Source organism: Buttiauxella sp. 3AFRM03, from assembly GCF_003675305.1.
In the GTDB taxonomy this organism is placed as follows: Bacteria; Pseudomonadota; Gammaproteobacteria; order Enterobacterales; family Enterobacteriaceae; genus Buttiauxella; species Buttiauxella ferragutiae.
In genome coordinates, this window is record NZ_CP033076.1 from 2,934,579 (window position 1) to 2,992,249 (window position 57,671).

Here is a 57,671-nt window from a genome sequence, read left to right on the forward strand (position 1 = left end):
GCCAGCATTTATGCAAAGAGTGGCAATTACTTAAAACATTGCGCGAGCAAAAATATAGTCTGGTTATCAATCTGGCCGATCAGTGGCGTAGCGCCGTGGTCACTCGCTTCACTGGTGCTCCTTCGCGTATCGGTTTTGATTTCAATAAGCGCCGCGGCTGGATCTGGCAACATTGCCATACTCAACTTGCTTCAGTGTCAGGTCATCGTACCCTGCACACTGTAGAGCAAAACCTCTCCATTATTGCCCCGTTGAATATTGCTCCAGTCAGGGATGTTACAATGAGCTATCAGCCTGGCGACTGGCAATCCGTGCAAAGTAAGCTGCAAAGCAATGGGGTTGAAGGTTCCTATATTGTGGTGCAGCCCACCTCCCGCTGGTTTTTCAAATGCTGGGATGAGGGCAAAATGGCTGAAACCATCACTGCTTTGCAAAAAGATGGGCATTCCCTGGTATTGACCTCCGGGCCGGATAAAAACGAAAAAGCGATGATTGAAAAAATCCGTGCGTTATGCCCATCAGAGCGAATCCATTCCCTGGCGGGTGAGCTAACTCTGCGCCAATTAGCGGCACTGATCGACCACGCCCAACTGTTTATCGGTGTGGATTCAGTACCGATGCATATGGCTGCCGCATTGAAAACGCCATGTATCGCGCTATTTGGCCCTTCAAAACTAACATTCTGGAGCCCGTGGGACGTCGTCGGTGAAGTCATTTGGGCAGGAAACTATGGTGATTTGCCAGACCCTGACAAAATTGATACCAACACGAAAGAACGTTATCTCGATGCCATCCCGGTCGATATTGTTGTCGCCGCTGCAAGGAAACAGTTCTTATGAAGCGCTGCCGTCTGGCTATTGTCCGCCAAAAATACCGCCCGGATGGAGGCGCTGAACGTTTCGTTTCACGCGCACTTGAGGCGTTAAGCGCCCACGATATGGAACTCAACGTTATCACTCGGCAATGGCAGGGTGAGCGCCAGGATAACTGGCATATTCATATTTGCGATCCGATGAAACTAGGTCGAATCAGCCGTGAAAAAGGTTTTGCCGATGCGGCAAGAACGCTATGGCAACGGGAGAATTTCGATATTGTTCAAAGTCATGAACGTATAGCGGGTTGCGATATTTATCGCGCAGGTGATGGTGTTCACCGCCGTTGGCTGATGCAGCGTGCAAGAATTTTACCCGGCTGGCGCGGAAAGTGGCTATTTCTCGATAGATACCATCGTTATGTGATGCAGGCTGAGAAGGCGATGTATCAGGCTCCCGAACTAAAAGCCGTCATCTGCAATGCCGAAATGGTTAAAAGAGAGATCATCGAAGATTTCTCTATACCTGCTAATAAGATACATGTCATCTATAATGCTATTGACTCTTCCCGCTTCGTTCCGGCAAATGATGAGCTACGCACGAAACTACGAGATGAATTATCTATCCCGCAAAGCGCAGTAACATTGGTCTTTGTCGGTTCCGGATTCGAGCGTAAAGGGTTAGCCAGTGCAATTAAGGCCATTGCTAATACCGACCGCTATCTTGTGATCGTTGGGCAAGATAAAGTCGAGAAAAGTTATCGAGAACTGGCACAATCTCTGGGGTGCCTGAATCGCATACGCTTTATGGGAATGCAGAAAAATACGCTGCCTTTCTATCAGGTAGCTGATGGACTATTACTGCCAACACTATATGATCCATTTCCAAATGTGATTCTTGAAGCAATGGCATGTGGTTTACCGGTTATTACCTCGGCTACCTGTGGTGGGGCTGAGTTTATAACAATCGGACAAAACGGATACGTTTGTGATGCACTCAATATCCCACAACTTTCAGAAGCGGTAATGGCAATATCTTCACGCTTTGTGGATGAGAAAATGGGGGAATATGCTCGCGAGCGAGTCAGGGATGCGACACCGGAAAAACTTTCACAGCAACTTATTTCGCTGTATCAAAATATACTGGATTAGACGATGCGTATCCTAATGATTATTGATGGTTTACCTGGCGGCGGTGCTGAAAAAACCGTGCTTACCTTATCGAAAGGTTTGGTCGCAATGGGTCATCAGGTTTCCGTTTTCTCACTGCGTCGCGTCTGTGATTATGAGATTCCGGAAGACGTTGATTATCAAGTGATTCTGGATACTTGTAAAAAACCGTGGCGTAAGCTGACGGAATTGTCCCGCCGTGCCGCTCTGCTGGATAGCGCAGTAGAACAAGCGCAGAAAAAAGGGAATTTCGACCTCGTTTTATCTCACCTGCATAAAACCGATCGCATTGTTGCCCACACTAAATCCATTGCGCGTGAGAAGCTCTGGTACTGTGTCCACGGCATGTATTCTTATTCATATCTTCAGCATCGTCAGGGTTTCTCACGCTGGATAAAACGTAAGAAAATTCAAAGCGTTTATCAGAATAGTAATGTCGTCGCTGTTTCTCAGGCAGTTTTGCACGATATTACGACAAATTTCGATATTACGCTGTCCGGGGGCACCGTCATTCATAACCCATTCGATATCGACGGAATACATTTAAAAGCAAAAGAGTCGTGTGAAATGGCCGGGCAGGATTATTTAATCCATGTGGGTCGCTTCCATGAACATAAACGCCATGACCGGCTGATCAGCGCTTATGCTCTCAGTGGAATTCAAGCTCCGTTGGTTCTGATGGGTAACGGCAGCAATGAGCGTATTGCCGAGTTAAAAGCGATGGCCACAGCCGCTGGTGTTGCCGAGCGTGTGATTATAAAATCATTCGCACCAAACCCTTATCCATGGATTGCCAATGCACGTATGCTGCTGCTTAGCTCAGATTGTGAAGGATTTGGCAACGTTCTGGTCGAAGCACTAATTTGCCAGACACCAGCCGTCAGTACAAATTGCCCTGGCGGGCCTGCGGAAATTTTGACCGGAGAACTGTCTCGCGGTCTTTCCGGCATGAGCGCTCAGGAACTTGCTGACACTATGCTGGATATTTACAACACCCCACCGGTTATTGATATCGCAACGATTGAGTCATATAGCATTGGTGCCATCTGCCAGCAGTATTTGTCTCTGGCGACAGAAGAAAGATAACAATATTTTCGGGTAATTTTATGCCACAGAGCCTACGTCCACTCCTTAGCGTTGTTGCTGCTGTTTATAACGGCGAGCTTTTTTTAGCTAAATTCTTTGCCTGTCTTGAAGCTCAGAACATCGACAGCATGGAAGTCATTATGGTTAACGATGGTTCAACCGATGGCTCCATGGCGATTATTAACGCCTGGCGCAGCAAGTTTCCTGGTATGAAAATAATCGAACAGGAAAATCAGGGCGTTTCGATTGCGCGTAATACCGGGCTTGCTGTAGCCACAGGTCAGTACCTCTCCTTCCCGGACATTGATGATGACTTCAAGCCCGGCATGTACCAGCACCTTCTTGATTTAGCGTTAAAAAATGACCTTGATGTAGTGACGTGCAATGGTAATTACGTTTACGAAAACAACAAAAAACCTTCACGGCCAATTTTTCCGCAAGACAAGCTTCAGTCTACCGACGTACTGAGTGGTCCCCAGTGGCTTAAACGTGCGCTCGATTCGCGTAAGTTTCTGCACGTGACCTGGCTAAACCTTTATCGCCACGATTTTATTCGCGAACATGGCTTTACCTTCGAACCCGGCTTACGTCACCAGGATATTCCGTGGACAACGGAGGTGTTACTCGCCACGCAGCGCGTTCAGTACACTGACGCTCAATACTACGATTACTACATCCATTCGGCCTCGGTATCCCATAAACCAGACACGGATGACACCCTGATCCGCTCAGCACGTCATTATATGAAAATACTGGAAATGTTAGATGCCATTAACCAGCGTTATCCGGAAGCGGTAAAGAATATTCCAGCCTGTAACTGGCAAATCGCGAAAGAAGGTCTGGGGATATTGCACACTTTCAATAACATGAAAGATCCGCACAAGAAGAAGATGATCATTCAGGAATTTTTTGATCGCGGTATCTGGCGTCTGATTTGGAAAAATGCCCGTGGATTCCGCCTGCGCTGGCGTCTGGGTCGTCGTTATCTAAAATTGAAGAAAGCGACCCGAGTTCCGGGCTGAGGTACTGCCTCTAAGCGGGTGGATGCATGCCGCCCGCGACTTCTGTCCCTCAAGCACTAACCCATCTGAATACTAAGCAATGCCTTCGTGAAGTTACCAAAACAATAGCTTTAAGCTTCCCGAATGCTTAGAATTTGCCCGCCGATAATGAAAATACGGAAAATTCGCTTGGAATCGTTGTATACCGCTCTGTTCTATCTTATTCAGCCTTTTGTGTGGCTGCGACTGTTACTCCGTAGCCGTAAAGCTCCCGCGTATCGCAAACGCTGGGCGGAACGCTACGGCTATTGCCGTGGAAAAGTGGAGCCCGATGGTATTCTTCTGCATTCAGTTTCCGTAGGTGAAACCCTGGCGGCAATTCCGTTAGTTCGCGCCCTGCGCCATCGTTACCCGACGATTCCGATTACCGTCACCACCATGACTCCAACAGGTTCGGAACGTGCGCTGTCGGCTTTTGGGCAAAATGTGCATCATGTTTATTTGCCTTACGATCTCCCTTGCGCCATGAAGCGCTTTTTCAATACCGTGCGTCCCAAACTGGTTATCGTGATGGAAACCGAGTTGTGGCCAAACATGATCAACGAATTACACCAACGCAAAATCCCTTTGGTCATTGCCAATGCCCGTCTTTCTGCCCGCTCGGCAAAAGGGTATAAAAAGCTGGGTAATTTCACGCGCCGCCTGATGAGCAAAATCACCCTGATCGCCGCACAGAATGAAGAAGATGGTGGTCGTTTCATCGAGCTTGGTCTGAAACGCTCTCAATTAACCGTTACCGGTAGCCTGAAATTTGATATTTCAGTGACTCCAGAACTTGCCGCACGCGCAATTACGCTACGCCGCCAATGGGCTCCACATCGTAAAGTGTGGATTGCCACCAGCACCCATGATGGCGAAGAAAGTATTATTCTGGATGCACACCGCCAGTTACTGGCCAAATTCCCTGATTTACTGTTAATTCTTGTCCCGCGCCACCCGGAACGCTTCAAAGATGCGCGTGATATGGCTCAGAAGGCTGGTTTCAGCTACATCATGCGCAGCAGTGGTGAAAAACCGTCCAACAGCACCCAAGTGGTGATTGGCGATACTATGGGCGAGTTGATGATGCTGTACGGAATTGCCGATCTGGCCTTTGTGGGCGGCAGCCTTGTTGAACGAGGAGGCCATAACCCGCTAGAGCCTTCCGCTCATGCGATTCCGGTACTGATGGGCCCACATACCTTCAATTTCAAAGATATTTGCGCCAAATTGCAGAGTGCCGACGGGCTGATTACCGTTACGGACGCGGCTTCACTAGTTAACGAAATCACCACCCTGCTAACCGACGAAGACTATCGCCTTTATTACGGTCGCCATGCCGTGGAAGTCCTTCATCAGAATCAGGGCGCATTGCAACGCTTGCTACAATTACTGCAACCGTACCTGCCGCAACGGAGCCATTAATGCCCAATCGCTTGTCTGTGGTGATGATCGCTAAAAATGCAGCGGACGTATTGCCAGAATGTCTGGCTTCCGTTGCCTGGGCTGATGAAATTGTTTTGCTGGATTCAGGCAGTACCGATTCTACTGTCGAGATAGCTCTTCAGACTGGTGCGAAAGTTTTCATTAATGAAGAGTGGCAAGGCTTTGGCAAACAACGCCAGCTCGCACAGAGCTACGCCAGCCACGATTATGTTTTGATGATCGATACCGATGAGCGTGTCACGCCAGAACTGGCCAGTACGCTAAAAGCGGTTTTAGAAAATCCGCAGACAGATGCTGTTTACAGTATCGCGCGCCGCAATCTGTTCCTTGGGCGTTTTATGCGCCACAGCGGTTGGTATCCGGACCGCGTAACCCGCCTCTACGCTCGAGCGCTCTACCGTTATAATGATAATCAGGTTCATGAGTCTCTCGAAGCTCCAGGGGCGAAAGTTATCCCACTCAAAGGGGATTTGCTCCATCTTACCTGCCGTGATTTCGCCAGCTTCCAGCGTAAACAGTTAAATTATGCGACCGCCTGGGCGCAGGAGCGTCATCAACGTGGCAAGCGAGTCTCGATTGCCGGTATTTTCGGTCACACATTTGGGGCATTCTGTAAAACGCTGTTGCTACGAGCTGGTTTTCTTGATGGGAAACAAGGTTGGCTACTTGCTGTCGTCAACGCACAGTACACGTTTAACAAATACGCTGAACTCTGGGCGCTGAATCAAGGCTATACGGAAAACAAAACTCTATGACCACCCGAGCGATTTATCCTGGCACGTTTGATCCCATTACCAACGGTCATCTGGACATCGTGACGCGTGCTGCGATGATGTTTGATACCCTGATACTGGCGATTGCGAATAGCCCGCACAAGAAGACCTTGTTCACGCTGGAAGAAAGAGTCCAGCTCGCGAAAGGTGTTACTGCACATTTGCCTAATGTTGAGGTTGTCGGTTTTAGTGATTTGATGGCGAATTTTGCTAAAACTCAACAAGCTAACGTTTTAGTCAGAGGGCTACGCACGGCGGCAGATTTTGAGTATGAGATGCAGCTGGCTCATATGAACCGCCACTTAATGCCAGAGCTAGAAAGCGTGTTCCTGATGCCATCAAAAGAGTGGTCTTTTGTCTCTTCATCGCTAGTTAAAGAAGTTGCGCGTCATCATGGCGATGTTGCGCACTTCCTGCCTGAGCCGGTATGCAAAGCGTTACTGGAAAGACTCAAGCAGGAGACAGCTGAATAAAGAGCTAGTGCTGGCAATGGCGGCAATAAAACGTGCTGCGTTGCCCATGCTTGCTGATGAGAATAGGCGCTCCACATACCCGACACGGTTCTCCTGCACGCCCATAAACTTGTAACTCCTGAGCGAAATACCCCGGTTTACCATCCGATTGCAGGAAATCTTTTAGCGTCGTCCCACCTTGTTCAATAGAACGCAGTAGTACCGCTTTAATGGTTTTGACCAGTAATTCACACTCAGTTTGTGATAACGACTGCGCAGTACGATCCGGATGGATGCCCGCAGCAAACAGCGATTCACTGGCATAAATATTACCCACGCCCACCACCAGCTTGTTATCCATCAGCCAGGGTTTAATCGCGAGTTTCTTTTTCGCAGATTTTTCACGCAAATAGTCTGCCGAAAATGCGTCGCTCAATGGTTCCGGCCCCAGATGAGCCAGCACATTGCTGCCCTCCAACTCTTTAGCCCATAACCAGGCACCAAAACGGCGCGGATCGGTATAACGCAACACTTTACCGTTGCTCATCACCAGGTCGACATGGTCATGCTTTTGGGCAGGATAATCTTCAGGAAGGATACGCAGGCTACCTGACATACCAAGATGGATAATAATCCAGCCATCAGGGAGTTCGAGCAGCAGATACTTAGCGCGGCGTTGCACGCTTAAAACAGGTTTGTCGCTTAGAGCATGGATTTCATCGGAGACAGGCCAACGCAAGCGACCGTTACGCACCACGGCGTGAAGAATAGTTTCCCCGACCAGATGTGGTTCAATACCACGGCGACTGGTTTCTACTTCCGGCAATTCAGGCATCTCTCCTCCAGACTCAAAAGCCTAAAACGAAAAAACCCCGCCGAAGCGAGGTTTTCATCAAAGACACTAAAATTATTTAATTTTAGCTTCTTTGTACAGTACGTGTTGACGGACAACTGGATCGAATTTTTTCAGTTCCAGTTTTTCCGGCTTAGTACGCTTGTTCTTCGTGGTGGTATAGAAGTGACCAGTACCAGCAGAAGAAACCAGCTTGATCTTCTCGCGAACACCTTTAGCCATGACTTAATTCCTCTTAGTACTTCTCGCCACGGGTACGCATATCGGCCAAGACCGTTTCGATACCCTTCTTATCAATTACACGCATACCTTTAGCAGATACGCGCAGTGTGACAAAACGCTTCTCGCTCTCAACCCAAAAACGGTGAGAGTGCAGGTTCGGCAGGAAACGGCGTTTGGTCGCGTTCATTGCGTGGGAACGGTTATTACCGGTCACCGGACGCTTGCCAGTAACTTGGCAGACTCGGGACATGTCTATTCTCCAAAAATCAAATTAGCTCGAGCTTCGTATAGGGTTATGGCGCCTCGTCAGGCCGCAAGCCTGGTCCCTGGCGGTTCCATGTGAACCACAGTTCCAGGCGCATAATGCCAAAACCCGAGATTCTCAAAGGTGGCGTAGTATACGCTGCCTAACGCATGTGCTCAAGTCCCGAACAGACAAAGATCCCCAAGGATCGCGCAATTCGGCCTAAATCCACCCACGTTCTGCAAAAGAAACGTACTCTCCACGGCCGATAACAAGATGATCGAGCACTCGAATTTCCATAAACAGGCAAGCTTTTACGATGCGTTCGGTAATAACGCGATCGGCTTTACTCGGTTCTGCTCGACCAGACGGGTGATTATGCGCGAGTATTAACGCCGCTGCATTTGATTTCATCGCTTCACGCACAATTTCTCTCGGATGGACCTCTACATGGTTCAATGTTCCAGAAAACATCGGACAATGTTTAATCACCCGATGCTGATTATCCAGAAAAATAACCATGAAAACCTCGCGTTCTTCAGTCGTTAGCTGGCTTTGGATAAATTCCCTGACTGAATCAGGCCCTTTTAAAGTCAATTCTTCAACGCCTCGAGAATAGTAATAACGCCGCGCTAGTTCAGCTATGGCGTTTAACTGCGTGTATTTAGCCTCACCAATACCCTTAACATCGTTGAACTGCGAATAGTCCGCTGACAACAGCCGGCTTAACGAGCCAAACTGATGCAGTAAGGTTTGCGCAAATGTCAGGACATTCATGTTTCTGCTGCCAGTGCGTAAAAAAAGCGCCAGTAACTCCACATCAGATAAAGAACTGGCCCCAAATTTCAGCAGTTTTTCGCGCGGCATACTCGCTTTATCCTGCCCCATGATCACATCCATCAGAACCTCCTTGCCCTTCATTTCCGCTATTGTGCACAACTCGAGAAGCACAAACGACAGGCAGATATTCCGCATGCGGGATGTCTCGCAAACTGCAAAAAAGTCGATACCTAATGAGTGTGGTAAAATAGCCAGATGACTGTGACTGGTGGTGGAAAAATCATGATGGGGCTTTCTGGCAAAAAAATTGTTCTGGGTGTGAGCGGTGGTATCGCTGCCTATAAAACACCAGAACTGGTGCGCCGTCTGCGTGAACGCGGGGCAGAAGTAAGAGTGGTAATGACTGAGGCCGCCAAAGCCTTTATTACGCCACTGAGTTTACAAGCCGTGTCAGGTTATCCGGTTTCAGACAGCTTGTTAGATCCCGCAGCAGAAGCCGCAATGGGCCATATAGAATTAGGCAAATGGGCTGATTTAGTTATCCTTGCCCCCGCCACGGCCGACTTAATTGCCCGCATTACTGCAGGCATGGCAAATGACCTTGTGAGCACAATTTGTCTCGCTACACCGGCACCGGTTGCCGTTGTCCCTGCCATGAACCAACAGATGTACCGAGCCACTGCAACTCAACACAACCTTGAAGTTCTCTCTTCACGCGGCTTGTTGATGTGGGGGCCGGATAGCGGCAGCCAGGCCTGTGGCGATGTTGGCCCAGGTCGCATGCTTGACCCGCTAACCATAGTCGAAATGGCGGCACAGCATTTTACTGTCACCAAAGATCTGCAACATCTTAATATCATGATTACTGCTGGCCCAACCCGCGAGCGTCTGGACCCAGTGCGCTATATCACTAACGATAGTTCAGGGAAAATGGGTTATGCCATCGCGGCGGCGGCGGCATCGCGTGGCGCGAATGTGACGTTAATTTCTGGCCCTGTATCTTTGCCAACACCACCATGGGTGAAGCGTATTGATGTCACCACAGCGTTGGAAATGGAAGCTGCTGTTCAGCAACATGTTCAGGAACAGCAAATTTTTGTGGGCTGTGCCGCAGTTGCGGATTATCGTGCAGCCGCTGTAGCTGATGAGAAAATCAAAAAGCAAGGCGATGAAATTACAATAAAAATGATAAAAAACCCGGACATCGTTGCCGGTGTCGCAGCACTTTTGGCGCACCGACCTTATGTTGTTGGGTTTGCCGCCGAAACAAATAATGTGGAAGAATACGCCCGGCAAAAACGTATGAGTAAAAATCTCGATCTGATTTGTGCGAATGATGTCTCACAAGCAGGCCAGGGATTTAATAGCGACAACAATGCACTGCACCTTTTCTGGCAGGAAGGAGATAAAGTCTTACCTCTTGAGCGTAAAGAACTCCTTGGCCATCTTTTACTGAACGAGATAGTTACCCGTTATGATGAAAAAAATCGACGTTAAGATTCTGGACCCACGCGTTGGCCAACAGTTCCCCCTGCCGACTTATGCTACTTCCGGCTCTGCGGGTCTTGACCTGCGCGCCTGTCTGGATGAAGCCGTAGAGCTTGCTCCTGGTATCACCAAACTGATTCCAACCGGGCTGGCTATCCATATCGCCGACCCAACGCTTGCGGCTGTCATTCTGCCTCGTTCAGGTCTTGGTCATAAGCATGGCGTTGTTTTAGGCAACCTTGTTGGGCTGATAGACTCCGATTACCAGGGTCAGTTAATGGTTTCCGTCTGGAACCGTGGACAAGATCACTTCACTATCGAACCGGGTGAGCGCATTGCTCAAATGGTGTTTGTGCCAGTCGTTCAGGCCGAATTCAATCTGGTTGAGGATTTCGATTCTAGTGACCGTGGCGAAGGTGGTTTCGGCCATTCAGGACGCCAGTAACTTCATTTAAAAACGTAACCCCACAGCGTAAAAAATGTGAAAAAACCGCAAACTTCAAGTTTGCGAGCGCGGTGTGGTTACCTGCCTGACAAGTGCGTTATTTCAGGGGTATTTTAGAACATGGCAGAAAAGCAAGTTGCGAAACGGAATCGTCGCGAAGAAATACTTCAGTCTTTGGCCCAAATGCTTGAGTCCAGCGATGGCAACCAACGCATTACGACTGCCAAACTCGCCGCGACTGTTGGTGTTTCCGAAGCTGCACTTTATCGACATTTTCCCAGCAAAACGAAGATGTTCGATAGCCTTATCGAGTTTATTGAAGATAGTCTGATTACCCGTATCAATCTCATCCTGAAAGATGAGAAAGACACCCACGCCCGGTTACGTTTGATTGTTTTACTGATTCTTGGATTTGGCGAGCGCAACCCTGGCCTAACACGAATTCTCACCGGCCACGCGCTGATGTTTGAACAAGACCGTCTGCAAGGCCGTATCAATCAGCTTTTTGAGCGTATAGAAGTGCAATTGCGCCAGGTCATGCGTGAAAAGAAGATGCGTGAAGGTGAAGGCTACATTACTGATGAATCGTTACTGGCAAGCTTGCTGCTGGCATTTTGTGAAGGGACACTATCGCGTTTTGTGCGTAGCGAATTCCGCTATCTGCCTACCGGTGATTTTGATACCCGTTGGCCGCTGATTGCCGCACAACTTCGTTAAATAGAAAGGGCCTTCAAAAGGCCCTTTTTCTTACACGCCGTACTGAGTACGGTATTCCTGTACAGCCGCTAGATGCACGGCCATTTCAGGTTTTTCTTCCAGGTATTCAACCAGGTCTTTCAGCGTGATGATCGAAATCACCTGGCACTGGTAATCGCGCTCAACTTCCTGAATCGCAGAGATTTCACCACGACCACGCTCCTGGCGGTCCAGAGAAATTAACACGCCAGCCAGTGATGCATTGTTGGCAGCAATAATTTCCATTGATTCACGGATTGCGGTACCCGCAGTAATAACGTCATCCACCAACATCACTCGCCCTTGAAGGGCACTACCGACCAGGTTGCCACCTTCACCGTGATCTTTTGCTTCTTTGCGGTTGAAGCAATAAGGCACATCACGTTCATGATGCTCTGCCAACGCAACCGCTGTAGTGGTCGCGATAGGAATCCCTTTGTAAGCCGGCCCAAACAGCAAATCAAACTCAATCCCGGAATCCACTAACGCGGCGGCATAAAAACGGCCTAACAGTGCCAGATCACGCCCGGTATTAAACAACCCTGCGTTGAAGAAATAAGGGCTGGTACGCCCGGATTTCAGCGTGAATTCGCCAAACTTAAGTACCTGCTTGTTAAGCGCAAACTCAATAAACTGGCGCTGATACGGTTTCATGGATTTGCTCCTCGATTATTGCGACAAAAAAAAGGCGACTCTCAGAGTCGCCTAAAATTAATTCTCTAACGCCGCCTTCTGCGCCGTTACGATAGATTCAATTCCCCCTCGTGCCAGCGCCAGTAGCGCCAACAACTCTTCATGGGTGAACGGCTCGCCTTCCGCGGTGCCCTGGACCTCAATCATGCGGCCATCTTCCATCATCACGACGTTCATGTCAGTTTCTGCGGCAGAATCTTCAACATATTCAAGATCGCACAGAGCCTCGCCTTTAACGATACCGACAGATACCGCCGCAACCATCCCTTTCATTGGATTGGTTTTCATCTTACCGGCTGCGACCAGTTTGTTCAGCGCATCCGCCAGCGCAACACATGCGCCAGTAATAGATGCGGTACGAGTGCCGCCGTCTGCCTGCAGAACATCGCAGTCCAGTGTAATGGTGTATTCGCCAAGGACTTTCAAATCAACGGCTGCACGCAGAGAACGCGCAATCAGGCGCTGAATCTCAAGAGTACGGCCACCCTGCTTACCTTTTGCTGCTTCACGAGCATTACGGCTATGGGTCGCACGCGGCAACATACCATATTCAGCGGTGATCCAACCCTGGCCCTGGCCTTTCAGAAAGCGCGGAACACCTTCTTCAACGGTGGCGGTACAAAGTACTTTAGTATCGCCGAACTCGACCAGCACGGAGCCTTCTGCGTGTTTGGTGTAATTACGGGTCAGGGTGACTGGGCGCACTTGATTGGCGCTACGACCTGATGGACGCATGGGGTTATCTCCGGCTAAAACGAATGTGGCTGCGCATTATACGGACTTCGTTCGCTTATTCCTATCCTGCCACGCCAGGCATGGCTATAATCCCCCACATCTATTACAGAATACGGTTACGAAATATGATCCGCAGTATGACCGCCTATGCCCGACGTGAAGTAAAAGGCGAATGGGGCAGCGCCACCTGGGAGTTACGTTCGGTAAACCAGCGTTATCTTGAAACCTACATCCGTACGCCAGAGCAGCTCCGTAGCCTTGAACCTGTGGCTCGCGAGCGCATTCGCACCCGCTTAACTCGCGGGAAAATCGAATGTAACCTACGTTTCGAACCTGATACTCGTGCTCAAAGTTCTTTGCTGCTCAATGAAAAACTGGCTAAACAGCTGGTTGAAGCAGCGAATTGGGTAAAAATGCAGAGCGACGAAGGCGAAATCAATCCAGTTGATATTTTACGCTGGCCTGGTGTGATGTCTGCTCAGGAACAAGACCTTGATGCCATCACAGCTGAAATTCTTGCCGCCCTTGATGGTGCGCTGGACGACTTTATTGTTGCCCGTGAAACCGAAGGCCAGGCATTGAAATTACTGCTCGAACAGCGCCTTGAAGGTGTCAGCGCCGAAGTCGTGAAAGTCCGCGCGCACATGCCGGAAGTCCTGAAATGGCAACGTGAGCGCCTGGTTGCCAAACTCGAAGATGCACAAGTTCAGCTTGAAAATAACCGCCTCGAGCAAGAACTGGTACTAATGGCACAGCGTGTTGATGTTGCCGAAGAGCTGGATCGCCTGGAAGCTCACGTTAAAGAGACATACAACATTCTGAAGAAAAAAGAAGCGGTTGGCCGTCGTCTCGACTTTATGATGCAGGAGTTCAACCGCGAGTCGAATACCCTGGCATCAAAATCTATTAACTCAGATGTCACCAATTCAGCTATCGAATTGAAAGTGCTGATTGAGCAAATGCGCGAACAGATTCAGAACATCGAGTAATTGTCCGTCATGTGTTCTAAGGCCCGTGTTTTGCGGGCCTTTTCGTACTGGTTGTCATTGAAAGAGGAACGATTCAGTAACTCTCCTGTATCTGGGTTAACACCGTTTGCCAGAGCCCTCAATATCATTGAAGTATTCATCACTGTGCCCCTTTCAATTATCAACAAATAAATTAATCCTTAATAAAACAACATTGACCTTAGAATCCTTACACATCGTACTTAGAAAAAAATTAAACATTAAAAAAACTAATCCAAATCATTTTGACTTAGAAAAACTCAATCGTGACACCATTCACAAAACGTTACCCTCTCCGCGTTTCCACTGGGGGTTCCAATGCTGCTACATATTCTTTATTTGGTCGGGATTACTGCTGAAGCCATGACTGGCGCGTTAGCGGCAGGCCGCCGCCGCATGGATACTTTCGGTGTGATAATCATTGCAACAGCCACAGCGCTTGGTGGTGGTTCAGTACGCGATATCCTTCTTGGCCACTACCCATTAGGTTGGGTGAAACATCCAGAATATGTCGTGATTGTCGCCATCGCCGCTGTGCTTACCACCGTATTTGCCCCCGTAATGCCTCATCTGCGCCGCCTTTTCTTAGTGCTCGATGCCCTTGGACTTGTGGTGTTTTCTATCATCGGTGCGCAAATAGCGTTGGATATGGGCGAAGGGCCAATTATCGCTATCATTGCCGCCGTTATAACGGGCGTATTTGGCGGTGTTTTACGTGATATGTTTTGTAAGCGTATCCCGCTGGTATTCCAGAAAGAGCTCTATGCCGGCATCGCTTTCGCCTCAGCGGTGCTTTACATCGTTCTGGAACACTATGTTTCGAACCAGGATGTGGTGATTATTTCCACGCTCCTGTTCGGATTCACCACCCGCTTACTCGCGTTACGACTGCGCCTGGGATTACCGGTGTTTCATTACAAACACGCGGATCACTGACCGGTAAATCCCAGGATTCCCTGCTCTGCAAGAAAAACCACTAATGCAGCAATTTGGGGATGATTGACAAACTCCACCAACTTTTTAGCCCGGCCAGCACCAATGCCCGGCAGTTTTTGCCAACTAAGCTCATCTCGCGCAACTAACTGCGACCATTGAGAATCGGGCAGAGTGGTAAACACAGCTCGGGGGAGCGGTAAACCAAAAGCGATTAACCACTGCTTAAAGGGCTGTTGCCTGACTTGCGAGAATTGCTGCCAAAGATGGGCCGCTCTGGCTGAAGAAATCCCGCTAATTTTCAACAGTTCTTCCTGACTGACGGTTACCCAAGAAAATATATGCCTTAGATTAAGATTCTGTTGGATCTGCTGCCAGGTGCATACGCTCACTCCATTGATGTTCAATACTTCTGGAGAGCTAATCCAGGCCAACCGCGCAATAAACTGCTCGCGACACCAAACTTCAAAAAACAGACAGCTCAATGGAGTAACCATTTTATCTGTTGGCAGCGGCGGTTTATTGCGCTGGCTTACCCGCCATACCACTTCATCGACGCGCGGAATCCCCTGCCCTGCAAGACTCACCATCACCTGATCACCCAAAGCAATATCCAGAGCTTGCCAACGTTTGACTGAACCGATGTTCACTCGTTTGACCTGTTTATCATCTATCTGCAGGGGATTGAGTCTTAGAACAACAGTAACTTTTCCTGTGCGCCCGACCGTAAATTGAATGCCCTTTACCTCTGCAATTTGCTGGGCTGGTGGAAATTTCCATGCCATCACCCACGTTGCTTTGCCTGGCAACCAATATTGCCCCGCAGGCTCTATTGCCTCACGAACCACAATACCGTCGGTCACAAAGGGAAGAGGGGTCGTAAACAAGGACTCCCGTAACATCGCGATTGTTTCCACTGAGCTAACAGGCGTTGACCAAATTTTGGTTAGCGGAAAACCAGCCTGTGCGAGCGTGTCTAATTTCAGATTCATATCAGCAGGCCCATCTGGCCACGCCCAAATAAATATCCCCAATTCATTGAGCAAGGCTGAGTCGCTTTGGCTCATCATGGCACCAGCCACTTTTCCTCTGGCATTTATGCCACCCATCGTTTTCTGTATGTGATTATCTCTTTTCCAGAAAACCTCCCCTTGTAACACGCTATTAGCAAGCGGGCCTGAAAGGGTTACGGGGATAGCGGGAATCATTTTGGCCTTCTCTGTCCAGTCTTGCCCTTTCTCTCCGTCCCCGCGGCTAAGGAGTTTAGCCAGGCGTCCTTGCTGATAAACCAGGGTCACCGCCACACCATCGACTTTAGGTTGCACCCAGAGATCGGTTTTGCCTTTGGCCCATTGAGCAACTGCTGCACTATCTGGCAGTTTTTTTAAGCCAGTATGAGCAACCGGGTGCAACGCTTTCCCCTGTGTTGCCAGCTGCGGTGGTTGTGGTTTTTCCGAGGGATGAAAGCAGCGCTGCCATTCATTGTATTGCCTGCGTAGACCATCGTATGTCGCATCACTGACCTCACTAACGCCCTGTTGGTAATAAGATTGATCCCACTGACTAAGCTTTTCATTCAATCCAGACATCTCCTGCTGGACTTGCCCCGATGACCAAGCCGGACATGTCGCCGACGCCATTGCGCTCATCAGTCCCAGAAAACCGATAAATTTTGTTATCCACTTCATAATTCCCTCCGTGTAGAAGCAAGGAGAGATATAACGCCAGGAAACAAGCCGTACTAATAGGTTCTAAAAAGGATGCGAGGAGATTTCAGACATATTTAACTTGTTTCAGTAACACGAGGTGTTTTTTGGAAAACATTACGCAAATTGGTAGAAATCTTGCCGGGGAACACGACAAATTCTACGAGACACGGAGACGGCGTGTATAATAGGCCCGTATACGCACTTCTTTTTATGCTTACCGATAAGTTAGAACTCATGGCTCAAGGCACGCTTTATATCGTTTCCGCCCCAAGTGGCGCGGGGAAATCCAGCCTCATCCAGGCTTTGTTGAAGACACAACCGCTGTACGACACGCAGGTTTCTATTTCCCATACCACTCGTGGTATTCGTCCGGGAGAGAACCACGGCGAGCACTATTTCTTTGTGGAAAAGGAAGAGTTTAAGCAGATGATTGCTGAAGACGCATTCCTGGAACACGCTGAAGTGTTTGGCAATTACTACGGCACCTCACGCCATGCCATTGAACAAGTTCTGGCAACCGGCGTGGATGTTTTTCTGGATATTGACTGGCAAGGTGCGCAGCAGATTCGTCAGAAAATGCCGCAAGCCCGCAGTATTTTTATTCTGCCGCCATCAAAAGTAGAACTGGACCGCCGCCTTCGTGGCCGTGGGCAAGACAGTGAAGAAGTTATCACTAAGCGAATGGAGCAGGCTGTTGCAGAAATGAGCCATTATGCCGAGTATGACTATTTAATCGTCAACGACGATTTCGACACTGCACTGTCAGATTTAAAAATTATCATTCGTGCCGAGCGTCTACGAATGGGTCGCCAAAAAGCGCGACATGACGCTTTAATCAGCAAACTATTGGCAGACTGAGCCCAGTTTCAGTATCATGCCCAGTCATTTCTTCATCTGTGGAGCATTTTAATTATGGCACGCGTAACTGTTCAGGACGCTGTTGAGAAAATTGGTAACCGTTTTGACCTGGTTCTGGTCGCCGCACGTCGCGCTCGTCAGATGCAAACTGGTGGTAAAGATCCACTAGTACCTGAAGAAAACGATAAAACGACTGTAATCGCACTGCGCGAAATCGAAGAAGGGTTGATCACCAACCAGATTCTCGATGTTCGTGATCGTCAGGAACAGCAAGAGCAGGAAGCCGCAGAATTGCAGGCCGTAACCGCTATTGCTGAAGGTCGTCGTTAATTAGCCTGCGGGTAGCCCTTGTATCTGTTTGAAAGCCTGAATCAACTGATTCAACAATACTTGCCCGAGGAGCAGATAAAGCGACTTCGGCAAGCATACCTTGTTGCGCGTGATGCTCACGAGGGACAAGCACGTTCAAGTGGTGAACCCTATATCACCCATCCCGTAGCGGTTGCCTGCATTCTGGCCGAGATGAAACTCGACTATGAAACACTGATGGCAGCACTACTGCATGATGTGATCGAAGACACCCCTGCCACCTACCAGGATATGGAACAACTGTTTGGCAAAAGCGTTGCCGAACTGGTGGAAGGGGTATCTAAGCTAGACAAACTGAAATTCCGCGATAAGAAAGAAGCTCAGGCTGAAAACTTCCGCAAAATGATCATGGCGATGGTGCAAGACATTCGCGTCATTCTGATCAAACTCGCCGACCGCACACATAACATGCGCACGCTCGGGTCTTTACGCCCGGATAAGCGCCGCCGCATTGCTCGCGAAACCCTCGAAATTTATAGCCCCCTGGCACACCGTCTTGGTATTCATCACCTGAAAACCGAGTTAGAAGAGCTGGGCTTTGAAGCGCTTTACCCGAACCGCTACCGCGTGATTAAAGAAGTGGTAAAAGCGGCGCGTGGTAACCGCAAAGAGATGATTCAAAAAATCCTCTCTGAAATCGACGGGCGTTTGCAAGAAGCAGGCATTCCTTGCCGTGTCAGTGGTCGCGAAAAACACCTTTACTCCATCTACTGCAAAATGACGCTCAAAGAGCAGCGTTTCCATTCGATTATGGATATCTACGCTTTCCGCGTAATCGTCCATGACATGGATACCTGTTACCGCGTTCTTGGGCAGATGCATAGCCTCTACAAGCCGCGTCCTGGGCGGGTTAAGGACTATATCGCCATTCCAAAGGCCAACGGATATCAGTCCCTGCATACTTCAATGATTGGCCCACACGGCGTGCCGGTTGAAGTACAAATCCGTACCGAAGATATGGATCAGATGGCAGAGATGGGTGTTGCCGCTCACTGGGCTTATAAAGAGCAGGGTGAAAGTGGCACAACCGCACAAATCCGCGCTCAGCGCTGGATGCAAAGCCTGCTGGAATTACAGCAAAGTGCCGGCAGCTCATTTGAATTTATCGAGAGCGTAAAATCCGATCTGTTCCCGGATGAGATTTACGTTTTCACCCCGGAAGGGCGCATTGTCGAATTGCCTGCGGGCGCGACACCTGTCGATTTCGCCTATGCCGTGCATACCGACATCGGCCATGCTTGCGTCGGTGCTCGTGTCGACAGGCAACCCTATCCGCTGTCTCAGTCGCTAAGCAGCGGCCAGACTATCGAAATCATTACGGCGCCAGGTGCACGCCCGAACGCCGCCTGGCTGAACTTTGTCGTGAGCTCTAAAGCCCGTGCCAAAATCCGCCAGATGCTGAAAAACCTCAAACGTGACGACTCCGTTAGTCTTGGTCGCCGTTTGCTAAACCACGCTTTAGGTGGCAGCCGTAAATTAGCCGAAGTCCCACCAGAAAATATTCAACGTGAGCTTGAGCGCATGAAGCTCGCTACGCTTGATGATTTGCTGGCTGAAATCGGCCTCGGTAACGCCATGAGTGTGGTTGTCGCGAAGAACCTGCAAGGTGAATCGTCAGTGGTACAGCAAGGCCACTCAACGACTCACAGCCATCTGCCGATTAAAGGCGCTGATGGTGTGCTGATTACCTTTGCTAAGTGTTGCCGTCCAATCCCTGGTGACCCAATTATTGCGCACGTAAGCCCAGGCAAAGGGCTGGTTATCCACCATGAATCTTGCCGTAACATCCGAGGCTATCAAAAAGAGCCAGAGAAATTTATGGCAGTGGAATGGGATAAAGAGACAGAACAAGAGTTTACCACCGAGATCAAGGTGGATATGTTTAACCATCAGGGTGCGCTGGCAAACCTGACGGCTGCGCTCAATAATGCAGGCTCCAATATTCAAAGCCTGAACACCGAAGAGAAAGATGGTCGCGTATACAGTGCGTTCATTCGTCTGACTGCACGTGACCGTATCCATCTGGCAAATCTCATGCGTAAAATCCGCGTGATGCCGGATGTGATTAAAGTCACCCGCAACCGAAACTAGTGTTATGAATCCTCAACGTTATGCGCGTATTTGCGAGATGCTCGCCAGGCGTCAGCCTGATCTGACCGTCTGCATGGAGCAGGTCCATAAACCTCATAACGTCTCGGCGATTATTCGCACCGCTGATGCCGTTGGTGTACATGAAGTTCACGCGGTCTGGCCGGGTAACCGCATGCGCACCATGGCCTCTTCCGCTGCAGGAAGCAACTTCTGGGTTGAAGTCAAAACGCACCGCAATATTGGTGATGCCGTTGCCCAGCTAAAAAGCAGCGGAATGCAAATCCTCGCCACCAACCTTTCTGATAAAGCCGTCGATTTCCGTGAAATTGATTACACCCGCCCAACCTGCATTTTGATGGGGCAGGAAAAAACCGGTATTACTCAGGAAGCATTAGCGTTGGCAGACCAGGACATCATTATTCCGATGACCGGAATGGTGCAATCGCTCAACGTTTCCGTGGCCTCCGCGCTCATTCTTTATGAAGCGCAGCGCCAGCGTCAGAACGCCGGAATGTATCAGCGCGAAAACAGCACGCTGCCAGAATCCGAACAACAGCGCCTGCTGTTTGAAGGCGGCTATCCTGTACTGGCGCGCGTTTCCCGCCGTAAAGGTTTGCCCTACCCGCATGTGAATCAGCAAGGTGAGATAGAAGCTGATGCCGCATGGTGGGCCACAATGCAATCTGCGGAGTAGCAGGATGAAAGGCCGTTTGCTGGATGCCATACCGTTAAGTACGCTTGCCGGAGTGGGTGCCAGCCAGAGCGGCAAACTGGCCAAAATTGGCCTGTACACCATTCAAGATCTCCTGCTCCACCTGCCGCTTCGTTACGAAGACCGCACGCATCTCTACCCCATAAATGACCTGATGCCGGGCACTCATGCCACGGTGGAAGGTGAAGTGCTGAACTGCAATATCAGTTTTGGTCGCCGCCGCATGATGACCTGCCAGATTTCTGACGGCACCGGCATCCTGACCATGCGGTTTTTCAACTTCAATGCGGCGATGAAAAACAGCCTCGCAACCGGTAAACGTGTGCTCGCTTATGGCGAAGCAAAGCGCGGGACGCACGGCGCGGAGATGATTCATCCGGAATACCGCGTTCAGGGCGATCTCAGTACCCCTGAATTGCAGGAAACTCTGACGCCGGTTTACCCCACGACGGAAGGCATTCGCCAGGCGACTCTGCGCAAACTGACCGACCAGGCACTGGAGTTGCTGGATACCTGCGCTATCACCGAATTACTCCCGGCGGATTTGAGCAAGGGGATGATGAGCCTCCCGGAAGCATTGCGTACTTTGCATCGCCCGCCACCGACCATGCAGTTAGCCGATCTGGAAACCGGGAAGCACCCTGCTCAGCAGCGCTTAATCCTTGAAGAATTACTGGCGCATAACCTCAGCATGCTCGCACTCCGTGCGGGTGCTCAGCGTTATCATGCATTGCCCCTGCATAATCATGATGAATTAAAAAACCAACTGCTGGCTGCCCTTCCGTTTAAACCAACGGGTGCGCAAGAACGAGTGGTGGCAGAAATTGAACATGATATGGCGCTGGATGTGCCGATGATGCGTCTGGTGCAAGGCGATGTGGGTTCGGGCAAAACGCTGGTTGCAGCACTTGTCGCATTGCGGGCGATTGCGCATGGCAAACAAGTTGGCTTGATGGCACCAACGGAATTGCTCGCCGAGCAGCACGCCAATAATTTCCGCCTGTGGTTTGCGCCATTGGGTATTGAGGTGGGCTGGCTTGCCGGTAAGCAAAAAGGTAAAGCACGAATCGCCCAACAAGATGCCATCGCCAGCGGACAAGTGTCGATGGTGGTGGGAACGCATGCAATTTTCCAGGAACAGGTGCAATTCTCTCAACTCGCACTGGTCATCATTGATGAACAGCATCGCTTTGGCGTCCATCAGCGCCTGGCGCTGTGGGAAAAAGGCCAGATCCAGGGATTCCATCCGCATCAACTCATTATGACTGCGACGCCAATCCCACGAACCCTCGCGATGACAGCCTATGCCGATCTGGACACGTCGACAATCGACGAACTGCCACCAGGCCGTACGCCAGTCACCACGGTTGCCATTCCTGACTCGCGCCGCAACGATATTATCGACCGTGTACGTGGGGCATGTAGTGATGAAGGCCGACAGGCATACTGGGTTTGTACGCTGATTGAAGAGTCGGAATTACTGGAAGCACAGGCTGCAGAAGTGACATGGGACGAGCTAAAAACTGCCCTGCCGAATCTGAATATTGGCCTGGTCCATGGGCGCATGAAGCCGCAAGAAAAGCAGGCCGTTATGCAGGCTTTCAAAGAAGGGTCGATTCATCTTTTAGTCGCTACAACGGTCATTGAAGTGGGCGTTGATGTCCCAAATGCCAGCCTGATGATTATCGAAAACCCTGAGCGCCTCGGGCTTGCACAACTCCACCAACTGCGCGGCCGTGTGGGACGTGGGGCAGTTGCATCCCATTGTGTGTTGCTGTACAAATCGCCGCTGTCAAAAACTGCGCAACTGCGTTTACAGGTGCTGCGCGACAGCAACGATGGTTTTGTGATTGCACAAAAAGATTTGGAAATTCGTGGGCCGGGGGAATTACTCGGTACGCGTCAGACAGGGAATGCCGAGTTTAAAGTGGCAGATTTACTGCGCGACCAGGCGATGATTCCTGAAGTGCAGCGCCTTGCACGCCATATCCATGAACGCTATCCGCAACAGGCAACCGCGCTCATCGAACGCTGGATGCCTGAAACGGAACGCTATTCAAACGCCTGATTGCTTAGCCAAAGATTGGCAGCATCAGGTACAGCTTGATGACTATCGCGTTGACGATATCAATAAAGAACGCGCCAACCATCGGAACCACCAGAAACGCCATGTGTGACGGGCCAAAACGCTCGGTAATCGCCTGCATATTGGCGATAGCCGTTGGTGTTGCCCCAAGGCCAAAACCACAATGGCCCGCGGCAAGTACCGCTGCATCATAGTTTTTACCCATCAAGCGATACGTCACGAAAATCGCATACAGCGCCATAAAGATGGTTTGCACCGTCAGAATTGCCAACATTGGCAACGCCAGTGACGCCAGTTCCCACAGCTTCAGGCTCATCAGCGCCATAGCGAGGAACAGAGACAAACAAACGTTCCCCAGCACGGAAACCGCGCGTTCAAATACCCGATAGAAGCCGAGCAGTGAGAGCGTATTGCTTAGGATAACCCCAATAAATAGCACACAAACGAACGTCGGTAATTCAAAGCTGGTGCCTTGAATAAGATGCGCTACAAACTTGCCAGTAGTAAGGCAGATAGCAATCATCGCGATAGTTTCAATCAGCACCATAGAGGTGATCATGCGCCCAACCGCAGGTTTTTCGAAGGCCGTTGGATCTACGCTATCTTCTGGCGTGCCATCAGGTGTGGATGAGTGTTTGACCAGGTAACGCGCCACCGGCCCGCCAATCAAACCACCCAGTACCAAACCAAATGTTGCGCAAGCCATCGCAACTTCGGTGGCGTTCTGGAAACCATAACGCTCGCTAAATAATTTACTCCACGCCGCACCGGTACCGTGGCCACCAGACAGGGTAATGGAACCTGCCAGTAAGCCCATTAACGGGTCAAGACCTAACAGGCTCGCCATACCAATACCGATGGCGTTTTGCATCACCAGCAAACCTACTACCACGATCAGGAAAATACCGACAACTTTGCCGCCTGCACGCAAACTGGAAAGGTTGGCATTCAGACCGATGGTGGCAAAGAAAGCCAGCATCAATGGGTCTTTCAGACTCATATCAAATTCAAATTCCCAGCCGACGCTTTTTTTGAGCACCAGTAAGGCCAGGGCGATTAACAACCCACCCGCTACAGGTTCAGGGATAGTGTATTTTTTTAATAGCGGTATGGTATGGACCATTTTTCGGCCCAGTAACAACACGAGAGTCGCAGCAACAAGGGTAGAAAGGGTGTCGAGATAAAACATAGAATTGCTCCTGTTTGCGCATATTTCTCACAGACGCTTTAATTTATCCTTCACTGGAATTTCAGGTTCTAGAAAAATCAGTAGCCGGATTTTAACCAAAAAAGAGTCGAAAGTTATATAAAAAGCTCGGTATATGTGATTTTTATCTTAAGAAACATTGTTAGCAAACGTTTGCTTTTACCATCCAGTCCGTTAAAATCACCGTTTTTTCGGCAAGGGATAATTTCTGATGTCTGTTAATGCTGTTGAGTCTGAAGATACGCAATCGGTTGCTCAGGCTCGTTCCAGTGAATTGATTTACCGCCTCGAGGACAGACCCCCTCTCCCACAGACTCTTTTTGCTGCCGGTCAGCACTTATTAGCGATGTTTGTTGCGGTGATCACACCGGCGATGTTGATTTGCCAGGCTCTGGGACTTCCAGCCGAAGATACCCAACATATTATCAGTATGTCGTTGTTCGCCTCCGGCGTGGCATCGATTATTCAGATTAAAGCCTGGGGCCTGGTGGGCTCTGGGCTTCTGTCTATTCAGGGCACCAGTTTTAACTTTGTTTCACCGTTAATTATGGGCGGTATGGCATTGAAAAATGGCGGGGCCGATGTTCCGACCATGATGGCCGCCCTGTTTGGCACATTAATGCTCGCAAGCTGCACCGAAATGCTGTTATCGCGCTTCCTGCATCTGGCTCGCCGCATCATCACCCCGCTGGTTTCAGGTGTGGTGGTGATGATTATCGGCCTTTCTCTTATTCAGGTTGGCCTGACGTCTATCGGCGGTGGCTATGCCGCGATGAGCGACCATACCTTTGGCGCGCCAAAAAATCTGCTGCTGGCAGGTGCTGTGCTGCTGGTCATCATTCTGCTAAACCGCCAGCGCAACGCTTACTTGCGCGTGGCTTCTCTGGTTATCGCCATGGCAGTGGGTTATGCGCTGGCCTGGGCGATGGGCATGCTGCCGAATGTTGCCCCGTCAACCAACACCGAACTGATTATAGTGCCAACGCCGTTGTATTACGGCCTGGGCATTGACTGGAATCTGCTAATCCCGCTGATGCTGGTCTTTATGGTGACCTCACTGGAAACCATTGGCGATATTACCGCGACTTCTGACGTTTCTGAGCAGCCAGTTTCAGGTCCTCTATATATGAAGCGCCTGAAAGGTGGCGTGTTGGCTAATGGCTTGAACTCCTGTGTTTCTGCGGTATTCAATACCTTCCCTAACTCCTGCTTCGGCCAGAACAACGGCGTGATTCAGCTTACCGGCGTTGCCAGCCGCTACGTCGGTTTTGTCGTCGCACTGATGTTGATCGTTCTCGGCTTGTTCCCGGCAGTAAGCGGGTTTGTCCAGCACATTCCTGAGCCGGTATTAGGCGGCGCGACGATCGTGATGTTTGGCACTATTGCCGCTTCTGGTGTGCGTATTGTTTCCCGCGAACCACTGAATCGCCGTGCGATTATGATTATCGCGCTGTCTCTGGCGGTCGGGATGGGCGTGTCTCAACAACCGTTAATTTTACAATTTGCACCTGACTGGTTGAAAACGCTGCTCTCTTCCGGGATTGCGGCCGGTGGTATCACCGCTATCGTGTTAAACCTCATTTTCCCGCCTGAGAAAAATTGATGTACCTCACGCGCTGGTGATTTGTTGTCACCAGCGCGTGTTACCCCTCCTGACAATCCCATCCTTGAGCTATAACGGTAAATGGGGCATAACACCCATACCGAAACTTCATGGGATGGAAGACAATGAAATTTCTCGGAAAGCTGATCACTGCGTTATTGGTCGTCATATTTGTTGCGCTAATAGCTGCCTATTTTTTGCTGCAAACTCGTTGGGGAGCCACCCAGGTTAGCAGTTGGGTCAATGAAAAGAGCGATTACAATTTCTCTTTTGAAAAGATGAGTCATCGCCTGGCTTCGCCCACGCACCTCACGCTGACGAAAGTGACTTTCGGTCGCAAAGGCCAGCCTGCAACATTAGTGGCGCAAAATATTGATATCGACCTGAGCTCCCGGCAGTTTTCAGAGCCGATGCACTTCGACAAAATTCTGTTGCAAAACGGAACGCTAAATCTCAGCCCTAATGCTGCGCCGCTGCCTTTCCAGGCCGACATGCTGCAATTAAACGATATGGCGCTCAACAGCCCGAATACGGCATGGGACTTACGTGCGCAGCGCGTCAACGGTGGCGTGACCCCATGGCAGCCGCAGCCTGGCAAAGTCCTGGGTAATACGGCAGATATTCAATTTAGCGCAGGCTCCATGACGCTCAACGGCGTTCCCGCCACTAACGTCCTGTTGCAGGGCGCGATTAATAACCAACAAGTGACGCTCTCAACCATTGGCGCGGATATGGCACGCGGTTCGCTCACGGGTAATGCCCGGCGGCTTGCAGACGGTTCCTGGCAGATTGGTAGCCTGCGTTTGAACGACATTCGCCTGCAAACAGAAAAATCCATTGCCGATTTCCTGGCCCCGCTTGCCACCGTCCCTTCACTGAAAATTGATAGCCTGGAAGTCACCGATGCGCGGCTGGAAGGTAAAGACTGGGCGGTCACTGATTTAGATCTGAGTTTGCGCAATCTGACGCTGGCAGATGGCGGATGGCAAAGCGACGACGGGCGGTTGTCGATGAATGCCAGCGATTTTATCAATGGCGATCTGCATCTGAATGATCCGATTGTGAATATAGACTTCAGCCCGCAAGCCGCCACGCTACGCCAGTTCACTTCACGCTGGGAAAGAGGCATGGTCCGCGCCTCAGGCGTTTGGTTACGCAATGAGAAAAAGCTGGCACTGGATGAGCTGGTTTTTGCCGGGCTTGAATATACGCTGCCGGAAGACTGGAAAGCCCGCTGGATGAAACCGCTGCCGGAATGGGTGCATTCGGTGACCATTAAAAAGCTGTCGGCGAACCGGAATCTGGTCATCGATATCGACCCGGCCTTCCCGTTCCAGTTCACCGCGTTAGACGGCACGGCGAACAATCTTGAAGTTGTGCGCAACAGCCAGTGGGGAATCTGGAGTGGCAACGCCACGCTGAATGCGTCGTCAGCCACTTTCAATCGTGTCGATGTCCGTCGCCCGTCGATTTCGTTGAATGCCACAGATAACCAGATTTCGATTACCGAGCTGAGTGCTTTTGCGGGTGAAGGTATGCTGGAAGCAACAGGGGCAATTTCGCAGGCTCCGCAACGTAATGCTGCGATAAATCTGCGAGGACGTTCGGTGCCGGTAAACGTGTTGCAACAATGGGGATGGCCGGCGTTGCCGCTGGAAGGGAATGGTAATTTACAGCTTTCCGTGACCGGCAGCCTTGCTGCGCAAGCCGCCCTTAAACCGACCGTGAACGGTACCTTGCAAGCCACCAGTTCCGACGGCAAACAAGTACAGCAAACTATGCAGAATGGCGATGTTCCCGGCGCATAAGCGCCGGGTTCTTATTCTTCTTCGTTCCCACCTTCTTCAAGTGGGCCAAAAGGTTTAGCGGGTAGTACCAGATACACTCCTTCAAATACCGCGCCTGGAGTATCATCGCCGTACAGCTCAACTTGCAATGCAACGCGAGCTTTGCGGCCTCGCGCCAGGCGGTCAAGATCACCGCTTAGCGACCCCAAATCGGCAATAGCACCCGGCCTTCCGGTGATCGGGCTGCTATATCGGATATGCGCATCGGCGAGAATAATCGTGCCGCCAAGATGCCGCTCGCGCAACATTAGCCAAATCAGCCCCCAACCCGTCAGCGTGGCGAGAGAAAACAAGCTGCCTGCAAATAAGGTCTGGTGCGGGTTTTGATTGCCTGCTTCCGGCATAGTGGTAATGAATTTCTGCCCGGTGTATTGCAGGATGCGCACGCCCATTTTTTCACTCAATGGAATGTGCTGATACCAGGCTTGTTGTAGCTGCCCACACCAGTCAGCGCGATGAAGAATGTCATCCAGTGAGGCAACCGGTTTAATCATCAAGTAATGGCGAATCGGGGTGGTCGAAGGCGTAGTAATTTCACCTTGATTCTCAAACCCCAGTTTGGCAAAAAATTCGACGGCATCTTCACGCGCGCTACACACCACACGTTTGACCCCTTCCTGACGCGCGACAGACTCAAGCGTCATCGCCACCAGCGTTCCCAGCCCTTTATCTTGCACAGACGGATGAACCGCCATAAAGCGAATAGCCGCTTCGTTATCGGCATTGATATACAAGCGGCCAATGGCAACAATACTTCCTTCTTCGTCCACCACCATTTGGTGATGAGCCATGGCATCCCAGGCGTCGCGCTCGGAGCCTTTGGGTTGATGCAGCGGCTTGCGCAACATCTCCCAACGAAACTGGTAATAGAGCTCAAGCTCTTCTTCGGTTTGCGGTACGCGAAGGTGATACATACATGTACTCTCTCTTGTTACGCGGGACCGGGTTTTGTCGGATGGCGCTTGCGCTTATCCGACCTACAAGTGCTGTGAATTCAGACCTGTAACCAAAACGTCACCGGGCCATCATTGGTCAGGCTCACCTGCATGTCGGCGGCGAAGCGCCCCGTTTCAGCCACGATGCCCTGTTGTCGACAGCGTTCAACAAAGTATTCATATAACTCTTCTGCAAGCTGTGGTGCTGCACCACCCGAGAAGCTCGGACGCATGCCACGTTCGGTATCGGCTGCGAGGGTAAACTGCGAAACCACCAGCACACTGCCACCGGCTTGCTGAACATTCAGGTTCATTTTGTCGTTTTCATCGCCAAAAATACGGTAACCCAAAACCCGCTCGCAAAGGCGATTCGCTTTCTGTTCGTTATCTTCTTTTTCGACACCCAATAACACTAAAAGTCCTGGGCCAATTTCACCCGTCACTTCACCCGCCACAGTGACGCGAGCGTGGGTGACGCGCTGAATTAATGCAATCATGGTTCTTCCAATTCTTCCCGCTGTGATTCAATGCGAAGTTTTCGGTAATCGCCGAGAGTGACAGTAATTTCGGCGCCGAGCAACACGATACACCAGGTCCAATAGACCCAGACAAATAAAATGGGGATCACGGCTAACACACCGTAAATCAACTGGTAAGAGGGAAACATGGTGATGTAGAGGGCAAAGCCTTTTTTCCCCAGCTCGAATAAAACTGCGGCGACCAGCGAGCCGATTAGTGCGTCACGCACAGGGACCCGCGTGGTTGGGACGATGCTGTAGAGCAACCAGAACGACAGCCAGGACAGCAGCAGCGGGAAGATGCGCAACATATCATCAATCACACTGTTAAAGCCCGTAACCCAACGCAGAGACAGCAAATAAGAGCTGATCGCCAGACTCGCCCCGGCCAACAGTGGCCCCAGCGTTAAAATCATCCAGTAAACCGCAAACGAATAGATTTTTGGGCGCGTACGCGTGCTGCGCCAGATGGTGTTCAGCGCACTATCCACGGCGTACATCAGTAATAGTGCGGTGACGATAAGCCCGCAGGCTCCCACCACCGTCATTTTGTTGGAGTTAGCGACAAACTGTTCGATATAGCGCTGAATAATATCGCCGGTAGCGGGCATAAAGTTTGAGAAGACGAAGTGACGCAACTGGACACTGATGTCGGCAAACATAGGGAATGCCGCAAATAACGCAAACACCACCGCAACCAAGGGCACCAGCGAGAGCAATGACACGTAGGCAAGGTTCCCTGCAAGCGTAGTCATATTGTCCTGGTCGATGCGGTGCCAGAGCAACTTTCCCCAGGCGATACACGGCCTGAGGTGTTGGCTCGTTTTACGATGAACGTTTTTTATCATAGGCCTTTTGCGAAATAGCCAGGCACCGTGTCTTTTCCGGTCACCAAAATGCTGGTGATACCCAACTGTTGAGCTCCTTTAATATTATCGGCGTTGTCGTCAAAAAAGACCGCCTGATCCGCGCAAAAACCTTCTGTTTCGAGTAATTTTTGATAAATCTCTACCTCGGGTTTTCGCATACCCATTTCCTGGGACAGATAGATTTTATCTGCCGCCTCGGCAATTTGCGGATATTCACCCGGCCAGAAATAAGTGTGTAAGCGGTTGGTATTTGAAAGCACCACGACGCGATGTCCATCTTCGCGAAGTTTGTTCATCACGGTGATAACTTCTGTGCGTAACCCGACAAAGATAGCCTGCCAACCGGCGGAAAATTGATCGAAGCTCAGTGCCATGCCCATTTCTTCACAGACCGCTTCAGCAAACTCTTCATCACTAATTTGCCCACGCTCGTGGCGTTTGAAAGCCTCCCCCATCACAAAGCTTTTTTGCAAATTCGCTAGCGGTATACGGCTGTAATCGCTCCATACCCCCATCACGCGGTTGAAGTCGATATCAACAATGACGTTGCCTAAATCAAAGATATACAGCATAAGCCTCTCCTTTGCGTATGGACAAATAACTGTAGCGGTAAAGGGAGGCTTTGACTATCGGCGGGTTTGCAATGATGCAGGTTCTGCGAGCAACAGTGCAAAAAAAAGCCCCGCCTAAACAGGCAGGGCTTCAATGCTTTGCAGGAAAGAAACTTACGCTTCTTTGCCGCCACGACCCGCGCGTTTGCGGTCGTTTTCAGTCAGGTGACGTTTACGAATACGGACAGAAGTTGGAGTCACTTCTACCAGTTCGTCGTCATCGATGAATTCCAGAGCTTGCTCCAGAGACATCTTCAGTGCTGGGACCAGAGTGGTTGCTTCGTCAGTACCAGAAGCACGCATGTTGGTCAGTTTCTTACCGGTCAGGCAGTTTACAGTCAGGTCGTTAGAACGACTGTGAATACCGATGATCTGGCCTTCGTAAACTTCTGCACCGTGGCCCAGGAACAACTTGCCGCGATCTTGCAGACCGAACAGAGCAAACGCAACCGCTTTACCCTGGCCGTTAGAGATCAGCACGCCGTTCTGACGCTGGCCGATTTCGCCTGGTTTCACGTCGTCGTAATGGCTGAATGTGGAGTACAGCAGACCCGTACCAGAAGTCATGGTCATGAACTCAGTACGGAAGCCGATCAGGCCACGTGCTGGAATCAGGTAATCCAGACGGATACGGCCTTTGCCGTCAGGGATCATGTCTTTGACATCGCCCTTACGCTCGCCCATCGCCTGCATCACAGAACCCTGGTGTTGTTCTTCGATATCCAGAGTCACGTTCTCGAACGGCTCTTGCATACGACCATCGATCATACGGTTGATTACTTTCGGACGGGACACAGCCAGTTCGAAGCCTTCACGACGCATGTTTTCGATAAGAACAGACAGGTGCAGCTCACCACGACCGGATACACGGAATGCATCCGCATCTTCGGTTTCTTCAACACGCAGTGCAACGTTGTGCACCAGCTCTTTGTTCAGGCGGTCAAGGATCTGACGAGAGGTAACAAATTTACCTTCTTTGCCACAGAACGGAGAGGTGTTGACGTTGAAGAACATGGTAACAGTTGGTTCATCAACAGACAGTGCTGGCAGCGCTTCAACATTTTGCGTGTCGCAAAGGGTGTCGGAGATGTTCAGCTCGCCCAGACCGGTAATCGCGATGATGTCGCCGGCTTCCGCTTCGGTGGATTCAATACGCTCCAGGCCGAGGTGGGTCAGTACTTTACCGACTTTACCGTTACGAGTTTTACCTTCGCTATCGATGATAGTGATTTGCTGGTTAGGCTTCACTTTACCGCGTTTGATGCGACCGATGCCGATAACACCAACGTAGTTGTTGTAATCGAGCTGGGAGATTTGCATCTGGAACGGACCATCAAGGTCAACGCTTGGTGCTTTAACGTGGTCAACAATCGCCTGGTACAGCGGGGTCATGTCTTCCGCCATATCACCGTGATCGTTACCTGCGATACCCATCAACGCTGATGCGTAGATGATTGGGAAATCGAGTTGCTCGTCAGTAGCGTCAAGGTTTACGAACAGGTCGAACACCTGATCAACAACCCAGTCAGGACGCGCGCCAGGACGGTCAACTTTGTTGATAACAACAATTGGCTTCAAACCATGAGCAAATGCCTTCTTGGTTACGAAGCGCGTCTGCGGCATTGGGCCATCCATTGCATCAACGACCAGCAGAACGGAGTCTACCATGGACATTACACGTTCAACTTCACCACCGAAGTCGGCGTGCCCAGGGGTATCAACGATGTTGATACGGTAGTCATTCCATTTGATAGCGGTGTTTTTAGCGAGGATGGTAATCCCACGCTCTTTCTCCAAATCGTTGGAGTCCATCACGCGTTCAGTGGCTTCAGCACGGTCGTTACTGAAAGTACCAGATTGCTGCAGCAGCTTATCAACCAGGGTAGTTTTACCATGGTCAACGTGCGCGATGATGGCGATATTACGCAGATTTTCGATCACAACTTTGCCTCAGGCATTAGAAATAGCGCGTTATTGTACACGTATTAATCGAAGGACATAACAGGATCACAAAGAACTTTTACAAACAATGTTGAAAGTAAGGGTTTGTGATCGCTTTCACGGAGCAAAAAAGGGAGCCACAACGAAAATTGCACCAATATGGTGCTCAAATCTCAGACTGAAGCACTACATTGGTGCAAACTATCCATCATGGTGCATCCCTTTTGCACTATGGTGCGCATGATAGCGCCTTTTTAGGGTAATTTAAAAGTTGGCACAGATTTCGCTTTAAACATTTTAGGGCGAATAGCCAAACGAAGAAAGTATTGAACACCTCGTTACCACGACGACAATGACCAATCCGGGAGAGTTAAGTATGTCCGCTGAACACGTTTTGACGATGCTGAATGAACACGAAGTGAAGTTTGTAGATTTGCGCTTCACTGACACCAAAGGTAAAGAACAGCACGTCACTATCCCTGCTCATCAGGTTACTGCTGACTTCTTCGAAGAAGGCAAAATGTTTGATGGTTCTTCAATTGGTGGCTGGAAAGGCATCAATGAATCCGACATGGTTCTGATGCCAGATGCATCTACCGCTGTTATTGACCCATTCTTCGCTGATTCTACGCTGATCATTCGTTGCGACATTCTTGAGCCTGGCACCATGCAGGGTTATGACCGCGATCCACGCTCCATTTCCAAGCGTGCTGAAGACTACCTGCGTTCTACTGGCATCGCCGATACCGTACTGTTCGGGCCAGAACCAGAGTTCTTCTTGTTCGACGACGTTCGTTTCGGTAGCTCCATCTCCGGTTCTCACGTGGCTATCGATGATATCGAAGGCGCATGGAACAGCGGCACCAAATACGAAGGCGGCAACAAAGGCCACCGTCCTGCTGTTAAAGGCGGTTACTTCCCAGTTCCTCCGGTTGACTCCGCACAAGACCTGCGTTCTGCAATGTGTCTGACTATGGAGCAAATGGGCCTGGTTGTTGAAGCTCACCACCACGAAGTAGCAACTGCTGGTCAGAACGAAGTGGCTACCCGCTTCAACACCATGACTAAAAAAGCAGATGAGATTCAGATCTACAAATATGTGGTTCACAACGTTGCTCATGCTTACGGCAAAACAGCGACCTTTATGCCAAAACCAATGTTTGGCGATAACGGTTCTGGTATGCACTGCCATATGTCCCTGGCTAAGAACGGTGTAAACCTGTTCGCTGGTGACAAATATGCTGGCCTGTCTGAGCAAGCGCTGTACTACATCGGCGGTGTTATCAAACACGCTAAAGCCATCAACGCCCTGGCTAACCCAACCACCAACTCCTACAAGCGTCTGGTCCCGGGTTACGAAGCTCCAGTTATGCTGGCTTACTCTGCAGCTAACCGTTCCGCTTCAATCCGTATCCCAGTAGTTGCGTCTCCGAAAGCACGTCGTATCGAAGTGCGCTTCCCGGACCCAGCGGCTAACCCGTACCTGTGCTTCGCAGCACTGCTGATGGCTGGTCTTGATGGTATCAAGAACAAAATCCATCCGGGCGAAGCAATGGACAAAAACCTGTACGACTTGCCTCCAGAAGAAGCAAAAGAGATCCCACAAGTTGCAGGCTCTCTGGAAGAAGCACTGAACTGCCTGAACGAAGACCGCGAGTTCCTGACTGCGGGCGGCGTGTTCACTGATGAAGCTATCGATGCTTACATCGCGCTGCGTATCGAAGAAAACGACCGCGTGCGTATGACTCCGCACCCAGTCGAGTTTGAACTGTATTACAGCGTTTAATGACGTTGAGCAGATTGCTGACAAAATTCACTAAACAGGTGTTGTAGGGTGTCGGATGGCGCTGCGCTTATCCGACCTACGAAGTGGTTTGTCATCAGTCTCAGAAGATTTTTAGTTGCCGTGGAAACTTTTAGCCCATCTCAGGATGGGCTTTTTTCTCCACAAATAATCTGCTGCAACAATATCTTTTGCTGCCAGGAAACTATAATGCACCATCACAGTGCAAATTATCGGAGACTGCTGTATGGCAACCGGCACGCTGCCCGATGCTGGGCAGATCCTGAATTCTTTAATCAATAGCATTTTACTGGTCGATGACGAACTGGCGGTGCATTACGCCAATCCGGCGGCACAGCAACTTTTGGCGCAAAGTTCACGCAAGCTGTACGGCACACCGTTACCAGAGCTGTTGAGTTACTTTTCACTAAATATTGGCTTGATGCAGGAAAGCCTGACCTCTGGCCAGGGTTTTACCGATAACGAAGTCACGCTGGTTATCGATAGCCGCTCCCACATTCTTTCCCTGACAGCACAACGTTTACCAGAAGGTTTCATCCTGATGGAAATGGCGCCGATGGATAACCAACGACGTTTAAGTCAGGAACAGTTACAGCAGGCGCAGCAAATTGCCGCTCGTGACTTAGTCCGTGGGCTGGCTCATGAGATTAAAAATCCACTTGGTGGGTTACGTGGTGCCGCGCAATTACTGGCAAAAGCCTTACCCGATCCTTCGCTCACTGAATACACCAAGGTGATTATTGAGCAGGCTGATCGTTTACGTAATCTGGTCGACAGGCTGTTAGGCCCGCAGCAACCTGGCATGCACGTTACTGAAAGTATTCATAAAGTCACCGAACGGGTGATGAAACTGGTGTCGATGGAATTACCTGCCAACGTGTCGCTGGTAAGAGATTACGACCCAAGTTTGCCTGAGTTAGCGCACGACCCAGACCAAATTGAACAGATTTTATTGAATATTGTGCGCAACGCGCTTCAGGCGCTCGGCAGCGATGGTGGTGAGATTGTGTTACGCACGCGTACCGCTTTTCAAATTACGCTGCACGGTACTCGTTACCGACTGGCTGCACGAATTGATGTTGAAGACAACGGTCCGGGCATTCCGGCCCATCTGCAGGACACACTATTCTACCCAATGGTGAGTGGCCGTGAAGGAGGGACAGGATTAGGTCTTTCTATTGCACGCAACTTGATCGATCAGCATTCGGGAAAAATCGAATTTAACAGTTGGCCAGGTCATACCGAGTTTTCGGTTTACCTGCCCATTCGTAAGTAGAGGTCTTTATGCAACGAGGGATAGTTTGGATCGTTGATGACGATAGCTCCATCCGTTGGGTGTTGGAACGCGCACTAACAGGGGCTGGTTTAAGCTGCACCACATTTGAAAGTGGCACTGAAGTCCTGAATGCTCTTGCAACCAAAACCCCGGACGTTTTGTTATCTGATATTCGCATGCCCGGCATGGATGGCCTGGCGCTGCTAAAGCAGATTAAACAACGCCACCCGATGTTGCCGGTCATCATAATGACCGCTCATTCAGACCTTGAGGCGGCCGTGAGTGCCTATCAGCAGGGTGCTTTTGATTACCTGCCTAAACCTTTTGATATTGATGAAGCGGTGGCTCTGGTTGAACGCGCCATCAGCCACTATCAGGAACAGCAGCAACCGCGCAATGTGCAGGTTAATGGGCCAACCACCGATATTATTGGTGAAGCGCCTGCGATGCAGGATGTGTTCAGGATCATTGGCCGCCTCTCCCGGTCATCAATAAGTGTGCTGATTAACGGTGAATCCGGTACGGGTAAAGAGTTAGTCGCCCATGCCTTGCATCGCCACAGCCCACGGGTGAAATCCCCTTTTATTGCGCTGAATATGGCTGCCATCCCAAAGGATTTGATTGAGTCTGAGCTGTTTGGCCATGAGAAAGGGGCTTTTACCGGCGCTAATCAAATTCGGCAAGGCCGTTTCGAGCAGGCTGACGGCGGCACACTGTTCCTCGATGAAATCGGCGATATGCCGCTGGACGTGCAAACTCGTTTGCTGCGCGTGTTGGCTGACGGACAGTTTTATCGTGTTGGCGGTTATGCGCCGGTAAAAGTTGATGTGCGAATTATTGCCGCAACGCACCAGAACCTTGAGTTACGCGTGCAGGAAGGGAAATTCCGTGAGGATTTATTCCATCGCCTGAACGTAATTCGCGTGCATTTGCCACCCCTGCGCGAACGCCGTGAAGATATTCCGCGTCTGACTCGTCATTTCTTGCAAGATGCTGCAAAAGAGTTAGGTGTGGAAGCCAAGCAGCTTCATCCCGAAACCGAAACAGCATTAACGCGTTTGGCCTGGCCTGGAAACGTGCGCCAACTGGAAAATACCTGTCGCTGGTTAACGGTCATGGCGGCAGGCCAGGAAGTATTGATTCAGGACTTGCCTGCCGAGTTGTTCGAGACAACCATTCCCGATAGCCCGGCACATTCTCAATCCGACAGTTGGGCAACTTTACTGGCGCAATGGGCAGATCGCGCATTACGTTCCGGTCATCAGAATTTACTCTCTGAAGCTCAGCCAGAAATGGAACGCACACTGCTAACGACGGCACTGCGGCATACGCAAGGCCACAAGCAGGAAGCGGCTCGTTTACTTGGCTGGGGGCGCAATACCCTGACGCGTAAGTTGAAAGAGTTGGGGATGGAATAACAAAAAGGCGGCTTACAAGCCGCCTTTAGTTTTATATCACGCGCGAGAACTGCTGGAGGCGTGCCTTCTGGCGCAAGTAAGTATCAAAGCACATGCAGATATTACGGATTAGCAGACGGCCTTTAGCTGTCACCTGAATGTGTTTACCATCAACATCCACCAGCCCATCTTTCGCCAATGGTGCCAGTAATTTCAGATCCTCGGCAAAGTACTCTGCAAAATCTAAATCCCAAAGCTGTTCAATTTCGGCAAATTTAAGCTGGAAATTACAAATCAATGCTTTGATAACATCACGACGGATGCAGTCATCGCGGGTGAGTGCCAGGCCGCGCCACAGCGCATCGCCCTGCTGATCAACCTGCTGATAATAGGTTTTAAGCTCTTTCTGGTTCTGCGTGTAGCAGTCGCCAATCATGCTGATGGCAGAAACGCCCATTCCCAGCAGGTCGGTATCACCCTGAGTGGTGTAGCCCTGGAAGTTACGGTGCAGTTTCCCTTCGCGTTGAGCAATCGCCAGTTCGTCATCTGGCCGCGCAAAGTGGTCCATGCCAATAAACTGATATCCCGCATGGGTCAGCGAACCGATGGTTTCTTGCAGAATGTCGAGTTTTTGCTGGGCGCTCGGTAAGTCTTCGTCTTTAATTTTGCGCTGTGCGGCAAACAACGTCGGCAAGTGCGCGTAGTTAAAAACGCTTAAACGGTGAGGACTAAGTTCTGCAACACGCTTGAGCGTGAAGGCAAAGCTTTCTGGCGTCTGCTTTGGCAGGCCGTAGATCAAGTCAATATTGGTCGAGGTGAAGCCAAGTTCTCGCGCTCGCTGAATCAGCGCGAAGATAAACTCTTCGTCTTGCTCACGGTTAACCAGGCGCTGCACTTCTTTGTTGAAATCCTGCACGCCCATGCTCAGGCGGGTAAACCCTTCCTGGCGCAAATGGTCCAGCACATCGAGTTCGATTTCACGCGGATCGATTTCAATGGACAGCTCAGCATCTTCATCGAAATTGAAATGACCCCGTAGAAGCCCCATCAGACGGCTTATCTGCGCTTTACTGAGGTAAGTTGGTGTACCACCGCCCCAATGCAACTGACTGACGTGACGGCCTTTAAAGAGCGGTGCACGATGGGCTATCTCTTGTTCAAGCGCATCAAGGTATTGATCAGCCTTATGCGTCTGGCGGGTCACAATTTTATTGCAGCCGCAGAAGTAGCAAAGTTTATGGCAGAACGGGATATGAACGTACAGCGAAAGCGGGCGCTCAGGATAACGAGCCACCGCTTCAAGAAATGCCGCCTCACCGAAGCCTTCTGAGAACTCCAGCGCGGTGGGATAAGAGGTATAACGTGGCCCTGAATAATTATATTTCTGGATCAGGGCCAGATCCCAATCGATTAACTGCTCAGACATGCTTACTTCCTCCGGTGATGCCGCATTCGTTGACGGCGCAACGATTTTTGCAATCGCGACAACCGCCGTAGTTTAACGAATAACCACAGCAGATAACACACCAGAGGAATAACCACGATAAGAACAGGTAATTCCATTGCGAAAGACCGTTAATCAGTGCCTTTGAGCAGGCGCATCAAATCATCGCCCTTCTCTTTTTCTTCTTCATCTTCGTCATCTTCATAGGCGATGCCGAGTTCTGCCATTAGCGCATCAATACGATCAAGCTTAGCGTTAACCCACGCCTGCTCTTCTGCATTAAGCGTTTCACCTTCTTCAAGACGTTCCAGCAGCGCGTCCAGGCGCTCATCATTTTCCAGCAAATCCAGTTCAGCCTGTGGTGTGAGCATAGGTTTCTCGATTTTAGGTTTGTGCTGTTTAGGTTTTTTGACCTGGACTTCAGTTACACCCAGGGCGATTGGTTTTTTACTGCCAATGCGCGGATCTTTAGCCTGACTGCTGCCACTTCCACTTTTCGCTTGAACACCGCCAGTTGCACGGCTACCCGCTGCATGCCCGCTGTGTTTTTTATCACGTTTACGGTCACGTGCTTCACGATCGATCTCTTCACGCGTTTTACGACGTGCTTTTGAAGGCTTGGAACCAGGTGCTGCTGAGTTTTGTTGCTTCATAATAAATTATCTTGAGCCATTTTTATTCAGTATAGAATTGCGGCGGAATCTAGCAGAAAGCAAGCAAAGAAAAAAGGCGGCAGGTTAACCTGTCGCCTTTTTCTTGTCTCTGGACCGTTATCTGGTCACACAATCCCTGTTCGCACTCGACGCCCTGTCTATCCTTTGCAAACAACTTCCGTGTAAATCCTTGTCCCTTTTAAACGTCTCCAGACGTTGCCTCCTGGCACTTCCCTGGTTCTTCGCCATCCTGACGATCCTGAACCCTCATCCTGAGTTGCTATCCTTTGTGGCTCTCCTTTGCCTGTGCCGCTTACTTTACTCTTAGCGCCTGGTTCTACAAGGTAGGTATTTGTGTTAAGGCATTGATACAATCAATCCATATCGGCTTAATATGCTGTTTTATAGAGTATTTTAATAATGTCTGTATTTATCAACGCTGCGTTGTCTGCCAGTATGAATGGTCAATGTCTTACAAACTGCAGGCGTATCTCTGTAATCCTGTAAGCCTTGCTGAGAAACACGGCGTTTTCGCCACGTTCAGGTATAATCCCCCACAATGCTCATCCTGAGGGAGACAACCGTTTTGAAAAACTGGAATTATCAACTGACCCACTTCGTGCTTAGCGCACCGGATATTCGCCATTTACCTTCTGATACTGGTATTGAGGTTGCTTTCGCAGGCCGCTCTAACGCAGGGAAATCCAGCGCATTAAATACGCTGACTAATCAGAAAGCACTGGCTCGTACCAGTAAAACACCTGGCCGTACTCAGCTCATCAACTTGTTTGAAGTGGCTGAAGGCTTACGTGTGGTGGATTTACCGGGCTATGGCTACGCCGAAGTACCGGAAGAAGTAAAACTGAAATGGCAGCGCGCGCTTGGTGAATACCTGCAAAAGCGTAATAGCCTGAAAGGCCTAGTGGTGCTGATGGATATCCGTCATCCGCTTAAAGACCTTGATCAGCAAATGATTCACTGGGCCGTTGCGAGCAACATTCCAGTCATGCTGCTGTTAACCAAGGCCGACAAGCTGGCATCTGGCGCTCGTAAAGCGCAGTTAAATATGGTGCGTGAAGCGGTTGTGGACTTTAACGGTGATATTCAGGTAGAAGCGTTTTCGTCGCTGAAGAAAATTGGTGTCGATGTACTGCGTCATAAGCTTGATGGCTGGTACAACGATATTCCACCAGCAACTGAAGAAGACGACGTAGAAGAAGAAGACGACGAAGCAACTGGCGAATAAAAATAGGCATGGGTTCGCCCGTGCTTTTCCTTTCTTTCCTGACTCGCGCCCAATAAAAAACGCCCCAGTCATTACTGACTGGGGCGGCTAAAATATTCAGCCAAATCCGATTACGTGAAGTAAAAGGTCTGAAAGATAGAACATCTTACCTCTGTACCCTACGCGAATAACTCTACTCCTTTTTATTAGGATGAAAAAGTACTTTTTGTAGTTTTTTTTCACCCCTTACACTTCAATCTTGAAGCACCATCACAAAAAGCTATGACTTATGTTCTTTAGTTACATAACCAGCTGCAAATTAGTGCGCTTCATCCCAATTTGCGCCACTGCCAACTTCCACCAATAGCGGCACATCCAGTTTCATGCTGCCTTCCATCAGTTCGTGGACTTTCTTCGATACAGCTTCCAAATCATCCTGATGAACTTCAAAGACCAGTTCATCGTGTACCTGCATGATCATTTTTACGCGTGGCTTCTCTGTTTCAAGCCAGGCATCGACAGCAATCATCGCGCGTTTGATGATATCAGCCGCCGTTCCCTGCATCGGGGCATTGATAGCCGCACGTTCAGCACCAGCACGACGAGCCGCATTACTAGAATTGATGTCCGGTAAATACAGGCGGCGTCCATCCAGAGTTTCGACATAACCCTGCTCTTTCGCCTGCTTGCGGGTGCGTTCCATGTATTCCAGCACACCAGGATAGCGTTCAAAGTAGAGATCCATGTATTTCTGCGACTCTTTACGCGGGATATTGAGCTGGCGTGACAAACCAAATGCGCTCATGCCGTAAATCAGACCGAAGTTAATCGCTTTAGCGCTGCGGCGTTGCTCACCAGAAACACTATCCAACGGAATACCAAATACTTCAGCGGCTGTCGCACGGTGAATATCTTTGCCTTCGGCAAATGCAGTCAGTAAGCCCTTATCACGAGACAAATGCGCCATGATGCGCAGTTCGATTTGCGAGTAGTCGGCAGAAACGATCAGATAATCTTTTGGTGCAATAAAGGCCTGGCGAATGCGACGCCCTTCTTCATTTCGTACCGGAATGTTTTGCAGATTCGGTTCGGTCGAAGACAAACGCCCGGTCGCAGCCACAGCCTGATGATAGGAAGTATGTACACGGCCCGTTTTCGGGTTAATCATTAACGGCAGCTTATCGGTATAAGTCGATTTCAGCTTCGCCAGGCCACGGTGTTCAAGAATAACTTTAGGCAGCGGGTAATCCAGAGCCAGTTCTTCCAGCACTTCTTCAGAAGTTGACGGGGCGCCGCCAGGGGTTTTCTTGAGTGGTTTAATACCCTGTTTTTCAAAAAGAATGGTTTGCAGCTGCTTCGGTGAAGAGAGATTAAACGCTTCGCCTGCAATTTCGTGAGCTGTGATTTCCAGCTCTGCGAGGCGTTTTGTCAGTTGCTCAGAATGGGTATGCAGCACAGCCGGGTCGATCTTCACACCGTTGCGTTCAATACGTGACAACACGGGCACCAGTGGCATTTCGATATTTTTAAAGATGCTTAATGGCCCTTCACGCTTTTCAAGCTTCGGCCACATTTTCAAATGCAGCTGTAAAGTCACGTCTGCATCTTCTGCGGCATAACGCCCAGCCTGCTCCAGATCTATTTGGTTAAAGGTCAGTTGCTTTTTGCCCTTGCCAGCAATCTCTTCGAAGGTGATGGTGGTGTGTTTCAGCCAACGAGCAGACAGGCTGTCCATATCGTGGCGACCTGCAACGCTGTCAAGAATGTAGGATTCAAGCATGGTATCGAACGCAATTCCACGAAGTTCGATATCGTAGTTCTGCATAATGCCACGGTCATACTTCAGGTTCTGGCCAACTTTAAGCACGCTTTCATCTTCAAGTAATGGCTTCAGAAGTTCGAGCGCACGCTCACGAGGAATTTGTGCCGGAGCGTCTAAATAGTCATGTGCGACAGGGATGTAGCACGCAACACCCGGTTCAGTGGCAAATGACAGACCAACCAGGTTCGCACTGATGTTATCCAGGCTATCGGTTTCGGTATCAAAGGCGACGACTGGCGCTTTTTTCAGACGGGTAATCCACTCTTCCAGCACGGTTTCGTCAAGAATAGTGACGTAGTTGTCATAAGAAAGCACATTAGCTGGCTCTTCCGGCTCAACGTCAGCTTCAATCTCGACGGTTTTTGGCGATTGTGCAGCCGGTTTCGCGCCCTTAACCTGCATCCACTTGCCTGCTTCAACGTCGGTAATCCAGCGTTTGAATTCGTATTGTTTGAACAGATCCAGAAGCTCTTCATCCGCCGGTTGCTGCACTTCTAATTGCTCGCAGCCCAGCTCAAGTTCCACATCTGTTTTGATGGTGGCCAATTTATAGGAGAGGTAAGCCAGGTCTTTGCTTTGCTCAAGCTTCGCCGCCATAGTTTTCGCACCACGGAACGTCAGTTCTGCGATTTTCTCTGGATTAGCGTACAGCGTATCCAGACCACCTAAACCCTGGAGTAGTGCCTGTGCTGTTTTCTCGCCAACGCCCGGAACACCAGGAATGTTATCCGACGAGTCGCCCATTAAGGCCAGGAAATCGATAATCAGTTCAGGAGGCACACCATATTTCGTGCGAACTTCATCTGGGCCAAGGATGGTGTTAGTCATGGTGTTGATAAGCGTCACACTCGGTGTAACCAGTTGCGCCATATCTTTATCGCCAGTACTGATAAGTACCGGACGGCCCACACGTTCCGCCTCAAGTGCAAGCGTACCAATAACGTCGTCAGCTTCCACGCCAGAAACCGCCAGTAGTGGTAATCCCATGGCTTTTACCATTGCATGCAGAGGTTCGATTTGTGCTCGCAGATCGTCAGGCATAGGCGGACGATGAGATTTATAGTGTTCAAACAACTCGTCACGGAAGGTTTTACCTTTGGCATCAAACACTACTGCGGCATGAGTCGGCTGGTACTGCAACAGCAAACTACGCAGCATGTTCAGCACGCCGTACATTGCCCCGGTCGGTTCACCCTTGCTATTAGTCAGCGGTGGGAAGGCGTGATAGGCACGATAGAGATAAGAGGAGCCATCAACGAGGATAAGTGGATTTTGCGCGATCTGAACCATAATGTTCCGTTCCGTGACTGGTTTTAGTTTATAGCTAAAGGATGCCATAGCCTGGCTGAAAACATGAACTTTTGAGGAAGATAAGGTGAAAAGTTTTGTTGATCTTCGAGATCTGCCTCAAGATCAACATTGTGGATAAGTTTGTGCATAGTTTTTTAAGCAATTGATTGTTAAGTTCGAAAGAAATTATCTTTCGGTTAAATGTCATTATTTTTCAATGCACTACATTTAAGGTATTCACTGAGAAGACATTTTGTGCGTAATCGATAAATGTGGATATAAAAATAAATTATGTAATAGACCGAAATTATTCAAAGCCTATGGTATGTATGTTTTTTATTGAGCAGTTTTAGTGTCATCCATGCTGATAAACTTCTGATAAAATTCAGCCCTATTATTCTTCTTCCAGCACCAGACACTCTCTAACCAACTGAAAAACTTATTTATGTCGAGATTATTCGCCGCGATAACTTTGATTCTGAGTGTCGCTCTTACTATCGTGGTCACGGTAGCCTGCTCAGTACCTATTATTATTGCTGGCATCATCAAGCTACTCTTACCCGTTCCCATCATCTGGCGCTCAATCTCGGTATTTGCTGATTTCATGATGTACTGCTGGTGTGAAGGATTGGCTTTTTTGCTCAGGCTAAATCCACATCTAAAATGGGACGTTGAAGGGCTCGACGATCTCAGCAAAAAAAACTGGTACCTACTAATTTGTAATCACCGAAGCTGGGCGGACATCGTCATTTTGTGCGTCCTGTTTCGCAAACATATCCCAATGAATAAGTACTTTTTAAAGCAACAGCTCGCCTGGGTGCCATTTATGGGTTTGGCTTGTTGGGCTTTGGATATGCCTTTCATGAAACGTTACTCGCGAGGGTATTTATTGCGTCACCCAGAGCAACGCGGCAAAGATGTGGAAACCACTCGCCGCTCTTGCGAAAAATTTCGCTCTCACCCAACGACAATAGTGAATTTTGTCGAAGGGTCGAGATTCACTAAAGAGAAGCGTTTACAGACTCGCTCGGCTTTTCAAAACCTGCTTCCACCTAAAGCAGCTGGAATTGCAATGGCTCTCAACGTGTTGGGGAAACAGTTCGATAAGCTGCTGAATGTGACGATTTGTTATCCTGAAAATGCACAAAGCCCATTTTATGACATGTTAAGCGGGAAGATGACGCGAATTGTGGTGAGGGTGTCGCTGGTGCCAATTGCAGAGGATCTGCATGGCGATTATGTGAATGACAAAGCTTTTAAACGTCGCTTCCAGCAATGGTTGAATGCGTTGTGGCATGAGAAAGATCAACTACTGACAAACATCAAACAATAGAAGAAAGCCGGTCATTGACCGGCTTTCTTTGTTATTTCTTTTCAACCAGGAACTTGGCGACTTCAGCATATTGCTGAATAAACATGTCCATATTGCTGGTGTCCATGCCTTGTGGATTCAACTGATACTTTCCGTTTACAAACATAGCGGGAACGCCTTGCAGTTGCAGATCTGCCGCAGCTTTCTCTTGCTGAGCAACCAATGATTTCACAACAAAACTGTTCCAGGCAGCATCGTACTCTTCTGGTTTAACGCCAGCAGTGATGAATACCTGGCGGATATCAGCAACATTTTGGATAGTCTGAGTTTTCTGCACAGCTTCAAACATTGGAGCGGTAATTTTGTCTTCCACGCCCAATGCCAGTGCAACAGCCCATGCCTGAGTTAAATCCTTGCCCAATGGGCCCAGGAACTCAACATGGTACTTTGTCATCTTAGTGCCTTCTGGCAGCTTTTTCTTCACATTATCAGAGACATGAAGAACCTCTTCAAACTGATAGCAGTGTGGGCAATAGAAGGAGAAAAACTCTAAAACTTGCGGCTCACCGGCGACAGGTTTTTCTAAAGTGATAAACTCTTTTCCATCTTTAAACTGTGCAGCAGACACGCTGAATGCCAGGATCATCCCCGCCAGCGCCAGCCAAATCTTTTTCATCATTGAATCTCTCCTGAATAAATACTGATTAATACATTGGCGTTAATGTTAGTGGTGGTTCACGTAGAACCCGTACCTGCTCTTTAAAAGTCGCAGTTTGTCCCCGCCAGTAATCTTCGTCTGTAATCCAGGGAAAATTTCTGGGGAAAGCAGGGTCATCCCAGCGCCGAATTATCCACGCGAGATAATAAACCATACGCATTGCTCGTAAAGGTTCTATGAGTGCAATTTCGTCTGAATCAAATGAGGCAAACTCTTCATATGCCTCGACAATCATTTCTAGCTGCATTCTCTGTTCGGCTTTGTCACCATTGAGAAGCATCCAGATATCCTGAACTGCCGGGCCATTTCGGGCATCATCCAGATCGACAAACAAAGGACCATCGCGCCAGAGAATATTCCCTGGATGGCAATCACTATGTAGTCGTAATGGCTGAAAATCGGTATGCCAATGAAGTTGAATTTCTGCTATTAACGCATCGGTGGCGTTGAGAAAGCTCTTCTTCAGGGCTGATGGAATCAAATGCGTCTGCTCAAATATTTCACGCGGCTCAAATAAGTATTCATTTAAGCCCATATCAGGGCGCGCAGAAAATGGCTTACGACGCCCTGTTTGATGGATACGGCCAAGATAACGGCCAACCCATTCCATCTGATCAAGGTTATCCGTTTCGTACTGCCTTCCCCCCAAACTCGGGAACACAGCATACATAAAGCCATTATGGCGTAGTAAGGTGTTGCCATTGAGATGCAAGGGGGCCGCAACCGGAACCTCATCAGCTTGTAACTCAAGCGCAAACTGATGCTCTTCTTCTATTTGCTCAGGTGACCAACGATAGGGGCGATAAAACTTAACCACATAACGTTTACGATCCTCGTCCTGAAACTGGTAGACGCGGTTTTCAAAACTGTTTAATGGGGTCAAGCCGGAATCCACCCGTATACCTTGTTCGAACAAGGCGTCCATGATGGTATCCGGATGTAGTGTTTGAAAATTGAAAGCGCTGCTGTCTGTCATCCAGGCAACCGACTGTAAATACGGATAGTTGAGGATAACATTTCATCGCTGTCAAAGTGGTGCGGCTTACAAGCTTTTACTCTTTAATTACACCACGGGCACGTAACAATGCGGTCTTAAAGTCTTCTTCATAGTCTTTCTGAATGCCAGGAATAACAGCGTCTTTTGCCGAATCACGCATTTTCAGCTGATAAATAAGCACGTCATCAGTGAGATCGGTTAATTCACCGGTATAACCTGACTCTTTACTGAGTTTCTGCAAAAATTGAATCAAGTTGAGGTCTGGCTCTTTCTGCCATGCTGGCTGAAGTAGCTCGAGCAGTTCGTTAAGACGTTTGCATTTCATGATTGTGCTCCTTTCACATGCGAGATGTCACACGTTAGCAGGCTCAAACCCACATTAAAAGAGGCGATATTAGTGAGATGTTTAACGGAAGTTACTGGTGTGGTGCTGTCCGGAGGAAGAGCCACAAGAATGGGGGGTAACGATAAGGGACTAATATACTTCAATGGCCTACCATTATTTGAGCATGTCACCAGAAAGCTCACCTCTCAAGTCAGCAATGTGGTGATCAGTGCGAATAGAAATATCGAAATATATCAATCTATTGGATTACGCGTTCTCAGTGACACATTACCTGATTACCCAGGACCATTGGCTGGAATACTATCGGCAATGCAGAACCTCGATAGCGAGTGGTTTTTGTTTTGTCCTTGCGATACACCCAATATTCCCGACGATCTGGCATGCAAACTTTGGGAGCAGAAAGGGGCTTCCCGTGCCGTGTGGGTAAATGATGGGGAACGTGACCATCCAACCATCGCTCTTATACATAAGAAACTCGCTGTATCCCTGGAAAACTATCTGGCTTCGGGAGAACGACGGGTAATGTTTTTTCTCCGAGAGTCTGGTGGGCACAGCGTTCGATTCCAGGATCAGATGAATAACTTCATCAACGTGAATTCACCTGAAGATCTCGCCCAATGGGAGCATAAATAGATGATTCCTCTACTCGCGATTGCCGCCTGGAGTGGCACAGGTAAAACAACACTTCTTAAGAAACTGATCCCTTTACTCAATGAACGAGGGATCCGCCCTGGGTTAATCAAACATACTCATCATGATGTGGATGTCGATAAACCAGGAAAAGACAGTTACGAATTGCGGAAAGCTGGGGCGGACCAAACGATAGTAGCCAACAAGAATCGTTGGGCATTAATGACTGAAACACCTGAGCAAGAAGAACTGGATTTGCATTGGCTCGCCAGCAGAATGGATTCCAGCTCACTTCATTTGATATTGGTTGAAGGTTTTAAGCATGAAGAGATACCTAAGATCCTGCTTTACAGGGCAGGACTAACGCATAGCGTTGATGAGCTGAAAATAGATAGGAATGTTATTGCCATTTCGAGTGACGTACCGCTACCAAATGTGTCGCTTCCCGTACTGGATATCAACTCACCCATTCAGATTGCTGATTTTATTGCTGACTGGCTTAAGAAGTGAGTATTGCCTACGTTCTCGTGGGTATCTTTCTATAAATCGCAAATAGCAAAAAGCCCTGTACGTCAGTACAGGGCTTTTCACTTATTTGGAGCCTGGCAGTTCCCTACTCTCGCATGGGGAGACCCCACACTACCATCGGCGCTACGGCGTTTCACTTCTGAGTTCGGCATGGGGTCAGGTGGGACCACCGCGCTAGTGCCGCCAGGCATATTCTGTTTTGTTAACCGTTGCGTTATTCACACAACCATCAACTTAATCTCGGTTCAAGCTGAAAATCAAAATGCTTAGTCTCTCAACCAAAACACCTTCGGTGTTGTAAGGTTAAGCCTCACGGATCATTAGTACTGGTTAGCTCAACGTATCGCTACGCTTACACACCCAGCCTATCAACGTCGTAGTCTTCAACGTTCCTTCAGGACCCTTAAAGGGTCAGGGAGAACTCATCTCGGGGCAAGTTTCGCGCTTAGATGCTTTCAGCGCTTATCTTTTCCGCATTTAGCTACCGGGCAATGCCATTGGCATGACAACCCGAACACCAGTGATGCGTCCACTCCGGTCCTCTCGTACTAGGAGCAGCCCCCCTCAATTCTCCAGCGCCCACGGCAGATAGGGACCGAACTGTCTCACGACGTTCTAAACCCAGCTCGCGTACCACTTTAAATGGCGAACAGCCATACCCTTGGGACCTACTTCAGCCCCAGGATGTGATGAGCCGACATCGAGGTGCCAAACACCGCCGTCGATATGAACTCTTGGGCGGTATCAGCCTGTTATCCCCGGAGTACCTTTTATCCGTTGAGCGATGGCCCTTCCATTCAGAACCACCGGATCACTAAGACCTGCTTTCGCACCTGCTCGAGCCGTCACTCTCGCAGTCAAGCTAGCTTATGCCTTTGCACTAACCTCACGATGTCCGACCGTGATTAGCTAACCTTCGTGCTCCTCCGTTACGCTTTAGGAGGAGACCGCCCCAGTCAAACTACCCACCAGACACTGTCCGCAACCCGGATTACGGGTCTACGTTAGAACACCAGCCATTAAAGGGTGGTATTTCAAGGTTGGCTCCACAAGAACTGGCGTCCTCGCTTCAAAGCCTCCCACCTATCCTACACATCAAGGACCAGTGTTCAGTGTCAAGCTATAGTAAAGGTTCACGGGGTCTTTCCGTCTTGCCGCGGGTACACTGCATCTTCACAGCGATTTCAATTTCACTGAGTCTCGGGTGGAGACAGCCTGGCCATCATTACGCCATTCGTGCAGGTCGGAACTTACCCGACAAGGAATTTCGCTACCTTAGGACCGTTATAGTTACGGCCGCCGTTTACCGGGGCTTCGATCAAGAGCTTCAGCTTGCGCTTAACCCCATCAATTAACCTTCCGGCACCGGGCAGGCGTCACACCGTATACGTCCACTTTCGTGTTTGCACAGTGCTGTGTTTTTAATAAACAGTTGCAGCCAGCTGGTATCTTCGACTGCCTTCAGCTCCATCCGCAAGGGACTTCACCTACCGACAGCGTGCCTTCTCCCGAAGTTACGGCACCATTTTGCCTAGTTCCTTCACCCGAGTTCTCTCAAGCGCCTTGGTATTCTCTACCTGACCACCTGTGTCGGTTTGGGGTACGATTTGATGTTACCTGATGCTTAGAGGCTTTTCCTGGAAGTGCGGCATTTGTTACTTCAGCACCGTAGTACCTCGTCATCACACCTCAGCGTTAGATAAGAGTCCGGATTTACCTAAACTCTCCGCCTACATGCTTAAACCGGGACAACCGTCGCCCGGCTAACATAGCCCTCTCCGTCCCCCCTTCGCAGTAACACCGAGTACAGGAATATTAACCTGTTTCCCATCGACTACGCCTTTCGGCCTCGCCTTAGGGGTCGACTCACCCTGCCCCGATTAACGTTGGACAGGAACCCTTGGTCTTCCGGCGAGCGGGTTTTTCACCCGCTTTATCGTTACTTATGTCAGCATTCGCACTTCTGATACCTCCACCAGACCTCACAGTCCAGCTTCAACGGCTTACAGAACGCTCCCCTACCCAACAACGCATAAGCGTCGCTGCCGCAGCTTCGGTGCATGGTTTAGCCCCGTTACATCTTCCGCGCAGGCCGACTCGACCAGTGAGCTATTACGCTTTCTTTAAATGATGGCTGCTTCTAAGCCAACATCCTGGCTGTCTGTGCCTTCCCACATCGTTTCCCACTTAACCATGACTTTGGGACCTTAGCTGGCGGTCTGGGTTGTTTCCCTCTTCACGACGGACGTTAGCACCCGCCGTGTGTCTCCCGTGATAACATTCTTCGGTATTCGGAGTTTGCATCGGGTTGGTAAGCCGGGATGGCCCCCTAGCCGAAACAGTGCTCTACCCCCGAAGATGAGTTCACGAGGCGCTACCTAAATAGCTTTCGGGGAGAACCAGCTATCTCCCGGTTTGATTGGCCTTTCACCCCCAGCCACAAGTCATCCGCTAATTTTTCAACATTAGTCGGTTCGGTCCTCCAGTTAGTGTTACCCAACCTTCAACCTGCCCATGGCTAGATCACCGGGTTTCGGGTCTATACCCTGCAACTTAACGCCCAGTTAAGACTCGGTTTCCCTGCGGCTCCCCTATACGGTTAACCTTGCTACAGAATATAAGTCGCTGACCCATTATACAAAAGGTACGCAGTCACCCCATAAAAGAGGCTCCCACTGCTTGTACGTACACGGTTTCAGGTTCTGTTTCACTCCCCTCGCCGGGGTTCTTTTCGCCTTTCCCTCACGGTACTGGTTCACTATCGGTCAGTCAGGAGTATTTAGCCTTGGAGGATGGTCCCCCCATATTCAGACAGGATACCACGTGTCCCGCCCTACTCTTCGAGTTCACAGCATGTGCATTTTTGTGTACGGGAGTATCACCCTGTACCCTGCGACTTTCCAGACGCTTCCACTAATACACAAACTGATTCAGACTCTGGGCTGCTCCCCGTTCGCTCGCCGCTACTGGGGGAATCTCGGTTGATTTCTTTTCCTCGGGGTACTTAGATGTTTCAGTTCCCCCGGTTCGCTTCGTTAAGCTATGTATTCACTTAACGATAGTGCAACGAATTGCACTGGGTTTCCCCATTCGGAAATCGTCGGTTATAACGGTTCATATCACCTTACCGACGCTTATCGCAGATTAGCACGTCCTTCATCGCCTCTGACTGCCAGGGCATCCACCGTGTACGCTTAGTCGCTTAACCTCACAACCCGAAGATGTCTCGTAAGACACAATCGTATGTTGTGAAAATTTGAGAGACTCGAACATATCGTATTCCCATTCCTTATTACGGAGGAATGAGACGACATGTCGTTTCAATTTTCAGCTTGTTCCGGATTTTTAAAGAGCAATATCTCAAACATAACTCACTGAGTTAGTTTTGAGATATTCGGTGATAATGTCTTTCACACATTATCGGAGATGGCGTCCCCAAGGGGATTCGAACCCCTGTTACAGCCGTGAAAGGGCAGTGTCCTGGGCCTCTAGACGATGGGGACACGAATAATCCTTTGCAGGATATCGCTTTTTGCTCATTTACTTTCATCAGACAATCTGTGTGAGCACTACGCAAGTTCGTATCTATTAGGTAAGGAGGTGATCCAACCGCAGGTTCCCCTACGGTTACCTTGTTACGACTTCACCCCAGTCATGAATCACAAAGTGGTAAGCGCCCTCCCGAAGGTTAAGCTACCTACTTCTTTTGCAACCCACTCCCATGGTGTGACGGGCGGTGTGTACAAGGCCCGGGAACGTATTCACCGTAGCATTCTGATCTACGATTACTAGCGATTCCGACTTCACGGAGTCGAGTTGCAGACTCCGATCCGGACTACGACGCACTTTATGAGGTCCGCTTGCTCTCGCGAGGTCGCTTCTCTTTGTATGCGCCATTGTAGCACGTGTGTAGCCCTACTCGTAAGGGCCATGATGACTTGACGTCATCCCCACCTTCCTCCAGTTTATCACTGGCAGTCTCCTTTGAGTTCCCGGCCGAACCGCTGGCAACAAAGGATAAGGGTTGCGCTCGTTGCGGGACTTAACCCAACATTTCACAACACGAGCTGACGACAGCCATGCAGCACCTGTCTCAGAGTTCCCGAAGGCACTAAGCTATCTCTAGCGAATTCTCTGGATGTCAAGAGTAGGTAAGGTTCTTCGCGTTGCATCGAATTAAACCACATGCTCCACCGCTTGTGCGGGCCCCCGTCAATTCATTTGAGTTTTAACCTTGCGGCCGTACTCCCCAGGCGGTCGACTTAACGCGTTAGCTCCGGAAGCCACTCCTCAAGGGAACAACCTCCAAGTCGACATCGTTTACGGCGTGGACTACCAGGGTATCTAATCCTGTTTGCTCCCCACGCTTTCGCACCTGAGCGTCAGTCTTTGTCCAGGGGGCCGCCTTCGCCACCGGTATTCCTCCAGATCTCTACGCATTTCACCGCTACACCTGGAATTCTACCCCCCTCTACAAGACTCTAGCCTGCCAGTTTCGAATGCAGTTCCCAGGTTGAGCCCGGGGATTTCACATCCGACTTGACAGACCGCCTGCGTGCGCTTTACGCCCAGTAATTCCGATTAACGCTTGCACCCTCCGTATTACCGCGGCTGCTGGCACGGAGTTAGCCGGTGCTTCTTCTGCGAGTAACGTCAATCGCCAAGGTTATTAACCTTAACGCCTTCCTCCTCGCTGAAAGTACTTTACAACCCGAAGGCCTTCTTCATACACGCGGCATGGCTGCATCAGGCTTGCGCCCATTGTGCAATATTCCCCACTGCTGCCTCCCGTAGGAGTCTGGACCGTGTCTCAGTTCCAGTGTGGCTGGTCATCCTCTCAGACCAGCTAGGGATCGTCGCCTAGGTGAGCCATTACCTCACCTACTAGCTAATCCCATCTGGGCACATCTGATGGCAAGAGGCCCGAAGGTCCCCCTCTTTGGTCCGAAGACGTTATGCGGTATTAGCTACCGTTTCCAGTAGTTATCCCCCTCCATCAGGCAGTTTCCCAGACATTACTCACCCGTCCGCCGCTCGTCACCCAGAGAGCAAGCTCTCCTGTGCTACCGCTCGACTTGCATGTGTTAGGCCTGCCGCCAGCGTTCAATCTGAGCCATGATCAAACTCTTCAATTAAAAGCTTGATTTGCTTCAACTCGTGAAGCGGTGCTCAAAAATTAACTTTCGTAATAATTCAACTAAATGAATTACTGCTTGGTCACTCTTCAAGACTTGATATTTTTTTGATACCCGAAGGTATCTGAGATATCAATCCTGCGAGTGCCCACACAGATTGTCTGATAAATTGTTAAAGAGCAGTGAGTTGCGCGCTTTCGCTTGCTAACTCGAGGTGGCGTATATTACGCTTTCCTCTTTCAGAGTCAAGCGTTTATTTTCGCTTTTCATCTGGCTGACGGGCCGGTTTGTAAGCCGTTGTGCCGTGTCAGTGGAGGCGCAGTATAGGGATTTTCTGGGAGCTGACAAGTGTTTATTGCAAAAAGATTACCAGACGTCTTTTTTTTCGCCAAAAGAACTACAAAAGCCAGCTAATACGGGATATTTGCTGTTTTAAACATCAGAAATGCAGACCAGATGGCATACTAGTAATAGAAACAAAGCTAAAGGAATTGCATTTATGTCTCTCTCTGCACAACAACTCGCCGCTCAAAAGAACCTTTCCTATGTTCTTGCGGAAAAACTAGCACAACGCATTCTCCGGGGTGAGTACGAAGCGGGCAGCATCTTGCCCGGTGAAATCGAATTGGGTGAGCTATTCGGTGTTAGTCGCACAGCGGTACGAGAGGCAGTAAAGACATTAACAGCTAAAGGAATGGTTCTCCCCCGCCCTCGTATTGGCACTCGCGTTATGCCTCGCAGCCACTGGAACTTCCTTGATAAGGAACTGCTCACCTGGTGGATGACAGAAGAGAACTTTAATGATGTGGTGGAATACTTCCTTGTTATGCGTAATAGCCTGGAACCACAAGCTTGTGCCATGGCCGCCATTAATGGAACTGAAGAACAAAAAGCTTTTCTCAACGAAATGATGGCAGAGATGGTTAAATTGAAAGGCGCATTTGATCGTCAACGCTGGATAGAAGTTGATATGGCCTATCACGAGCAAATCTATGCAATGAGTGGTAACCCATTCCTCTGTTCATTCGCTAACTTATTCCGTTCTATTTATTACAATTACTTTACTGCTATAACCGATAAAGAAGTTATCAAGCTCGATTTGCACCAGGCAATCGTTGATGCCATTACCCGGGGTGATAGCCAGGCCGCATTAGTCGCTGGTCAGGATCTATTGAAAGAACCCTTCGAACACGGGTAAAGTCTCACGTTCTCCTGAGTGCCTTAAAACATCAGGACAAAAATGACCAAAACAGCTCGCAGTATGGCCGGGTTACCGTGGATTGCGGCGATGGCTTTCTTTATGCAGGCGCTGGATGCCACAATTCTGAATACCGCGTTACCCGCAATTGCCCATAGCCTTGGCCGTTCGCCGCTGGCAATGCAATCCGCGATAATCAGCTACACCCTTACCGTTGCGATGTTGATTCCCGTCAGCGGTTGGCTGGCCGACCGCTTCGGAACACGACGCGTGTTCATGGTCGCAGTTTCCCTCTTTACTCTAGGCTCGTTCGCCTGCGCGATGTCCAGTTCACTCGGTGAATTGGTTGTCTTCCGCGTAATACAAGGGATTGGTGGTGCGATGATGATGCCGGTTGCCCGTTTAGCATTATTACGCGCCTATCCGCGCAGCGAATTACTGCCCGTTTTAAACTTCGTCACCATGCCAGGGCTTGTTGGCCCAATCCTCGGCCCATTGCTCGGCGGCGTTTTGGTCACATGGGCAAGCTGGCACTGGATTTTCCTCATTAATATACCTATCGGAATTCTCGGGCTTATCTATGCCCGTAAGTACATGCCAAACTTTACGACTCCACGGCGTGGCTTTGATATGACCGGCTTTCTTTTGTTTGGCTTGAGTCTGGTGTGCATTTCTAGCGGGATGGAGTTATTCGGCGAACGCATTGTTGCCAGTTACATCGGTATTCTGACGATATTAAGTGGGCTTGCTCTGCTGGCAGCTTATATCTGGCACGCACGTCGTCACCCAACACCGCTTATCGCTCTGCCGATGTTTCGCACCAGAACTTTCTCTGTAGGGATCATCGGTAATCTCGCGTCACGTCTGGGAACCGGTTGTGTACCGTTCCTGATGCCTTTAATGCTACAGGTCGGTTTTGGCTATTCGGCGTTAATCGCCGGCTGCATGATGGCACCAACGGCAATGGGTTCGCTGCTGGCGAAATCCACCGTGACACAAGTATTGCGTCGTCTGGGTTATCGGAAAACATTAGTGGGCATCACGCTGATCATTGGCTTACTGATTGGGCAATTCTCATTGCAGTCGCCGGGAATGGAAGTATGGCTGCTCATTTTGCCACTGTTTATTCTGGGGATGGCGATGTCTACACAATTCACCGCGATGAATACCATTACGCTTGCCGACCTCACCGATGAAAACGCCAGTAGCGGTAATAGCGTTCTGGCCGTAACCCAGCAGTTGGCAATTAGTCTTGGAGTCGCGGTGAGTGCCGCAGTGCTCAGGATCTATGAAGGTATCGACAGCATTAATACCGTCGAGCAGTTCCACTACACATTCCTGACGATGGGTGCTGTAACGTTAGTTTCGGCTCTGGTGTTCTTGCTGTTACGTCCGAAAGATGGGCGCAACATGATCAAACGTTAAACTGAACCGCGTTCCACCAGCTCTGGTGTCAGAAACAGACGTTGTTGTTCCAGGGCGGGTTGCGCCATGCGATGTATCAATACATCAACGGCCAACTCACCCAACTCATCTTTTGGTTGGTGGATAGTCGTGAGCGGTGGCGTCATATATCGGGCAAGTTCGATATCGTCATAACCGACTACCGCCATATCTTGTGGGACTTTAAGCCCTGCCTGATACAACGCGTGATAAGCCCCAACAGCCATTGCATCGTTGCCAGTAAAGACTGCATGCGGTGGCTCTTCGAGTGCAAGAAGTGAATTCATTGCCGTGAAGCCGCCCTGGAATTCAAAGTCGCCAATGATTTCGTAGCCTTCATGGACAGCAAGCCCTGCGCGATTCATTGCCTTTCTATAACCTTCAAGCCGCAACCGCGCTGGCGTTTTATCTTGTGGGCCTGTGATGCAAGCGATGCGGGTATAGCCATTATCGATAAGATGTTGAGTCGCCGTCTCACCGCCAAGCAGCGAGTTGTCCTGAATGACATCGCTTTCGCCTTCAAAAGGCGCCCAGTCCATCATCACAGTCGGAATAGAAGGGTAGCGACTCATAATTTCCGGTGAAGGAAGATGTGTTTCAGTGCACAACAGCAGCAAACCATCGACACGCTTTTGCAGCAGTGTTTCCAGGTTGCGGTTCATGCGCTGCTCATCGCCTTCGGTATTACACAACACCAGGCTGTATCCACGCTCAAAACAGCTCCGTTCAACCCCACGCACCAGCTCAGAATAAAACGGGTTACTACTGGCGGTGATTAACATCCCGATTGTGTGCGTTTGATTGAGCTTGAGGCTACGCGCCAGAGCGGAAGGTGCATAGTTGAGCGTTTTGATTGCAGCATCGACCTTTGCGCGAATGGCATCACTCACGAAACGGTCGTTATTAATGACGTGCGAAACGGTGGAAGTCGAAACCCCGGCCATTTTTGCGACGTCTTTCATGGTGGCCATGATTATCCTTGCTGCTGCAAAAAATCGTCTATTTCATTACGCCACGGCACAGAAGGCTGCGCACCTTTACGCGTCACGGCGATAGCGGCGGCGGCATGAGCAAAACGAATCGCATCAGCCATCGGTTTATCTTCCAGCAATGCGGTGACCAGCGCGCCGTTAAAGGTGTCGCCTGCGGCAATGGTATCCACCGCTTTGACCTTAAAGCCAGCAACGCGCTGCCCTTTACCGCTCTCACTCAGCCAAACACCACGGCTACCGAGCGTAATAATGACGGTTTCAATGCCTTTCGCATGCAGTGCCTGAGCGGCAACCGCAGCGTCGTCGTCATTTTCGACACGAATACCGGTGAGCTTTTCTGCCTCGGTTTCGTTCGGGGTGATCATATCCACCAGCCCGAGCAATTCATCAGATAGCTCACAGGCAGGCGCAGGATTAAGCACAACTTTGGTTTGATGTTGATGGGCAATTTTAGCCGCAGCCAGCACGCTTTGCAGCGGTGACTCAAGCTGCATTAAAAGCACGGAAGCCTCAGCGATTTTCTGATTCTGTTCCGCCACAAGCGCAGGCGTTAATGCCCCATTAGCCCCGGCATGAATGCCAATAACGTTTTCACCAGCGCTATTGACGAAAATTAGCGCAACACCGGTTGAAGCATCTTTAATAGTGCTGATCGGCGAGGTGTCGATGTTGTCACTTGCCAGTTGTTTGCAAACGCGACTACCCGTGTCGTCGCTACCTACACAGGCAATAAAGGCAATGTCTGCGCCGCTGCGCCCGGCTGCAACAGCCTGGTTCGCACCCTTTCCACCGAACGCCACCTGATACTCTTGCCCGGTCACGGTTTCACCCGGCGTCGGAAAATGTTCGAGGTTAAGGATATGGTCAGCGTTAATGCTGCCCAGGACGACGAGCTTGCCTTTAGTTTTCATATTTATCAGTCCAGTTAAGTGCGCCACCCCAGATTAGTGAGTGGCGCGATGCCCTGCTTTTCTTATGTCGTCTTATTTAGTAACCAGCTTCAGTTCAACCGGGATTTTGGAGTCGACTTTTTCGCCTTTCAATACTTTGTCGGCAGTTTCTACCCCGATAACGCCAATCTGGTCAGCCATCTGTGCAACGGTCGCACCCAGTTTGCCGCTTTCTACTGCTTTCACACCGTCAGCGGTACCGTCGAAGCCCACCACCAGAACGTCGGATTTACCGGCAGTTT

General features: G+C 49.8%; 50 protein-coding genes, 1 tRNA gene and 3 rRNA genes (2 of these 54 cut by a window edge). 28 read left to right on the top strand and 26 right to left on the bottom strand.

Annotated features, from left to right (window positions below):
- From rfaQ to coaD, 7 genes are all read left to right on the top strand, one after another.
- Positions 1 to 839, top strand: the 3' portion of a protein-coding gene (rfaQ, locus tag D8682_RS15180; RefSeq protein WP_370090682.1) for a putative lipopolysaccharide heptosyltransferase III. Its footprint begins 238 nt before the window's first position; 839 of the gene's 1,077 nt are visible here — the last part of the coding sequence; its start codon lies beyond the left edge, outside the window; it ends in the stop codon at positions 837 to 839.
- Positions 836 to 1,963, top strand: coding sequence for a glycosyltransferase family 4 protein (locus tag D8682_RS15185; RefSeq protein ID WP_121814623.1), 1,128 nt, complete (start codon positions 836 to 838; stop codon positions 1,961 to 1,963). The genes rfaQ and D8682_RS15185 overlap by 4 nt, the downstream gene beginning before the upstream one ends.
- A gap of 3 nt (positions 1,964 to 1,966) precedes the next feature.
- Complete coding sequence (locus tag D8682_RS15190; protein ID WP_064541799.1) at positions 1,967 to 3,067, top strand: glycosyltransferase; 1,101 nt, start codon at positions 1,967 to 1,969, stop codon at positions 3,065 to 3,067.
- A gap of 20 nt (positions 3,068 to 3,087) precedes the next feature.
- Complete coding sequence (locus D8682_RS15195; protein WP_121814624.1) at positions 3,088 to 4,089, top strand: glycosyltransferase; 1,002 nt, start codon at positions 3,088 to 3,090, stop codon at positions 4,087 to 4,089.
- A gap of 168 nt (positions 4,090 to 4,257) precedes the next feature.
- The gene (gene waaA, locus D8682_RS15200) at positions 4,258 to 5,532 is read left to right on the top strand and encodes a lipid IV(A) 3-deoxy-D-manno-octulosonic acid transferase (protein WP_064541806.1); all 1,275 of its coding nucleotides are present in this window, start codon (positions 4,258 to 4,260) and stop codon (positions 5,530 to 5,532) included.
- Positions 5,532 to 6,308 carry a glycosyltransferase family 2 protein gene (locus tag D8682_RS15205; RefSeq protein ID WP_121814625.1) on the top strand — a complete coding sequence of 259 codons (777 nt, stop codon included), beginning with the start codon at positions 5,532 to 5,534 and terminating at the stop codon, positions 6,306 to 6,308. Before waaA ends, D8682_RS15205 begins: the two co-directional genes overlap by 1 nt.
- A complete protein-coding gene (coaD, locus tag D8682_RS15210) occupies positions 6,305 to 6,799 on the top strand; it encodes a pantetheine-phosphate adenylyltransferase (protein WP_064541812.1) in 495 nt (164 codons plus the stop codon). The genes D8682_RS15205 and coaD overlap by 4 nt, the downstream gene beginning before the upstream one ends.
- 4 nt (positions 6,800 to 6,803) lie before the next feature.
- On the opposite strand, the gene mutM is transcribed toward coaD, so the two are convergent.
- From mutM to radC, 4 genes are all read right to left on the bottom strand, one after another.
- The gene (gene mutM / locus D8682_RS15215) at positions 6,804 to 7,613 is read right to left on the bottom strand and encodes a bifunctional DNA-formamidopyrimidine glycosylase/DNA-(apurinic or apyrimidinic site) lyase (RefSeq protein WP_064541815.1); all 810 of its coding nucleotides are present in this window, start codon (positions 7,611 to 7,613) and stop codon (positions 6,804 to 6,806) included.
- Positions 7,614 to 7,685: 72 nt separating this feature from the next.
- Complete coding sequence (gene rpmG, locus D8682_RS15220) at positions 7,686 to 7,853, bottom strand: 50S ribosomal protein L33 (RefSeq protein ID WP_002208990.1); 168 nt, start codon at positions 7,851 to 7,853, stop codon at positions 7,686 to 7,688.
- 13 nt (positions 7,854 to 7,866) lie between these two features.
- A complete protein-coding gene (rpmB, locus tag D8682_RS15225) occupies positions 7,867 to 8,103 on the bottom strand; it encodes a 50S ribosomal protein L28 (protein ID WP_034461465.1) in 237 nt (78 codons plus the stop codon).
- A gap of 216 nt (positions 8,104 to 8,319) precedes the next feature.
- Positions 8,320 to 8,985 (bottom strand): DNA repair protein RadC, encoded by a 666-nt coding sequence (radC, locus tag D8682_RS15230; protein ID WP_064541912.1) that lies wholly within the window; start codon positions 8,983 to 8,985, stop codon positions 8,320 to 8,322.
- 177 nt (positions 8,986 to 9,162) lie between these two features.
- On the opposite strand from radC, the gene coaBC reads away from it, so the two are divergent.
- The 3 genes from coaBC (at position 9,163) to slmA (ending at position 11,527) form a co-directional block, all read left to right on the top strand.
- Complete coding sequence (gene coaBC / locus D8682_RS15235) at positions 9,163 to 10,374, top strand: bifunctional phosphopantothenoylcysteine decarboxylase/phosphopantothenate--cysteine ligase CoaBC (RefSeq protein WP_064541915.1); 1,212 nt, start codon at positions 9,163 to 9,165, stop codon at positions 10,372 to 10,374.
- Positions 10,352 to 10,810, top strand: a complete 459-nt coding sequence (gene dut / locus D8682_RS15240; protein WP_064541819.1) for a dUTP diphosphatase — start codon at positions 10,352 to 10,354, stop codon at positions 10,808 to 10,810. Before coaBC ends, dut begins: the two co-directional genes overlap by 23 nt.
- Before the next feature lie 120 nt (positions 10,811 to 10,930).
- Positions 10,931 to 11,527, top strand: coding sequence for a nucleoid occlusion factor SlmA (gene slmA / locus D8682_RS15245; protein WP_121814627.1), 597 nt, complete (start codon positions 10,931 to 10,933; stop codon positions 11,525 to 11,527).
- Positions 11,528 to 11,557: 30 nt separating this feature from the next.
- Here the strand turns inward: slmA and pyrE are convergent, their stop codons facing one another.
- Both pyrE and rph read right to left on the bottom strand, forming a co-directional pair.
- The gene (pyrE, locus tag D8682_RS15250) at positions 11,558 to 12,199 is read right to left on the bottom strand and encodes an orotate phosphoribosyltransferase (protein WP_064541826.1); all 642 of its coding nucleotides are present in this window, start codon (positions 12,197 to 12,199) and stop codon (positions 11,558 to 11,560) included.
- A gap of 57 nt (positions 12,200 to 12,256) precedes the next feature.
- Complete coding sequence (gene rph, locus D8682_RS15255) at positions 12,257 to 12,973, bottom strand: ribonuclease PH (RefSeq protein ID WP_121814628.1); 717 nt, start codon at positions 12,971 to 12,973, stop codon at positions 12,257 to 12,259.
- A 125-nt stretch (positions 12,974 to 13,098) separates the two neighbouring features.
- Between rph and D8682_RS15260 the strand changes: the two genes are divergently transcribed.
- A complete protein-coding gene (locus tag D8682_RS15260; protein ID WP_121814629.1) occupies positions 13,099 to 13,962 on the top strand; it encodes a YicC/YloC family endoribonuclease in 864 nt (287 codons plus the stop codon).
- 336 nt (positions 13,963 to 14,298) lie between these two features.
- Positions 14,299 to 14,916: a trimeric intracellular cation channel family protein gene (locus D8682_RS15265; protein WP_064541835.1), complete on the top strand. Its 618-nt coding sequence runs from the start codon at positions 14,299 to 14,301 to the stop codon at positions 14,914 to 14,916.
- Here D8682_RS15265 and ligB read toward each other — a convergent pair.
- Positions 14,910 to 16,601 (bottom strand): NAD-dependent DNA ligase LigB, encoded by a 1,692-nt coding sequence (ligB, locus tag D8682_RS15270; protein ID WP_121814630.1) that lies wholly within the window; start codon positions 16,599 to 16,601, stop codon positions 14,910 to 14,912. The genes D8682_RS15265 and ligB overlap by 7 nt on opposite strands.
- 255 nt (positions 16,602 to 16,856) lie before the next feature.
- Between ligB and gmk the strand changes: the two genes are divergently transcribed.
- Genes gmk through recG form a run of 5 tightly spaced genes read left to right on the top strand, consistent with a single transcriptional unit; the run spans position 16,857 to position 22,720 of the window.
- On the top strand, positions 16,857 to 17,480 hold the full coding sequence (gene gmk / locus D8682_RS15275) for a guanylate kinase (protein ID WP_064541918.1): 624 nt from the start codon (positions 16,857 to 16,859) through the stop codon (positions 17,478 to 17,480).
- Between the two features lie 54 nt (positions 17,481 to 17,534).
- Positions 17,535 to 17,810, top strand: coding sequence for a DNA-directed RNA polymerase subunit omega (gene rpoZ / locus D8682_RS15280; RefSeq protein ID WP_034461476.1), 276 nt, complete (start codon positions 17,535 to 17,537; stop codon positions 17,808 to 17,810).
- Positions 17,811 to 17,828: 18 nt separating this feature from the next.
- Complete coding sequence (gene spoT / locus D8682_RS15285) at positions 17,829 to 19,940, top strand: bifunctional GTP diphosphokinase/guanosine-3',5'-bis pyrophosphate 3'-pyrophosphohydrolase (RefSeq protein WP_121814631.1); 2,112 nt, start codon at positions 17,829 to 17,831, stop codon at positions 19,938 to 19,940.
- Positions 19,941 to 19,944: 4 nt separating this feature from the next.
- Positions 19,945 to 20,634, top strand: coding sequence for a tRNA (guanosine(18)-2'-O)-methyltransferase TrmH (trmH, locus tag D8682_RS15290; protein ID WP_121814632.1), 690 nt, complete (start codon positions 19,945 to 19,947; stop codon positions 20,632 to 20,634).
- A 4-nt stretch (positions 20,635 to 20,638) separates the two neighbouring features.
- Positions 20,639 to 22,720, top strand: coding sequence for an ATP-dependent DNA helicase RecG (recG, locus tag D8682_RS15295; RefSeq protein ID WP_121814633.1), 2,082 nt, complete (start codon positions 20,639 to 20,641; stop codon positions 22,718 to 22,720).
- Positions 22,721 to 22,724: 4 nt separating this feature from the next.
- Here the strand turns inward: recG and gltS are convergent, their stop codons facing one another.
- Positions 22,725 to 23,927 (bottom strand): sodium/glutamate symporter, encoded by a 1,203-nt coding sequence (gene gltS, locus D8682_RS15300; protein WP_064541849.1) that lies wholly within the window; start codon positions 23,925 to 23,927, stop codon positions 22,725 to 22,727.
- Positions 23,928 to 24,156: 229 nt separating this feature from the next.
- Between gltS and D8682_RS15305 the strand changes: the two genes are divergently transcribed.
- Together D8682_RS15305 and D8682_RS15310 are read left to right on the top strand one after the other, a co-directional pair.
- Positions 24,157 to 25,548 (top strand): NCS2 family protein, encoded by a 1,392-nt coding sequence (locus D8682_RS15305; protein ID WP_121814634.1) that lies wholly within the window; start codon positions 24,157 to 24,159, stop codon positions 25,546 to 25,548.
- 125 nt (positions 25,549 to 25,673) lie between these two features.
- Positions 25,674 to 27,356: an AsmA family protein gene (locus D8682_RS15310; RefSeq protein WP_064541855.1), complete on the top strand. Its 1,683-nt coding sequence runs from the start codon at positions 25,674 to 25,676 to the stop codon at positions 27,354 to 27,356.
- 11 nt (positions 27,357 to 27,367) lie between these two features.
- Here the strand turns inward: D8682_RS15310 and fabY are convergent, their stop codons facing one another.
- From fabY to typA, 5 genes are all read right to left on the bottom strand, one after another.
- Positions 27,368 to 28,309, bottom strand: a complete 942-nt coding sequence (fabY, locus tag D8682_RS15315; RefSeq protein WP_064541857.1) for a fatty acid biosynthesis protein FabY — start codon at positions 28,307 to 28,309, stop codon at positions 27,368 to 27,370.
- 80 nt (positions 28,310 to 28,389) lie between these two features.
- Positions 28,390 to 28,827 carry a D-aminoacyl-tRNA deacylase gene (dtd, locus tag D8682_RS15320; protein ID WP_064541860.1) on the bottom strand — a complete coding sequence of 146 codons (438 nt, stop codon included), beginning with the start codon at positions 28,825 to 28,827 and terminating at the stop codon, positions 28,390 to 28,392.
- Complete coding sequence (locus D8682_RS15325) at positions 28,824 to 29,696, bottom strand: virulence factor BrkB family protein (protein ID WP_064541863.1); 873 nt, start codon at positions 29,694 to 29,696, stop codon at positions 28,824 to 28,826. Before D8682_RS15325 ends, dtd begins: the two co-directional genes overlap by 4 nt.
- Entirely contained in the window at positions 29,693 to 30,289 is a 597-nt protein-coding gene (gene yihX, locus D8682_RS15330) for a glucose-1-phosphatase (RefSeq protein WP_064541864.1), read from the bottom strand. The genes D8682_RS15325 and yihX overlap by 4 nt, the downstream gene beginning before the upstream one ends.
- A gap of 153 nt (positions 30,290 to 30,442) precedes the next feature.
- Positions 30,443 to 32,269, bottom strand: a complete 1,827-nt coding sequence (typA, locus tag D8682_RS15335) for a ribosome-dependent GTPase TypA (protein WP_064541867.1) — start codon at positions 32,267 to 32,269, stop codon at positions 30,443 to 30,445.
- 376 nt (positions 32,270 to 32,645) lie between these two features.
- On the opposite strand from typA, the gene glnA reads away from it, so the two are divergent.
- From glnA to glnG, 3 genes are all read left to right on the top strand, one after another.
- Positions 32,646 to 34,055 carry a glutamate--ammonia ligase gene (gene glnA / locus D8682_RS15345; protein WP_064541871.1) on the top strand — a complete coding sequence of 470 codons (1,410 nt, stop codon included), beginning with the start codon at positions 32,646 to 32,648 and terminating at the stop codon, positions 34,053 to 34,055.
- Between the two features lie 244 nt (positions 34,056 to 34,299).
- Entirely contained in the window at positions 34,300 to 35,349 is a 1,050-nt protein-coding gene (gene glnL, locus D8682_RS15350) for a nitrogen regulation protein NR(II) (RefSeq protein WP_064541874.1), read from the top strand.
- Between the two features lie 8 nt (positions 35,350 to 35,357).
- A complete protein-coding gene (gene glnG, locus D8682_RS15355) occupies positions 35,358 to 36,767 on the top strand; it encodes a nitrogen regulation protein NR(I) (RefSeq protein ID WP_064541876.1) in 1,410 nt (469 codons plus the stop codon).
- Positions 36,768 to 36,798: 31 nt separating this feature from the next.
- Here glnG and hemN read toward each other — a convergent pair whose 3' ends face one another.
- Both hemN and yihI read right to left on the bottom strand, forming a co-directional pair.
- Complete coding sequence (gene hemN, locus D8682_RS15360) at positions 36,799 to 38,172, bottom strand: oxygen-independent coproporphyrinogen III oxidase (RefSeq protein ID WP_121814635.1); 1,374 nt, start codon at positions 38,170 to 38,172, stop codon at positions 36,799 to 36,801.
- A 149-nt stretch (positions 38,173 to 38,321) separates the two neighbouring features.
- Positions 38,322 to 38,843 carry a Der GTPase-activating protein YihI gene (yihI, locus tag D8682_RS15365; RefSeq protein WP_064541882.1) on the bottom strand — a complete coding sequence of 174 codons (522 nt, stop codon included), beginning with the start codon at positions 38,841 to 38,843 and terminating at the stop codon, positions 38,322 to 38,324.
- 586 nt (positions 38,844 to 39,429) lie between these two features.
- Here yihI and yihA point away from each other — a divergent pair.
- Positions 39,430 to 40,089, top strand: a complete 660-nt coding sequence (yihA, locus tag D8682_RS15370; RefSeq protein WP_064541921.1) for a ribosome biogenesis GTP-binding protein YihA/YsxC — start codon at positions 39,430 to 39,432, stop codon at positions 40,087 to 40,089.
- Positions 40,090 to 40,387: 298 nt separating this feature from the next.
- On the opposite strand, the gene polA is transcribed toward yihA, so the two are convergent.
- Positions 40,388 to 43,180, bottom strand: coding sequence for a DNA polymerase I (gene polA / locus D8682_RS15375; RefSeq protein ID WP_121814636.1), 2,793 nt, complete (start codon positions 43,178 to 43,180; stop codon positions 40,388 to 40,390).
- A gap of 445 nt (positions 43,181 to 43,625) precedes the next feature.
- Between polA and D8682_RS15380 the strand changes: the two genes are divergently transcribed.
- Positions 43,626 to 44,513: an acyltransferase gene (locus D8682_RS15380; RefSeq protein ID WP_121814637.1), complete on the top strand. Its 888-nt coding sequence runs from the start codon at positions 43,626 to 43,628 to the stop codon at positions 44,511 to 44,513.
- A gap of 31 nt (positions 44,514 to 44,544) precedes the next feature.
- On the opposite strand, the gene dsbA is transcribed toward D8682_RS15380, so the two are convergent.
- The 3 genes from dsbA to D8682_RS15395 form a co-directional block, all read right to left on the bottom strand.
- Complete coding sequence (gene dsbA / locus D8682_RS15385; protein ID WP_064541924.1) at positions 44,545 to 45,168, bottom strand: thiol:disulfide interchange protein DsbA; 624 nt, start codon at positions 45,166 to 45,168, stop codon at positions 44,545 to 44,547.
- Positions 45,169 to 45,196: 28 nt separating this feature from the next.
- Positions 45,197 to 46,186 carry a serine/threonine protein kinase gene (locus tag D8682_RS15390; RefSeq protein WP_121814638.1) on the bottom strand — a complete coding sequence of 330 codons (990 nt, stop codon included), beginning with the start codon at positions 46,184 to 46,186 and terminating at the stop codon, positions 45,197 to 45,199.
- Positions 46,187 to 46,262: 76 nt separating this feature from the next.
- Positions 46,263 to 46,532: a YihD family protein gene (locus D8682_RS15395; protein ID WP_064541894.1), complete on the bottom strand. Its 270-nt coding sequence runs from the start codon at positions 46,530 to 46,532 to the stop codon at positions 46,263 to 46,265.
- Positions 46,533 to 46,556: 24 nt separating this feature from the next.
- Here D8682_RS15395 and mobA point away from each other — a divergent pair, with 24 nt between their 5' ends.
- Both mobA and mobB read left to right on the top strand, forming a co-directional pair.
- On the top strand, positions 46,557 to 47,186 hold the full coding sequence (mobA, locus tag D8682_RS15400) for a molybdenum cofactor guanylyltransferase MobA (protein WP_121814639.1): 630 nt from the start codon (positions 46,557 to 46,559) through the stop codon (positions 47,184 to 47,186).
- Positions 47,187 to 47,693 (top strand): molybdopterin-guanine dinucleotide biosynthesis protein MobB, encoded by a 507-nt coding sequence (gene mobB / locus D8682_RS15405; protein WP_064541900.1) that lies wholly within the window; start codon positions 47,187 to 47,189, stop codon positions 47,691 to 47,693. It begins immediately after the preceding gene.
- Between the two features lie 90 nt (positions 47,694 to 47,783).
- On the opposite strand, the gene rrf is transcribed toward mobB, so the two are convergent.
- The 4 genes from rrf to D8682_RS15425 all read right to left on the bottom strand — a co-directional run bounded on the left by rrf (position 47,784) and on the right by D8682_RS15425 (position 52,846).
- Positions 47,784 to 47,899 (bottom strand): 5S ribosomal RNA (gene rrf / locus D8682_RS15410).
- 111 nt (positions 47,900 to 48,010) lie between these two features.
- Positions 48,011 to 50,919 (bottom strand): 23S ribosomal RNA (locus tag D8682_RS15415).
- A gap of 219 nt (positions 50,920 to 51,138) precedes the next feature.
- A tRNA-Glu gene (locus tag D8682_RS15420) sits at positions 51,139 to 51,214 on the bottom strand.
- Positions 51,215 to 51,304: 90 nt separating this feature from the next.
- Positions 51,305 to 52,846 (bottom strand): 16S ribosomal RNA (locus D8682_RS15425).
- The 16S, 23S and 5S rRNA genes sit together here with 1 tRNA gene alongside, the layout of an rRNA operon.
- Positions 52,847 to 53,345: 499 nt before the next feature.
- Between D8682_RS15425 and D8682_RS15430 the strand changes: the two genes are divergently transcribed.
- Together D8682_RS15430 and mdtD are read left to right on the top strand one after the other, a co-directional pair.
- Complete coding sequence (locus tag D8682_RS15430) at positions 53,346 to 54,044, top strand: FadR/GntR family transcriptional regulator (protein ID WP_064541926.1); 699 nt, start codon at positions 53,346 to 53,348, stop codon at positions 54,042 to 54,044.
- Between the two features lie 42 nt (positions 54,045 to 54,086).
- Positions 54,087 to 55,469, top strand: coding sequence for a multidrug transporter subunit MdtD (mdtD, locus tag D8682_RS15435; protein ID WP_064541929.1), 1,383 nt, complete (start codon positions 54,087 to 54,089; stop codon positions 55,467 to 55,469).
- Here mdtD and rbsR read toward each other — a convergent pair.
- From rbsR to rbsB, 3 genes are all read right to left on the bottom strand, one after another.
- Positions 55,466 to 56,458 (bottom strand): ribose operon transcriptional repressor RbsR, encoded by a 993-nt coding sequence (gene rbsR, locus D8682_RS15440; protein WP_064541932.1) that lies wholly within the window; start codon positions 56,456 to 56,458, stop codon positions 55,466 to 55,468. The genes mdtD and rbsR overlap by 4 nt on opposite strands.
- Before the next feature lie 2 nt (positions 56,459 to 56,460).
- Entirely contained in the window at positions 56,461 to 57,390 is a 930-nt protein-coding gene (gene rbsK, locus D8682_RS15445) for a ribokinase (protein ID WP_121814640.1), read from the bottom strand.
- 72 nt (positions 57,391 to 57,462) lie between these two features.
- Positions 57,463 to 57,671 carry the end of a ribose ABC transporter substrate-binding protein RbsB gene (gene rbsB / locus D8682_RS15450; RefSeq protein WP_064541938.1) on the bottom strand. It continues 679 nt past the right edge of the window, so the window shows 209 of its 888 coding nt (coding positions 680-888); its start codon lies beyond the right edge, outside the window; its stop codon occupies positions 57,463 to 57,465.

Bases quoted from the DNA above. Each gene is read 5' to 3' on its own strand.
- D8682_RS15205 (WP_121814625.1), top strand. From the start codon at position 5,532: ATGCCCAATCGCTTGTCTGTGGTGATGATCGCTAAAAATGCAGCGGAC.
- D8682_RS15190 (WP_064541799.1), top strand. From the start codon at position 1,967: ATGCGTATCCTAATGATTATTGATGGTTTACCTGGCGGCGGTGCTGAA.
- rbsR (WP_064541932.1), bottom strand. From the start codon at position 56,458: ATGGCCACCATGAAAGACGTCGCAAAAATGGCCGGGGTTTCGACTTCC.
- ligB (WP_121814630.1), bottom strand. From the start codon at position 16,601: ATGAAGTGGATAACAAAATTTATCGGTTTTCTGGGACTGATGAGCGCA.
- mobB (WP_064541900.1), top strand. From the start codon at position 47,187: ATGATTCCTCTACTCGCGATTGCCGCCTGGAGTGGCACAGGTAAAACA.
- gltS (WP_064541849.1), bottom strand. From the start codon at position 23,927: ATGTTTTATCTCGACACCCTTTCTACCCTTGTTGCTGCGACTCTCGTG.
- gmk (WP_064541918.1), top strand. From the start codon at position 16,857: ATGGCTCAAGGCACGCTTTATATCGTTTCCGCCCCAAGTGGCGCGGGG.
- coaBC (WP_064541915.1), top strand. From the start codon at position 9,163: ATGGGGCTTTCTGGCAAAAAAATTGTTCTGGGTGTGAGCGGTGGTATC.
- coaD (WP_064541812.1), top strand. From the start codon at position 6,305: ATGACCACCCGAGCGATTTATCCTGGCACGTTTGATCCCATTACCAAC.
- mdtD (WP_064541929.1), top strand. From the start codon at position 54,087: ATGACCAAAACAGCTCGCAGTATGGCCGGGTTACCGTGGATTGCGGCG.
- polA (WP_121814636.1), bottom strand. From the start codon at position 43,180: ATGGTTCAGATCGCGCAAAATCCACTTATCCTCGTTGATGGCTCCTCT.
- glnL (WP_064541874.1), top strand. From the start codon at position 34,300: ATGGCAACCGGCACGCTGCCCGATGCTGGGCAGATCCTGAATTCTTTA.
- D8682_RS15395 (WP_064541894.1), bottom strand. From the start codon at position 46,532: ATGAAATGCAAACGTCTTAACGAACTGCTCGAGCTACTTCAGCCAGCA.
- dut (WP_064541819.1), top strand. From the start codon at position 10,352: ATGATGAAAAAAATCGACGTTAAGATTCTGGACCCACGCGTTGGCCAA.
- D8682_RS15265 (WP_064541835.1), top strand. From the start codon at position 14,299: ATGCTGCTACATATTCTTTATTTGGTCGGGATTACTGCTGAAGCCATG.
- rph (WP_121814628.1), bottom strand. From the start codon at position 12,973: ATGCGTCCATCAGGTCGTAGCGCCAATCAAGTGCGCCCAGTCACCCTG.
- pyrE (WP_064541826.1), bottom strand. From the start codon at position 12,199: ATGAAACCGTATCAGCGCCAGTTTATTGAGTTTGCGCTTAACAAGCAG.
- D8682_RS15325 (WP_064541863.1), bottom strand. From the start codon at position 29,696: ATGATAAAAAACGTTCATCGTAAAACGAGCCAACACCTCAGGCCGTGT.
- dtd (WP_064541860.1), bottom strand. From the start codon at position 28,827: ATGATTGCATTAATTCAGCGCGTCACCCACGCTCGCGTCACTGTGGCG.
- rpoZ (WP_034461476.1), top strand. From the start codon at position 17,535: ATGGCACGCGTAACTGTTCAGGACGCTGTTGAGAAAATTGGTAACCGT.
- dsbA (WP_064541924.1), bottom strand. From the start codon at position 45,168: ATGAAAAAGATTTGGCTGGCGCTGGCGGGGATGATCCTGGCATTCAGC.
- D8682_RS15310 (WP_064541855.1), top strand. From the start codon at position 25,674: ATGAAATTTCTCGGAAAGCTGATCACTGCGTTATTGGTCGTCATATTT.
- glnG (WP_064541876.1), top strand. From the start codon at position 35,358: ATGCAACGAGGGATAGTTTGGATCGTTGATGACGATAGCTCCATCCGT.
- yihI (WP_064541882.1), bottom strand. From the start codon at position 38,843: ATGAAGCAACAAAACTCAGCAGCACCTGGTTCCAAGCCTTCAAAAGCA.
- mutM (WP_064541815.1), bottom strand. From the start codon at position 7,613: ATGCCTGAATTGCCGGAAGTAGAAACCAGTCGCCGTGGTATTGAACCA.
- rbsK (WP_121814640.1), bottom strand. From the start codon at position 57,390: ATGAAAACTAAAGGCAAGCTCGTCGTCCTGGGCAGCATTAACGCTGAC.
- rpmG (WP_002208990.1), bottom strand. From the start codon at position 7,853: ATGGCTAAAGGTGTTCGCGAGAAGATCAAGCTGGTTTCTTCTGCTGGT.
- fabY (WP_064541857.1), bottom strand. From the start codon at position 28,309: ATGTATCACCTTCGCGTACCGCAAACCGAAGAAGAGCTTGAGCTCTAT.
- slmA (WP_121814627.1), top strand. From the start codon at position 10,931: ATGGCAGAAAAGCAAGTTGCGAAACGGAATCGTCGCGAAGAAATACTT.
- trmH (WP_121814632.1), top strand. From the start codon at position 19,945: ATGAATCCTCAACGTTATGCGCGTATTTGCGAGATGCTCGCCAGGCGT.
- D8682_RS15185 (WP_121814623.1), top strand. From the start codon at position 836: ATGAAGCGCTGCCGTCTGGCTATTGTCCGCCAAAAATACCGCCCGGAT.
- hemN (WP_121814635.1), bottom strand. From the start codon at position 38,172: ATGTCTGAGCAGTTAATCGATTGGGATCTGGCCCTGATCCAGAAATAT.
- D8682_RS15380 (WP_121814637.1), top strand. From the start codon at position 43,626: ATGTCGAGATTATTCGCCGCGATAACTTTGATTCTGAGTGTCGCTCTT.
- mobA (WP_121814639.1), top strand. From the start codon at position 46,557: ATGTCACACGTTAGCAGGCTCAAACCCACATTAAAAGAGGCGATATTA.
- radC (WP_064541912.1), bottom strand. From the start codon at position 8,985: ATGGGGCAGGATAAAGCGAGTATGCCGCGCGAAAAACTGCTGAAATTT.
- yihX (WP_064541864.1), bottom strand. From the start codon at position 30,289: ATGCTGTATATCTTTGATTTAGGCAACGTCATTGTTGATATCGACTTC.
- D8682_RS15305 (WP_121814634.1), top strand. From the start codon at position 24,157: ATGTCTGTTAATGCTGTTGAGTCTGAAGATACGCAATCGGTTGCTCAG.
- D8682_RS15390 (WP_121814638.1), bottom strand. From the start codon at position 46,186: ATGACAGACAGCAGCGCTTTCAATTTTCAAACACTACATCCGGATACC.
- D8682_RS15430 (WP_064541926.1), top strand. From the start codon at position 53,346: ATGTCTCTCTCTGCACAACAACTCGCCGCTCAAAAGAACCTTTCCTAT.
- D8682_RS15260 (WP_121814629.1), top strand. From the start codon at position 13,099: ATGATCCGCAGTATGACCGCCTATGCCCGACGTGAAGTAAAAGGCGAA.
- glnA (WP_064541871.1), top strand. From the start codon at position 32,646: ATGTCCGCTGAACACGTTTTGACGATGCTGAATGAACACGAAGTGAAG.
- D8682_RS15195 (WP_121814624.1), top strand. From the start codon at position 3,088: ATGCCACAGAGCCTACGTCCACTCCTTAGCGTTGTTGCTGCTGTTTAT.
- recG (WP_121814633.1), top strand. From the start codon at position 20,639: ATGAAAGGCCGTTTGCTGGATGCCATACCGTTAAGTACGCTTGCCGGA.
- rpmB (WP_034461465.1), bottom strand. From the start codon at position 8,103: ATGTCCCGAGTCTGCCAAGTTACTGGCAAGCGTCCGGTGACCGGTAAT.